Raw genomic sequence first — 57,671 nt, forward strand, 5'->3', positions numbered from 1 at the left:
GCAGTGCCGCGGTCAGGGCCGACAGGTGGCGTTCGGCCTGCTCGACCGGGGCCGGGCGCCAACGAGCGCGGGGCGGGCGGCCCACCAGGTCGGGCAGTACACACCCGGTTCCCACCAGGTGCTCGGCGAAGTCCAGGACCGCGCGCAGGTGCCGCAGTCCCGGTCCGTGCGCGGTGCCTTCCGGGGCCGGGGCGCGTAGGAACCCGGCCGCCTCGGTGGGGGAGAGGTGTACGGCCGGAACCGTCCACGGGTGTGCCCCGGCCGGTCCCGTGTCACGCGGAGCGAGCACCGAGTGCACCGGCCCGGTGGGGTCGCCCGGCAGCGTCACGGTGAGCTCCCCGGGACGGCCGCGCACACCCGCGCCCGACAGCGCCGCACGGAGTACGCCCGTCGTGAGCGCGAACGGGTGGGTCCCGGTGGGTGCATTCCGCGCCACGGTGGCCGGGCTCTCGGCCTCGCCCCAGACGGCGAGCGCGTCGCCGTCCCACACCCCGTGCAGCACCAACACCCTCGACACCCTCCCCGGACGGCTCGTTCCTCGCGCACCCCAGTCTGACTTCCTCCCAGACCCTGGAGGCGGGGGATTCCGACCGGCTCGAGAGCTGGTCGGTCCGGTACTTCCTCGCGGGTTCCCGGGGGTTCCTGTTTCACAGACCAGGTGCACCCGAGGCCTCCACAGGCGGGCACCGCATGCCCTGGGCCCTCACGGGGGCACGCGGCGGGTGGCCGCGGGGGCCTCCGGGAGCCGTGGGGCTCACAGGTGGCGCGGCACCGTGTTGCCGACAGCCTCGATCCCCGCCTTCAGGTTGGTGCGCCACAGCAGGACCGCCCCGATGACGAAGAAGACCAGTAGCGAGAAGATCGCTGTCCGGTACCCGCCGGTCAGGTTCACCACCAGCGCGACCGTGGCCGAGCCCAGCAGCGTCGAGCCCCGGTCCGCCAGCTGGTACAGGCTGAAGTACTCCGCCTCGCGCCCGCGCGGGATGAGCAGCGAGTACAGCGCCCGCGCCAACGACTGGGTTCCGCCCAGCACCGTGCCGATGCCCAGGCCCAGCAGCACGAACAGCAGCGGCTCGCCCGGTGGCAGGAAGTACGCGGCCGTGACCAGCGCACACCAGATCATCAGACTCACCAGCACCGTGTTCTTGGTGCCCGCGGCCCTGGAGATGCGCCCCATCAGCAGAGCGCCCGCGAACGCGACGAACTGGATCATGAGGATCGTTCCGCTGAGCACCGTCAGCGACAGCCCGAGGTCCTGCGTGGCGAAGTTGCCCGCGAAGTAGATCGCCGCCTGGATCCCGTCGTTGAAGAAGATGAACGCCACCAGGAACAACAGTGTGTTCGGGTAATGGCGCATGTCGCGCAGGGTGCGCGCGAACTGCTTGATGGAGGCGCCCACCTTCGGCCGCCCCGACTGCAGCGCCAGCTTTCCGTACCGGTTGCGCAGGGGACGGATGCCCAGAACCGAGAAACCGAGCCACCACACACCGACCGAGGCGAACGCGATCCGTACCGCCTCGTCATCACCGATCCCGATGTCCGGCGCGAAGGTCACCAGCGCCAGGTGGAACGTGAGCAGGACCGCCCCGCCCAGGTAGGCCAGTGACCAGCCCGTCACCGACACCCGGTTGCGTTCCTCCGAGGTGGCGATCTCGGGAAGGAACGCGTTGAAGACCACGATCGAGAGCCCGTAACAGACGTTGCCGACGACGAACAGCAACGACGTGATGCGGTAGTCGTCGGTCAGGTAGAGCGAACTGACCGCCACGGACCCGCCCGCGGCCAGCAAGAACAGCCAGCGCTTCTTGTGGCGGGTGTGGTCGGCCAGCGCGCCCACCAGCGGCAGCAGTACCACCAGGATCAGGACCACGCCCGTGGTCAGGGTCGGGTGCAGCGCATTCGGGTGCAGGCTGATCCAGTCGACCCCGAGGGGATGGATGCGCACCGTGGGGTCCAGGCAGGCCTCGCCGTCCGGCGCACCCGCCGCATCACAAGCCAGCCCCGACAGGTAGGGGCCGATCAGGACCGTGACCACCGAAGTGATGAAGACCTGGTTGGCCCAGTCGTAGACGTACCAGCCGCGCTGTTCGCGCCGCCGCTGTGCCGGGTCCGGCGACGGGGTGTTGCCGACCTCGCCGTCGGGGGGAGCGGAGGACATACGGGGGGTCAACCTCTCTGGAACGGGTCCTGGTCGGGGCCGGACGACGCGGGCCACTGACCGCGCCTGATGAGCAGTTCGCGCAGGGCTGCGGTGTTGTCCGAGACGATGCCGTCCACTCCTGCGTCGAGCAGACGTTCCATCACCTCGGGTTCGTTGACGGTCCACACGTGCACCTGCATGCCGGCCCGGTGGGCGGTGCGGATCACATCGCGGCTGAGCACCGGAAAAGAACCGTGGCGCAGCGGGATCTGTGCGCACGCCGGAACTCGCGGGGTCAGGCGCGACAGGAACGGACTCAGCGAACCCAGCCGGAGCCGCACCACGTCCAGGGGGCCGCAGGAGGTCGCCACCCGCGGGCCGACCAGGCGGCGGATGCGCTCCAGACGGGCCTGGTCGAAGGATCCCAGGCACACGCGGTCCCAGGCGCCGGTGCGGCGCAGGGCCTCGACCAGCGGCTCCACGGCCGCGTCGGCCTTGAGGTCGATGTTGAACCGCGCGTGCGGCCATGACCCGAGCAGGTCCTCCATGAGCGGGACCGGTTCGCGCCCCGCCACCAGGGCCCGGGACACATCGCGGTGGGGCAGGTCGCCGATCGCGCCGGTCCGGTCGGTGGTGCGGTCCAGGGTCGCGTCGTGGAAGGCCATGAGCACGCCGTCCGAGGTGGCGTGCACGTCGGTCTCCAGGTACGTGTAGCCGAGGTCGACCGCGTGCTGGAACGCCGTCGCGGTGTTCTCCAGCTCGGTGCTGCGCTCGCCCCGGTCGTCGGTGAGCCACCCGCCCCGGTGCGCCAGAGCCACGGGGACGGGGGCGGAGAGGTACGCGTGTGTCACGCCTCGCAGTATGCCGGTTCCCCGCCCCGTGTGCGGGCCCGGCCCGGCCCACCCCGGTGACGTCGTGATGAAAAAACCTGGCATGCCAGGTGACCAACCTGCCCGCCGGGATGCTCTGTGTACGGGTGGAGGCGTTACCCCCACCGGAAAGGGACCGGTCATGACCCACCTCTCCCGCCGTACCGAGAGCCACGCCCAGCCCAACGGGACCGAGCGGCCCAAGGCCCCCGAACCCGCCACGGCCCCCGCCCGTTCGACCTCCCAGCGATCCACCGCCCCGACCGGTCGTCCCGGGCACGCCGACCCGTGCCCCCCGGATGCCTCGGCCGACCCGCGCCCCGGCGGCCGTGCTGGGAGGGCGTGCCTGCGCGGCCACCGCACGCCGCCCGGCGTTTGCCGGCTCGCGCAGCAGATCGCCGAGGTCCTCGTGGGGCAGCGCACCCCCGAGTCGCTCAGCCCGGCGCTCACGGTGCCCGTGCGCGAACAACTGCGCACCCTGCGCAGCGGCCTGGCCTGCTGCACCGCCCCGCGCCTGAACCGGGTCTTCCACCAGAGTCCCGTGCCTCACCAGGTCGAGGCCAGCGCCGTGGTCGGATGCCGTTGCCGCCGCCGGGTCTTCGCCTTCCGCGCAGTCACCCACCGGGGCCGCTGGGTGTGCTCCCAGCTCGAGACCGACCTTCGTTCACCCCGGGCCCGACGATGACCGCGCGAATTCCGTGGCGCCCCGGTCCCGCGCGTCGATAGGCTGACGCGCCCCAGCACACCGAAGGAGGAGGCCGCCGGCACACCGCCGGCGACGGCCGACCACCATGAAACCTGCCGACCTCACCCGCCTGCACAGCATCGGCGCGCCCACACTGTCGCCCGACGGTACCCGCGCGGTCTTCGCCCTCACCCGCCCCGACCTCGACAAGGACACCTACTGCGGCGGCCTGTGGGCCGTGCCCACCGACGGTTCCCACCAGGCCCGGGTCCTCACCCGCGGCGAGAACGACTCCGCACCGGTCCACTCACCCGACGGACACTGGATCGCCTTCCTGCGCCCCGACACCGACGACCGCCCCCAGATCCACGTATTGCCCGTCGACGGCGGCGAACCCTGGAAGGTCACCGACCACCCCCTCGGCGCGTCCGACCCGGTCTGGAGCCCCGACTCCACCCGCCTGGCGCACACCGCCCGAGTGCCGGACGAAGACCGATACACCGCCGGCACCGAACCGGGCAAGGAGCCGCCCCGCCGTATCACCACCCTCAAGTACCGCCTGGACGGGCTCGGGTTCCGCACCGACCACCCCCAGCACGTGTTCGTCACCGCGCCCCTCGACCCCGACGGCGAGCCCGGCACCCCCGTCCGCCTCACCACCGACCGCGCCGACCACGAATCACCCGCGTGGAGCTCCGACGGGACCGAGGTCCTGTTCACCGCCGCCCTGCACGAGAGCGCCGACACCGACCTGGTCGAGGACGTGTGGGCGTGTGCCGCGGAGGAAGGCGCCCGCCCGCGCCGCCTCACCCGCGGCCGCATCACCGCCGGAGCCGCCTTCCCCGCGCCCGACGGCACTCAGGCCTTCCTGACCGGCTACCAACTCGGTGAGCAGCACCGCGACTTCGTCGGCCGCACCAACGGCCTGTGGCGCGTGCCCTTCGACGGCGGTTCCGGTCCGGTGCGCCTGACCGACGAGGAGGACGGTCCCCACGTCCTCCGGCATCTGCACGTACTCGACGACGCCGTGCTTCTGCTCGCCGACCGCCGCGGTGCCGTGCAGCTGCTCCGGGTGCCCCTCGACGGCGGTGCGCCCGAGACCCTCGTGGGCGGGCCCGTCCAGACCCAGTCCTTCGACCACCGTGCGGGTGTCACCGTCGCCGTGGTCGCCGACGGCCGCAGCAGCGGCGAACTCGTGCGTGTGGGACCCGAGGGCTCCGTCCCGCTGACCTCCTTCATGGAACTTGACTCCCACCCCGTCACCGAGCTCACCGCCCGCGCCCCCGACGGCCACGAGGTCCACGGGTGGATCGCGGCCCCGCGCGGGGAGGGGCCGCACCCGGTGGTCCTGATGATCCACGGCGGCCCCTTCGCCCCTTACGGACACCAGTACTTCGACGAGACCCAGGTCCTGGTCGAGGCCGGCTACGCGGTCGTGCTGTGCAACCCGCGCGGCTCCTCCGGGTACGGGATGGCACACGCACGGGCCATCATCGGCAACGTCGGGGAGGTCAGCGCAACCGACCTGCTGGCCTTCCTCGACACCGCGCTGGAGGACGAACGCCTGGACGCCGCCCGCGTCGGGGTCATGGGCGGCTCGCACGGCGGTTACATGACCACGTGGATGGCTGCCCACCACGGCGACCGGTTCCGCGGAGCCATTCCCGAACGGGGCGTGCACTCCATCGACAGCTTCGAGGGATCCTCCGACATCGGCTCGCTCTTTCCGCGCCCGCTCTACGGTCCGCCCGAGGAATGGGACCGTCAGAGCCCGCTCGCGCACGCCGACCGCATCGATATCCCGACGCTCATCATCCATTCGGAGCAGGACTGGCGCTGCCCCGTCGAGCAGGCCCAGCGGCTCTACCTGCGGCTGCGGCGCCGTCGTGAGGACACCGAGTTCCTGCTCTTCCCGGGGGAGGGGCACGAGCTCTCCCGATCGGGGCTGCCCAGCCACCGCATCGCCCGGTTCGAGGCGATCCTGGACTGGTGGGCCCGCCACCTGTGAGCCGCCACGTGTGAGGTCTCCGACCCCGGTCAGGGCGGTCGTGACGGTTCCGTGCGGCCGCCCCTTCCCGTTTCCGGAGTGAGTCGCCTCACCATCGACGCGGTGTTTGGTGCGGATTTGGTCGGAGACGGGCGCGCGTACAGCCCCCGGAACGCGGGAGGTTGCGCCCCCTGACGGCCCGCGTCCCACATCGCCCCAGTTCAATGCCGGTTCAGTGCAAGGTCACGAACGAGTCGCGTCCGGTCCGAGGGGTCGCTTAGGGTTCCCGTGAGCCGGTTCGCCACCTTTTGTTCCCACCAGGGGAGCAACGTCCGGTTCGCCGTTGCACTCTGCTCAGTGTTCGTCTTTTCCCAGGAGCAGAGGCCGGCGCAGCAGTCCGATCGTTCGCGGCCCTTCTTCCCGTGCGCCGCCGTCGGGACCCCCTCCCGCACATCCCTGTCACGCCTGTCGCCAGGCGTGCCTTCGGGATGCCCTGCGCCGGTAAACGGATGTGGGAGAAAGGCAGCGGTCCCTTGACTCGCAACCCCGAGACCGGTTCCCGCGCGAGCCGCCGTTTCGCCACCATCGGAGCCCTGGCCCTGGGTTCGGTCCTGCTCTCCTCCGGGGTCGCCCTGGCCGACCAGACCGAGGAAGAGGCCCGGGAGCGCTACGAGCAGCTCCAGGAGGAGCTCTCCACGCTCAACGAGGCCTACAACCGTGCGCAGGAGGACCACGAGGTCGCAGAGGCCGAGGTGGCCGACCTCGAGGAACGCGTGGAGGATGCCGAGGAGGCCCTGGAAGAGATGTCGGGCCAGGTCTCGGCCATCGCGCAGAGCGCCTACACCGGCTCCACGCACAGCCTGCCCGGCGTACTCTTCGACGGCTCGCCCGACAACGCGCTGCAGACCATCGCCGACCTCGACTTCCTGTCCGTGGGCCAGGAGGCGGTGCTCTCGGACTACATCGACGAGGTCGACCGTTCCGAGCGCCTGCTCGCCCAGGCGACCGAGGCCGAGGACCGCGCGGCCGAGTCCCTGCAGGAGGCCGAGACCTCCTTCGAGCAGGGCGAGGAGGCCCTCGAGGAGCAGGCCGAGGTGCTGGAGAGCCTGGGTGGCGTGGACCCGACGGCCTCGGACTCGCCCGCAGGCGGCGGGGGCGGTGGCGCCGAAGCGGCCGCCTCCGGTGAGGTGCAGGCGGTCCTGGACTTCGCCCGCGACCAGATCGGCAAGCCCTACGTGTGGGGCGGCACCGGGCCGGACGGCTTCGATTGCTCCGGCCTGACCCAGGCCGCCTGGTCGCAGGCGGGCGTGGACCTGCCGCGCACCACCTTCGACCAGGTCAACGCCGGGACCCAGGTCTCGCGCGACGAGGTCGAGCCCGGCGACCTGCTCTTCTTCTACGATGCCTCCGCACCCAGCCACGTGGGCATCTACTCCGGCAACGGGCAGATGATCCACGGCTCCAACCCCTCCAAGCCGTTGGAGGAGGTCGACCTGGCCGACTACTGGGACGGGGTCTTCACCACGGCCGTACGCGTGGGTTGACCGGGGGTGTCCACATCCGGCCAGGGGCGCGTATTCTTCCCTGTATGGGACGAGTACTGCTGAAGGTCGGCGCGGGTGTGGCCGCCGTCATCGCCCTCTTCTGGCTTTTGTCGGTGATCATCGGCCTGCTCGTGTGGGTCGTCATGATCGGCCTCGTCGTCGGGGTGGTCTACCTCGGCGTGCGCATGCTGCGCGAGGGCTCCGGCGCCGGCGGTTGAGCGCCGGACCGTACGGCCGAACGGGAACTCGGGGCGCGCTGCACACCGTGCAGCGCGCCCCTCGCCGTGCCGGGTGACGGACCTGGATCAGGCCTTGGCCCCACCGGAACCGTAGGCGTCGGCGAGCTTGCCGGATTCGAGGATGAGGTACTCGTCGCGGATCGGCTCACCGTCCAGCCACTTCTCCAGGATCTCCCGGGTGCCGGCCGCGTAACGTGCCTGCGCCGCGAGCGTGGCGCCGGACACGTGGGGTGTCATCCCCTGGTGGGGCATGGAACGCCACGGGTGGTCGGGCTCCGGCGGCTGAGGGTACCACACGTCCCCCGCGTACCCGCCGAGCTGCCCGCTCTCCAATGCGTGCACGACGGCGTCCCGGTCGCAGATCCGGGCACGGGCGGTGTTGACGATGTAAGCGCCGCGCTTCATGCGGCCGATCAGCTCCTCGTCGAACAACCCTTCGGTACCCGCGTGCAGCGGCGCGTGGATCGACACCACGTCGACGCTGGTGGCCAGTGACTCGGCGTCGGGCTGGTAGGTCAGGCCGAGCTCCTCCTCGACCTCGCGGGGAAGGCGCTCGGGGTCGGTGTAGTGCAGGTCGAGGTCGAAGGGCTGCAGCCGGCGCAGTACAGCCAGCCCGATACGGCCTGCCGCGATCACGCCGACCGACATCCCTTCCAGGTCGTAGGCGCGCTGGGTCGCGTCGGCGATGTTCCACCCCGCCTCGTCGGTGACCCACCGGTGCGAGGGGATGTAGTTGCGGACGAGGGAGAGGATCTGCATGACCGCGTGTTCGGCGACGCTGATGCTGTTGGAATAGGTGATCTCGGCGACGGTGACGCCCTTCTCCCCGGCGGCGTCGAGGTCCACGTGGTCCGAACCGATACCCGCCGTGATGGCGAGTTGGAGCCGCTCCGCCTTCTCGAGGCGTTCGGCGGACAGGTACGCGGGCCAGAAGGGCTGGGAGATCACGACGTCGGCGTCGGGGAGCTCGCGCTCGAACTCGGAGTCGGGCCCGTCCTTGTCCGAGGTGACCACGAGCGTGTGGCCGTTCTCCTCCAGGAACCGGCGCAGTCCCAGTTCGCCGGATACGCTGCCGAGCAACTCACCGGGGGTGAAGTCGATCGCGCTGGGGTCCGGGGCGCTCTGGCCGTCGGGGTACCGGTCGATGGTGGGAATGTCCTCGCGCGCGTAACGGCGCGGCTGACCGTCGACGGGGTCGTTGAACAGGACGCAGAGAATCTTCGCCATGGCTGCAACCTTTCCGGTGTGTGCGAGGCGCGTGGTCTCCGGTCCTCCGGTGTGTTCGGCCGACCACCAGAGGGCCTTCGGGGCCCGGCTACCCGAGGTGACCGCGCTCGACTCACTGCCAGAGCAATGGTCAACCGCCCTGTTCACCGCCACAGCTCCGCTGCCGTTCCGGCTCCGGTCGGGGCCGTACCGGGGCTGCGCTGCTGTGTCGCCGCTGACCGCCGCCCGGAACGCCCCCGAGGCGGGGCGGGGGAGGGTGACTCATCTCATCACCTGCCGACGGTGCCCTGGCCGCCGCACCCTTGGTCCCGCCGGGTGTCGAGCTGAGGGCCACGGTGTCGTTCCGGTCGGCGCCGGGCGACTCCGCGCCACACCTGGCCGTGCGTCACCGTCCGGTCCGGGCGAAGGCGGCTATAGTTACTCTGTGTCACTCAATAAGTACGTAGGGTCTCAAGTCGACGGGGTCTCCCGTCGCGGGCGGGTCGAACGGGTCACCACTCGCGTGCTCGGCAACGACTGGGGAACTTTGACTCCACCCGCCCTCGGGAGCTGGACACCACGCCTGCCGGTCAGCGTCGTGCTGCCCGCCCACGGAGGTCAGCACCGCCTCGATCTCGCCCTGGCCTCCCTGGCCGCCCAGACCTACCCCGACGACCTCATCGAGGCCGTCGTGGTCGACGACCACTCCGTCCCGGCGCTGCGCCTGCCCCACACCAGGCCCGCGAACACCCGCCTGGTGCGCATCCCCGACGGCGGCCACGGGGCCGGGTACGCCCGCGCCTACGGGGCCCACGCCAGCACCGGCGAGATCCTGTTGTGGATGGACGCCGACATGATCGCCGACCCGCGCTTGGTCGAGGCCCAGGCCCGCTGGCACCACGTCCACCCCGAGTGCGTCACCCTGGGCCGCGTCCGCTTCGCCGGCCACACCCCCGAGGACCCCGACACCCTGAGCGGCCTCCTGCGCTCCGGAACCCTGCACCGCACCCTCGACGACGGCCGCCACCACGCCTGGGTCGAACGCCGCCTGGCCGAGACCGACGACCTGCGCGAGACCGACCACCTGGGCTTCCACGCCTACGTCGGTGCTGCCGCGGGCCTGCGCCGCGGCCTGTACGAGATCGCAGGGGGAGTGGACCCCGAACTCGACCTGGGGCAGGACACCGAGTTCGCCTACCGCCTCTGGCAGGCCGGCGCCGTCATGCTCCCCGAACGCGCCGCCACCGCCTGGCACACCGGCCCCGGAGAGACCTTCCGCACCCGCCTGCCCTCCGAGCGCTTCCGCACCAAGGTCCTGGCCGAACTCATGCCTCACCCGCACACCTACCGCGAACGTGTGCCCGACGAGCGGCGCCGCGTCCCCCTCGTGCACGCCGTCGTCGACATCGCCGGTGCCCCCTACGACCTGGTGCGCGGATGCGTGGACCGGCTCCTGGACAGCGCCGAGACCGACCTGCTCATCACGCTCGTCGCCGACTGGGAGAGCCTCACCGCCGAGGACCGCGAACTCGACGAGCTCGGCCTCGGGCTCCGCCTCATCCAGGCCAACTACCTGCGCGAACCCCGGATCGCCTTCGCCTCGGCCACCCCGCGCACCGCCTTTCCCGCACCGTTCCTGCTGGAGGTCCCCGTCGCCTGGGGTATGGGCCAGGTCGCGCTCTCCCGCCTGCTCGCCGGTGCCGAACGCTCCCGCGCCGGGCTCACCGAACTCTTCCCCGCCACCACCGCCACCGCCGGCCCCGGCGTGCGCCTGTGGCGCACCCGCGCGCTGGCACGCGCTCTGCGCGTGCGCGAGGAGGGCGAGGACGTCGGCGAGGTCGTCTCCGCCCTGCACGGGCGTTACCGCATCCACGCGGGGGAGGAGACCCTCACCGACCTGTCGCTGTACCGCGCCGTCCCGCCGCTGCCGCGCCGCTCGCCCGAGACCCGGACCGAGAACAGCGGCCGCGACCAGGAGGCCCGCGATCCGTTCGACGGGTTCGGGCAAGCCGACGACGGAGGCCCCGGCGGGCTCGACCACGACCCGCCCGAGGAGGAGGGCGGCGCCGGCCCGGACGAGCACGGACCCCCGCGCCGCACCCCGTTCCTGCGCCGGCTCGGCACCTGGATCGGGGAGTGCTGGCAGCGCATCCGCGAGGCCCACGGGGGAGGACGCACCGACGGCCGCGACCCGGGCGGCCGGTGACGGAACCACGGACACACAGAAGGGGGCGTGCCCGCCGGGCACGCCCCCTTGCTCACGCAGTCCCCGTCCGGGGCCGCCGCAGCGATCAGCTCTGGCCGCTGATCGCCCCGATCGACTCCATCAGGTCCTCACGCAGCGCGTCGTTGATCGGGGAGGAGTCGGTCTCCTCGGAGGCCTCCTGCTGGCCCTCCGGGCTCACCACGTACTCCAGGAACGCCTTGACCTGCTCGGCCTCCTGCTGGTCGGGGTACTCCAGGCAGGCCGTCTCGTAGCTGACCAGCACGATCGGGTAGGCGCCCTCCTCGGTCGTGCCGTAGTCCAGCTCCAGACCCAGGTCGTACTCGTTGACGTTGTCCTCGCGGCGCGGGGAGTCGCCGACCACCTGGGCCGCGCCCTCGGGACTGATGTCGACGAACTCGTCGCCGACCCCGATCGAGGCAGTGTCGAGGCCGTGCAGGTGCGACATCTCCAGGTAGCCGATGGAACCGTCGGCGCGCGAGACCGTGTCGGCCACACCGCTGTTGCCCTGGGCGGACTCCGCCGGCTCACCCGGCCACTGGCCGTCGGGCTCGTGGGGCCACGCGTCCGGGGCCGCCTCCGAGAGGTAGTGGGTGAAGTTCTCCGTGGTCCCGGACTCGTCCGCGCGGCTGACCTGGGTGATCTCGAGGTTCGGCAGGTCCGCGTCCGGGTTGTCCGCGACGATCTCCGGGTCGTCCCAGTGGGTGATCTCCTGGTCGAAGATCTTCGCGATCGTGTCGGGACGCAGGTTGAGGTCGTCCACACCGTCGATGTTGAAGACCACGCCGACCGCCACGATGTAGGCGGGCAGGTTCACGGTGTCGGACCCGTCACACCGCTCCAGGGCTTCCTCGTTCTCCTCGGGTTCCATCGGCGTGTCGGTGCCGGAGAAGGTCACCGAACCGTCGATGAACTGGCTCCGGCCGCCGCCGGATCCGATGGAGTCGTAATAGATCTGCGCGTTCTCGCAAGCGGCCTGGTAGCCGGCGATCCAGGTCGCCATGGCGTTCTCCTGGGCGCTGGAACCCGAACCGGCCAGGTTCCCGGAGAAGCACTCCAGGTCGTCGGGGACCTCCGGGGCCGCGCCCTCGGGCACGGCGTTGTCGCTGCCGCAGGCGGTGGTCGCCAGCAGCAGCCCTGCCAGTGCGGCCGCGGCCGCACCCTGGTGGACGCCGCGCCTGTGCGCGCGCGAGCGCTTCTTGGACGGGAGCACGACTGCTTCTATCCCCTTCGTCGGTGAGGTGTCCTTGCAGGTGACGGAACACCGTCGAGAATTCAATCATCAGCGCCCCCACACCCCCAAGACGCCCCCGTGTGGCATGGAGCTCACAGGGGGCCCGGTGTGTGTGCATGACACGCCGAACGCGCGGGCACGGCCCTGGTCGTGATGAGCGCCCACAACCACCGCACGGCCTCCGCGCCGACGTCAACCTACCGTCTTCAACTGGGCCCCGGGCTCACTCTCGAGGACGCCGCCGGCCTGCTGGACCAACTCGACCGGCTCGGCGTGGGCGCTCTCTACCTGTCACCGGTCCTGACCGCCGCTCCCGGCTCCCAGCACGGCTACGACGTGGCCGACCCCACGCAGGTCGCACCGGTCCTGGGCGGCGACGAGGCCCGCGAGGAGCTCGCAGAACAGGCCCACGCCCGCGGCCTGCACGTGGTCACCGACATCGTGCCCAACCACATGTCCGTGGCCCGCCCCGACGCCAACCCCTGGTGGTGGGACCTGCTGCGCCTGGGCCCGGACTCGCCCTACGCACGATGCTTCGACGTCGACCTGTCGGTGCCGCTGCTCGTCCCCGTGCTGGGTGAGGACGCGGACGAGGCCCTCACCATCGCCGACGGGTGCCTGGCCTATCACGAGAAGCGCTATCCCTTGGCGCCCGGGACCTTCGAACCCGGCGAGGACGCCGAGACCGTGCACCGGCGCCAGCACTACCGCCTGGTCTCCTGGAGGCGCGGCGACAGCGAACTCACCTACCGGCGCTTCTTCGACGTCGACGACCTGGCGGCCGTACGTGTGGAGGACCCGGCGGTCTTCGAGGCCTCCCACGCCGAGATCCTGCGCTGGGCCGAACGCGGCCAGCTCGACGGGCTGCGCGTGGACCACGTCGACGGCCTCAGCGACCCCGGCTCGTACCTGCGCCGACTCACTGCACGATTCCCCGGCTGGCTCGTGGTCGAGAAAATTCTCGCCCCCGGTGAGGACCTGCCCCAGAGCTGGCCCGTGGCCGGAACCACCGGCTACGACGCGCTGCGCGAGCACACCGGGGTGCTCGTCGACCCCGCGGGCGAAGCCGACCTGACCGCCCTGGCCACCGGTGAAGGGGTGCCGGTCGACGTCGAGGACACCGACCACACCGCCCGCCTGCACGCCGCCACCACCATGTTGCGCACCGAGATGCGCCGTATCGCCGCCCTGGTGTCCCCGCACTCGGAGGAGGCGGTCGCCGAACTCCTCGCCGCCTTCGCCGTCTACCGGACCTATCTGCCCGAGGGGCTGGGCGAGTGGGTCCGCGCCGTCGACCTGGCCGGGGAACGCCGCCCCGACCTGGCCCCCGCTCTGGCCGCCCTCGACCAGCACGTACGCAGCGACCCCGAAGGGGAGGCCGCCCGCCGCATCCAACAGACCTCCGGCATGGTCGTGGCCATGGGCACGGAGAACACCGCCTTCTACCGCGCCACCCGCTTCATCGCGCTCAACGAGGTCGGGGGCGACCCGGCACGGTTCTCGGTGAGCCCCGAGGAGTTCCACACGGCCGCCGCCCGCCGGGAGGCCCGCCACCCCCACACGATGACCGCGCTGTCCACGCACGACACCAAACGTTCCGAGGACGTGCGCGCCCGCCTGGCCGTGCTGTCCGAGGCCTCCGCCGACTTCACCGACGCCGTGCGCCGCTGGTCGGCCGCCCACCCGCTGCCCGAACCCTCCCTCGACCTGCTGGGCTGGCAGACCCTCGTCGGCGCCTGGCCCATCGGGGAGGACCGCTTGACCGAGCACCTGCTCAAGGCCGCCCGCGAGGCCCGGATCGGCACCTCCTGGACCGAACCCGACCACGCCTTCGAACAGGCCGTGCGCGAGTGGGGGCCCGCCGTGCTCACCGGCCTGCGCCAGGACGTCGAGGCCTTCGTCGAGCGCGTGCGCGGCCCCGGGTGGAGCAACTCTCTCACCCAGAAGGCCCTCCAGCTCCTCGGCCCGGGGGTGCCCGACCTCTACCAGGGCACCGAACTCTGGGACCTGTCCCTGGTCGACCCGGACAACCGCCGCCCCGTCGACCACCGCACCCGCACCGAACTCCTGGACCGCCTCGAGGCCGGGTGGCTGCCCCCGGTCGACACCACCGGAGCGGCCAAACTCCACCTGGTGCGCACCTGCCTGCACACGCGCCGCGTCCTCGACCCCCGCGGCTACACACCCCTGTACGCCGAGGGGCCCACAGCCCGCCACGTCCTGGCCTTCGCACGCAGCTCACCAGGAGCGCACACCCCCGACCTGGCCGTGGTCGGCACCCGCCTGCCGCTGACCCTGGAACGTACCGGGGGCTGGGGCCGGACCGTCCTGCCCCTGCCCCCTGGCCCCTGGACCGACCGCCTCACCGGCGAGCCCGTACCGCCCACCCACGCCGACGGGGCCACGCAGCCCCGTCTGGGCGACCTGCTCGGGCGCTACCCCGTCGCTGTCCTGGTCAGGGGCTGACTCGGCCCAGGGCAGGGCAGCGGCTGCACGCCGGGCAGCCGATAGGCNCTGTGCTCGAGGCCCTGGCCTGCCCCGTGTGCCGCGCCGGTCTCACCCTCGGCGTCCGCGCACTGTCCTGCCCCGGAGGCCACACCTTCGACCTCGCCCGCGAGGGATACGCGTCCGTGCTGACCGGCGCCACCCCGCCCGGCAGCGGCGACACCAAGGAGATGGTCGCCGACCGCCTGCGGTTCCAGCAGCACGGCCACTACGATCCCATCGGCCACGCCCTGGCCCGCGCGCTCGATGTGCCCGGGCTGTCCGAACAACCCCTGGTCCTCGACGCGGGCGGCGGCACCGGCCACTACCTCGCCCTCGTGCTCGAGGCCCTGCCCCACGCCCACGGGCTCACCACCGACGTGTCCAAGTTCGCCGCCCGCAAGGCCGCCAAGGTCCACCCGCGCGCCGGTGCTGCCACCGCCGACACCTGGCGCGGCCTGCCGCTGCGCACCGGGACCGCCGACGCCCTGATCAACGTGTTCGCACCCCGCGAGAGCGGCGAGTTCCACCGCGTCCTGCGCCCCGACGGGCTGCTCGTCGTGGTCACCCCCGACACCGACCACCTGGGCGAACTCCGCGGCCCGCTCGGCCTGCTCGAGGTCGACCCGCGCAAGGACGAACGCCTCTCCCGTGGCCTGCACGGCCACTTCACCCCGCAGATGAGCGCCCCTCTGCGCTTCACACTGCAGCTCGACCACGCCGACGCCGCCACCGTCGTCGGCATGGGGCCCAGCGCCCGCCACATGAGAGCCGCCGAGCTCACCGACCGGGTCGCCGCCCTGCCCGACCCGGTCACCGTCACCGCCTCGGTACGGGTCAACACCTACAGGCCGCGCCCCGCCGAGCACTGAACCGCGGGCGTCGCGGCAGCCGCTCCGGGGTAGGTCACCGCCCGTGAACGACCAGCTGGAACCGAGCAAGCCTTCGTCCGACGGGCTCGGCGTGCACGGCGACTTCGCCGTCTGGGCGCCGCGGGCCCACACCGTGCGTGTGCGTACCGGGGGCGCCGACCACCCCATGGAACGCGGCACCGGAGGCTGGTGGCACACCCGAGTGCCCGGGGCCGGGCACGGCAGCGACTACGCCTACCTGCTCGACGACGGCCCCGAGCCGCTGCCCGATCCGCGCTCGCGCCACCAGCCCCACGGCGTGCACGGGCCCTCCCGGGTCCTGGACCACGGGACCCACGGCTGGTCCGACGGCCACTGGACCGGCCGGCCCCTGCCCGGCGGCGTCGTCTACGAACTCCACGTCGGCACCTTCACCGCCGAGGGCACCCTGACCTCCGCCATCGGCCACCTGAGCGAACTGGCCGAGCTCGGTGCGACCCACGTCCAACTCATGCCTCTCAATGCCTTTGACGGCACCCACGGGTGGGGCTACGACGGGGTCCTGTGGTCGGCGGTACACGAACCCTACGGCGGCCCCGACGCCCTCAAGGCCTTCGTCGATGCCGCCCACGCCCACGGGCTGGCCGTCCTGCTCGACGCGGTCCTCAATCACCTGGGGCCCTCCGGTGCCCACCTGCCCCGCTTCGGCCCCTACTTCTTCGGTGAGAACGACTGGGGCCCTTCGCTCAACCTCGACGGGCCCGACTCCGACCACGTGCGCCGCTACGCCCTCGACTGCGCGCTGGGTTGGCTGGACCACTACCACCTGGACGGGCTGCGCCTGGACGCCGTGCACGCCCTGCGCGAGAACCGCGCGACCCCGCTGCTCCAGGAACTGTCCGCCGAGGTCGAGGTGCTGGCCACCCACCTCAACCGGCCCCTGACCCTCATCGCCGAGTCCGACCGCAACGACCCGGCCACCGTGCTGCCGCGCGAGGCCGGCGGGCTCGGCATGGACGCCCAGTGGTCCGACGACCTCCACCACGCCCTGCACACGGCACTGACCGGCGAGAACCACGGGTACTACGCGGACTTCGCCGACCCCGGCGCCCTACCCACGACCCTGACCCGGGTGTTCTGGCACGCAGGCACCTACTCCAGCTTCCGCGGCCGCACCCACGGCGCCCCCGTCGACACCGCCCGCGTCCCAGGACACCGGTTCCTCGCCTACCTGAGTACCCACGACCAGATCGGCAACCGGGCCCGGGGCGACCGCATGGCCGAGCACGTTTCAGCCGGGCGGCTCGAGGTCGGTGCCGCGCTCGTGCTGTGCTCGCCCTACACCCCGATGATCTTCATGGGTGAGGAGTGGGCCGCGCGCACCCCGTGGCCGTTCTTCGCCTCCTTCTCCGACCCCGACCTGGCCGAAGGGGTACGACAGGGGCGCCGGCGCGAGTTCGCCGCCCTGGGATGGCGGGCAGAGGACGTACCCGACCCCCTGGACCCCGCCACGCGCGACAGCGCCGTCCTGGACCGGAGCGAACGCGACAGCGGCGAACACGCGCTCGTGCTGGAGACCTACCGCTCGCTGATCGCGCTGCGCCGGGCCGAACCGGAGCTGTCCGACCCGCGCCTGGACCGTTTCCGGGTCAGGGCCGCACACGCCGGGCGCACCCTCGTGCTCGAACGCGGGCGGCTGCGGGTGCTGTGCAATCTGGGGGAGGGCCCGGCCGAGATCGAACTGGACGCGGCCCCCGTCGAGCTACTGGCCGCCAACGGCCAACCGCGGATCTCCGGAACCCGCTTCGGTGTCCCGGGGGAGTCCTTCGCCGTCGTGCGGGTGTGAGGGGCCGGGTGGAGGCGGAGGCTCAGAGCTCGCCGCCGAAGGCCGCCTCGTCGTCGCCGTTCATCACCACGATGCGCACCCGGTCGGCGTCCTCGGGGATCTCGCACCACATACGGGAACTGTGGGTTCCCTCCGGGACCTCGAACAGGGGCTCCTCGGTCTGCGCGATCGGGATCTCCGGCCCCGCCTCGCACACGACCTCCATCTCCGCCAACGAGAACGTGCGTCCGAGGTCGGGTACGTGCACGGTCACAGTGAAGTCCACGCGCGAGGCCCACGGGCGCTCCACACCGTCGACCGTGTAGACCACCTCGGCGTCGTCCTCATCGTCCTCGTCGTCGCTCTCCTCCTCGTCCCCGCTGCCGTCGCCGCCGTCCTCGTCCCCGCCGCCCGGGCCGACCGAGTGGGTGAAACCGAGCGGCTCACCGAAGTCGGCGGTGCTCTGGGGGGAGGGCTCCTCGTCCGGGGGCTCGGGCGGACCGGGCTCCTCCGGGTCCTCCGGATCGTCCGGAGGGGGCTCGGTCGGGGACGGCTCCTCCTCGGTCGCGGAGGCGGTGGGCTCCTCCACGATCGGGGCCGGCCCGTTCCCCTCGCAGGCGCCGAGGGCCAACGCCAGGGGAACAGCCAGCAGGAGCGGCAGGGGTTTGCGCATACCCACACGCTAAGGCGGCGCTGTGCGGGTGTCCACGAGGCCCGCACCGCCGGGAACGCCGCACCCGTGCCGGTTGGACGCACGCCCTGCCGCGGTCCCCCGACCACCCCGGTGCGGGGTGCGTCCGTGCCGGTGAGAGCATACGGGGAGATGCCCGAGAGCCGCCCGTGCCGCCTGCTGCGCGCCGGGGTCTTCACCCTGGTGTGCGCCAACCTGTCCGCGCACGGACACGCTCTGAGCTCGGGGCACGACGTTCCGTTCCCCGGACTGGCCCTGGGCATGCTCGTGGTTCTGGTCACGTCGTGGGCCGCGGCCGGGCAACGCCACGGCCTGGGTTCCCTCATCGCGTGGACGGCGTGGGGCCAGCTCGCGCTGCACGTCATCCTCAGCTGGAGCCAGAGCCTGGGCGGGGCACACACCCACACCGCCGACGCGCTCACCCACACCGACCTGCCGGCCGGCACCATGTTCGCCCTGCACGGGGCCGCCGCTGTGGTCAGCGCCTGGTGGCTGCACCGCGGCGAGCAGGCCCTGGCCGCGTTCCTGCGCCTGATGGCACGGCATGTGCCCCCTCTGCCGGCGCTGCTGCTCCTGGCCGCCCCGGTACCCGAACGCTCCCGCACCGGTGCCGTACGGGCTCCCCGCACGGTCGACCGTCCGCGCCGCCCCCACGTGGGGTGGTCCCGTCTCGTGCGCGGACCGCCGGACGTGGCCACCGCCGCCTGAGCAGCCCGCACCCGCACCGCACGGGTGACCTCTGCGCTGCCCGGCGGCCACCGAGCCACCGCGTCCACCGCCCGGCACGACCGGGCCCGCACGAGGAGAACCATGCCCACGCGCACCGCCGCGCCCCTGGCCGCGCTCGCCCTGATCGGCCTGACCGCCTGCTCCACCGCCGCCGAGGCCGATCACTACCTCGACCTGTCCGACCAGCCCATGCCCGCCTCGGCCGTGGAACTGGAGACCGTCGACGGCCACGACTGGACCTTCACCGACCTCGCCGACGACCGCCTCACTCTGCTCTACTTCGGCTACACGAGCTGCCCCGACGTGTGCCCCATGACCATGGCCGAGATCAACCTCGCCCTGGAGGAGGCCGAGGCCGAGACCGGCGACCTCTACGACGTGGTCATGGTCACCACCGACCCCGCCCGGGACACCGACGAGCAGCTCGGCACCTGGCTGGAGCGCTTCGACCCCGACTTCCAGGGCGTACGCGGCGACGCCGGCGCCACCGTAGAGGCAGGCGCCGNGGACTACCTCGTCTCCCACGGTGAACGCGTCGCCGTGCTCACCCCCGACGGAGAGGCCGCCGGGTTCATCGACGACGGCACCGGCTCCGAGGACATCGCCGAGCTCCTGCCCGACCTCGCCGAGGACCTCCTGTGAGCCCCGCACCCACCCGGCGGGGCCTGCTCACCGGGCTCGGAGCCGGCGGCCTGGCCGGGCTCGCCGCGGGAGGCCTGGCCGGACACACGGTCGCCGACCGTGCCCGAACCGGCGAGGAGGAGGCCGCGCTCGCGCCTTCCCGCGCCCGCGCGAGCACCGCGGACGGGCGTCCCCCGGCCCTGGCCGAACCCACACCCGCCCACGTGCACGTGCTCGCCCTCGACCTGGACGGTGAGGACACCGGGCAGGTGCGACGCGCGGCCCGCGAGACCCTGCTGGCCTGGGACGAGCACGTGCCCGCCCTGCACGAGGACGGCACCGCGGCCCTGCCGGAGGGCTCGCCCGCCCAGGGCCTGCACCCCGCCTCTCTCGGCGTCACCGTCGGTATCGGCGCCCGCCTGCTGGAGCGCACCGGGCTCCAGCAGCACAGGCCCGGGGAACTGGAGGAGCTGCCCTCCTTCGCCGCCGACGACCTCGACCCCGACCAGTGCGGTGGCGAACTCATGCTCCACGTGGGTGCCGAGGACCCGGTCGTGGCCGGGGCCGCCGTGCGGCACCTACTGAGTGCGGCCGGCGACCACGTGCGGGTGCGCTGGGCCCTGCCCGGCTTCCGGCGCACGGCGGCGGCCGCCGCCGACCCCGCCGCCACACCGCGCAATCCCATGGGCCACATCGACGGTACGGTCAACCCCGATCCCGGCGAGGCCCTGTTCGACCAGCAGGTCCGGGCGGTCCACACCGAGCCGGACCTGGCCTGGATGGACGAGGGAACCTACGTCGTCGTCCGCCGCATCCGCATGCTGCTCGACACCTGGTTCTCCCGAACCACCGGCGAGCGCGAGGCCGTCATCGGGCGCCGCCTCTACGACGGGGCGCCCCTGGGAGGCGACCACGAGCACGATCTGCCCGACCTGGCGGCCCGCCACGACGACGGCACACCCGTCGTGCCCGCCGATGCCCACATACGGCTCNNNNGGCGCCCGTACCGTACGCCGCGGGTTCGCCTACGACCTGGGACGGGACGCCGGAGGGCACCACCGCGCCGGGATGCTCTTCACCGCCTGGCAGGCCGACCCGCGCAGCGGGTTCACCGCACTCCAACAGGCGCTCGACGAGGGCGGCGACGCGCTCAACGACTACATCCGCCACGAGGGCAGCGCCCTGTTCGCCGTCCCCGCCGCCGACCCCGGCCGGCCCCACCCGCTCCTCGACCACCTGTGACCCCGGAGGGAACAGCCATGACCGATCACACCACCGCCCGCAACCTCCTGACCGCAGCCGGGGTCCTGGCCCTGGCCGCAGCCTGCTCGACCACCACACCACAGCAGGAGGGCGCCGACGCCCAGGAACCCGAGCGCGGCCATGCCCACGCCGACGACCTGACCGTGTCCGGGGCCTGGATGCCAGAACCGGCCAACCCCGAGGTCGGCGCGCTCTACCTCGAGATCGACAACACCGAGAGGGAGGAGGACGCCCTCACCGGGATCGCCACCAGCGCCTCGGAGACCGCCGAACTCCACACCACCAAGGAGAGCGACGAGGGCTCCCCGCGGATGGAGGAGGTCGAGGAGATCCCGGTCCCGGCCGGCGAACACGTCGAGCTCACCTCCGGCGGGTACCACGTGATGGTCATGGACATCACCGACACATTCACCGAGGGCGACGAGTTCACCGCTGATCTCACCTTCGATTCCGGCGCCGAGCTCGAGCTCACCGTGCCGGTCGAGGCGATGGCCGACCACGGCGACGGGCGCGGCGGCGAAGACGACGAGGACCACGGCGACCACTGAGGCCCGACCCGCCCCGGGACGCGCTCCCGGGGCGGGAAACCGTTCGCGCGGGCTCGGCCCGGCCGGGCATACTGCGCGCATGCCCGACTTCGCGACCTTCGACACCCGCAACTACCGCACCGTCGACGTGGCCACCGGTTACGACGGCTGGGCCGCCACCTACGACGGCACTGTCCTGGACGCCATGGACCTGGCGCTGCTCGACCGTCTGGACCCGGGCGTGCCCGACGGGACCCGCGCCGCGGACCTGGGCTGCGGAACCGGACGCACCGGCGCTTGGCTGCGCTCCCGCGGCGCCGTACACATCGACGGGGTCGACCTCAGCGAAGGCATGCTCGAGCAGGCCCGCGGACGCGGCGCCCACGACACCCTCGCCCGCGCCGACGTGCGCAGCAGCGGCCTGGGCAGCGGAGCCTACGATCTCGTGGCCGCCTCCCTCATCGACGAGCACATGCCCGACACCGCACCCCTGTACGCCGAGGCCGCCCGCCTGGCCCGCCCCGGCGGGCGGTTCCTGCTCGCCGCATACCACCCCCACTTCGCGATGCTCTCGGGCATGCCCACCCACTACACCGACGCGTCCGGGGAGGACGTGGCCATCTCGACCCACGTCCACCTCGTCAGCGACCACGTGCGGGCGGCCCTGTCAGCCGGATGGCAGCTCGCCGACATGGTCGAGGGCATCGTCGACGACACGTGGGTGGCGGCCAAACCCAAGTGGGAACGCTTCCGCGGCCACCCCGTCTCGCTCGCCCTGGCGTGGCACAAGCCCGCCTGACCCCGCGTCGGCTGCCGTCGGGGCCGCACCGGGGAGCCCGACCGGGTCAGAACCGCTGCCAGGTCCCGTCCAGTCCCTGCTGCCCGCGCCCGGGGGAGTCCCAGTCGCACACTCCCTCGGCGAAGACCTCCTCGGCCCGCTCCGCCTGCTCCTCGGTGAAGTCCGCCGGGTGGCGCGCCGCGTCGAAGGGCTCCAGCGTGCACGCCACCACGTCCGAGGCCAGCGGCCCGCCCGCCTCGATGCGCGGCGAGGTGTGCACAGGGAAGGCGTCCGCGCACCGGTCGCCCTGGCCGGCAGGCAACGGCAGCTGCTCGCCCACCACCCGCTCGGCGTCCTCGCCGGTGCCGATCCAGCACGAGTCCTGCAGGAAGTCCGGCCGCGAGGCACGCATCGCATCGACGGTCTCCCAACCCGGATTCCGGGCCTCTTGCTCCTGCATCCCGCTCACCCAGTCGTCCAGCTCCTCGAGCGAGCGCATCGCCAGCGGCGACGTGGACACGAACCCCTCCGGGGAACGGTCCTGGTGCTCGGCCAGCATCACGTGGTTGTCGGCGGTGCCGTTGGCCTGCTCCAGACGCTCGCGTACCGAGAACGAGTGGTACCGCATGTGCAGGTCGCCGCCCGGCGCGTCGTCCTGGTAGAAGCGGTGGTCCACGACCGGGATGTCGGCCAGGCCCCCGCCGCCGTTGAGCAGGCGTCCCGACCGGTAGGCCGCCTCCGTTCCCTCCGGGTCGGCCGCGGAGCGCTCGTCGGAGACCGCACCGTCGGCGTCCAGCCCGCCGATGTGCTCGTTCAGGTGCAGGAACTGGTCCACGTCGATCACACCCTCCATGAGCGCGTGCAACCCGTACTGCACCCCCACGTTGTCCAACGGGCGCCGCGGCAGGCCGCTCTCCGGGTCGGTGCCGTAGACGTTCTCCACGGCCGCGAACACTTCACAGCGCGCCCCGCCCGGGTTGTGTTCGGGATGGTAGAGCTCTTCCTCCGGCAGATCCTCCCGGCACTGCCCGCGCGGTTCCACCCGGTCGGCTTCCCGCGCCAGGCGCTCGATGCCGTCGTGCTGCAGGAACCCCGACACCGCCTGCTGCTCGACCCGGTCCAGCTCGCCCGCGTGGCTGCGTGTGTACTCGCGCAGCAGCAGCGCGTCGGTCACCGCCGGCACCACCGAGAAACCCACGTCCGGGAACGCCTGCGAGACCACGATGCCGTCCAACAGGCCCGGATAGTTGTCCGCGGTCTGGTGTGCCTGGTACGCCCCGCCCGAGGCGCCCCATCCGAGCGTGGAGTGCGGCACCCCCATCGACTCCACGAACCGCTCGTGCACCGCCGAGACCGTCTCGGCAGCCAACAGGTCGTTGCAGTTGTTCGCGAACACGTTCAACGATGCCGAGGCCACCGCGTACCCGCGCTCCAGCATCGGGCCGTCCAACACCCCCGCCGAGTTCTGCCCCTGCACGTACCAGCCGCCGGAGCACCCTCCGCCGAACTTGTACACCAGGCGGCCGTTCCAGCTCGGCGGCGGGGTCCAAGGGTCGGGGTCCTCTTCCTCGGGGGTGTGCAGTACCGCCGTCTCGTACACCGAACGGTTGGCCGTGCCCGTCTCCACCCGCACCACGAACGGCACCCGCGCCCCGGTCGCCGTCGTGGCCGTGTCCGCGTCCGAGGGGACCGACTCCGGGTCCGGGAGCGGGGACCACTGCCCGTCGGTGTCGCGGTAGACGTGGCGCACGTCGGTGCGGGCGGAGCAGTCCTCGTCCAGCGCCGGGCCCAGCGTCTCCCCATTACCACCGGAGAGCATGAACTCGTCGGTGTCGCACAGGAACGGCTCCTGGTGCGGCCCCGACACCACCGGCCCCTGCGCCGGATGGTTGACCACCGTCAGCGACGCCGAACGCCCCCCGCCCAGCGCCGCCACCGGGATCCGCTCGTCCAGTCGCGCCTCCAGCTCCGACCCACCCTCGGGCAGACCGGTGAGCAGACCCTCCAACGCCGGAGACCCGCCCGAGTCCACCGTCCGCAACCGGTCGGTGACATCGGTGCCGTCGGCGCTCAGGCGCACGTTCTCGGGGTCGGCCGGGGCCGGTGGCTCCACCCGCACCAGCGCAGTGCCGCCCATCACCGCGTCCGGACGCGACGACAGGACCGACACCGACATCTCCTCGGAGGCCGCCTCCGTGCCCGGTCGGAAGGGGGCCGCCGACGGGGGCAGTGCCCCCGCGGTCGCCGGAGGCCCGGAGGACAACGCCGTTCCCGACACTGCCAGGACCGCGGCCAGCACGGCCGCGCCCGTTCCCAGCGGGCTGCACCTGCCCCACGGGCTCACACGCACGGCACGGACGTCCCCGCACGCGCGGCGGTCGAAGGTGAATCGGGCGACGAAACGCGGAGATCGCTGGCGCACGGGGCGATCGTGCCCCCGGGGTCGGAACCGGTGACGCGCACACACCGTGGATGAGCCGGGCTTTGCACTCCCATGGCGCCATCGATACCCCGAACCCGGCGAGGGCCAACACAACACCGGATGAAGGCTGTGCACACACAAAACGGACGCCCGGTCCGTCCCGCAGCGGACCGGGCGTCGACGGAGCGCCGACGGACGGTGCCCGTCGGCCGTCCTCGGTCAGGACCTGGCGATCCTCCTCCCGGTCACCCTGCCCGGGGTGATCTTCAGGACCTGGTCACGGTCGCCCTCCGCCCACGGTTTGGGAAGGCGGCCCTGCGGAATCCGGGCCAGTTCCCCCGAGTCGCGCACCCAGCGGCACCGGCCCGAGGCCAGTACGCTCCAACCCTCGCGGCGCTCCTCGTCGAAGTGGTCGACCTGGAATGCCGCGTATCCCCGCGCGAAACGCATGATCGTCCCGGCCAGCGTCGACCGGAACACGATGGTGTCGTGCATGAGCGCGTAGTTGACCGGAAGGATCGTCGGAGCGGCGTCACCCTCGATGGTGAAGGCCACCCGGCCGATGTCGTGGGAGGCCAGCAGGTTGTAGCAGGTCTGCCGCTCCAGGACCGTGAACCGGGCGTCGTCCGTACCGGCGATGTCGGCGCCCTCCAGGAGGGTCTCGTCCTCGGTCAGCCGGTCCGTCCCGGCGAACTCCTCGTCCGCCTGGCGCTGCCCCGGAGGCACCGCCGCCCCCGGCGCCGCGCCCGTACCTGCGCCGGCACCGCTCGTCTCAGCCATCACACGCCCCCCAGTGGTGTGCCTTCGCTTCCTACCTCCGCCATACTCCCGGTTCGAGAACCCGAAGGCATGGTCCGCCGGTCCCCCTCAGCACGGCGAAGGTCCCCACCCCCCGATTACCCGGCGGGACACACGCCCCAAACAGAAGGGGACGTTTGGCACGACAAGCCGCGATCAAGGCTGTCTAATCTGGTGAACGGGCGTTCGCCCCCTCGGCGGCGGCCGCCGCCGAGGGTGGCCCCGGGGGCGTCGAGGGTGCGCCAGGGCCAACAGCACCCACACGAACCCACAGCCCTCGGTCCGGGGCGGTCCGCGCTGCCGGGCATCACATCCAGTGCTGAGGAGGTGCGCACCCGATGGATGCAGCCGACAACATCCGGGTGTTCCTGGTCGACGACCACGAGATCGTCAGACGCGGCGTCGGTTCACTCCTGGACGACGAGGACGGCATCGAGGTCGTCGGCGAGGCCGGCACCGCCGCACAGGCCCTGGCCCGCGTGCTCGCGCTCGAGCCCGACGTGGTCGTGCTCGACGTCCGACTGCCCGACGGCGACGGCGTCACGGCCTGCCGAGACATCCGATCGATGCTGCCCGCCACCCGTATGCTCATGCTCACGTCCTACTCCGACGACGAGGCCCTCTACGGGGCCGTGATGGCGGGCGCTTCCGGCTACATCCTCAAGCAGATCCACGGAACCGACCTGGTCGGCGCGGTTCGCACCATCGCCACCGGACGCTCCCTCCTCGACCCCGAGTCCACCGCCCGCATGCTCGAGCGCCTGCGCGAAGAGGCCGGGCGCAAGGACCCGCTGAGTGAACTCACCGAACAGGAACGGCGTGTTCTCGAGCTGATCGGGGAAGGCCTGACCAACCGCGAGATCGGCGCGCGCATGTACCTCGCCGAGAAGACCGTGAAGAACTACGTCTCCCGTGTGCTGGCCAAGCTGGGCATGGCCCGCCGCACCCAGGCCGCCGCCTATGCCGTTCGCCTGTCCATGGAGCAGTCCGCCTGAAGGCACCACCCCCGGCCGCCGACGGGGCCGGCGGCCGGGGAAGGGCCCTGTGGGACGGAGGGTCAGCACCGGGCCGGGACCGACCACTCCACCGACGCTCCCCGACCCGGTTCCGAGACCACCGACAACGAACCCGAGAGCTCCTCCGCCCGCGCCGACGCGTTGCACAGCCCGCTGCGCGCCGCACCCTCGGGGATCCCGCACCCGTCGTCGCGCACCCGCAGTGTCACCGATCCGTCGGCCACCGCCACCTCGACGTCCACCGCCGTGGCGCCCGCGTGCCGGCTCACGTTCGACAACAGCTCCCGCAACACCGCCAACAGGTGCTCACCGGTGCGCTCGTCCACCGCGTTGTCGAGCGGGCCCTGGGTGAGCAGCCGGGGTGAGAACCCCAACGCCTCGGACGCACCGTTGACCAGGTCCAGCACCTTCGAACGCAGCCACGAACCGTCGCCCTCCTCCGAGGAACTCTGCAACGCGAAGATCGTCGACCTGATCTGGCGGATCGTGTCGTCCATGTCGTCGACCGCGTTGCGCACCCGGGAGGCCGACGTGGAGTCCTCGATCCGGCGCACGGTGCCCATCAGCGTGATCGCGGTCGCGTACAGGCGCTGGATCACCGTGTCGTGCAGGTCCCGGGCGATACGGTCGCGGTCCTCCAGGACACTGAGGCGTTCGGAGTCCAGACGCGCCTCCGCCAACTCGAGGGCCACTGCGGCCTGGTTGGCGAAGGAGGACAGCATGCTCGACCAACTGCTGCGGAAGTCCGGCCGCGAGTTCTCCCGCGCCAGCACCAGTACGCCGCGCGCACCGTCGGGCGGGCCGAACGGCAGCACCAGCACCGGCCCCATGCCCAGGCGGGTCAGGAACTCCGTGCCGCCGTCGCCGCCCTCGCCCAGGGACACATCGGTCTGCAACGGCTGCCCGCCCAGGTAGACCCGGCCGAGGAGCGTGCGGGCCGCACACGAGAGCGTCTCGCCGCGTGCACCGGTGGACAGTTCATCGAGGCTGGCGTCAGGGCTTGCGGAGCCGCGGTCGGTGGGGCCGGTGGTGCGGGCGGGATCAGCGGGGTTTGCTGGTCCTGCGGGCCCCTCCCACACACGCACGGTGAGCGTCTCCGGGGTCTCACCGGGCATTGCGATCACCGCGAGGTCGGCCCGGGCCATGCTCTGCGCGCGCTGGGCGACCAGCCGCAGGACCTCCTCAGGCGGCGCACCCGACAGCAGCGTCGTCGTGATGTGGCCCGACGCGTTCAGCCACGTCTCCCGGCTGCGCGACTCCGCGAACAGCTGGGCGTTCTCGATCGCCGTGCCCGCCGCCGTCGCCAGCGCCCGCAGGAGGAGTTCGTCGTCGCCGGTGAACTCGGAGCCGTCCCGCTTGTCGGTCATGTAGAGGTTGCCGAAGACCTGGTCGCGGATGCGGATCGGAACGCCCAGGAACGTGTGCATCGGCGGGTGGCCCTCCGGGAAACCGCGCGATTCCGGGTGCTCTGCGACGTCCTTCAGGCGCAAGGACTCGGGCTCCTTGATGAGCAGGCCCAGGATCCCCTCGCCGCGGGGCCAGTGGTCGATGCAGGAGATCTCGTGCTCGGACAGGCCGACGGGGATGAAGCGGCTCATATCCCCGTCCGGGCCGATCACCCCGAGCGCGCCGTAACGGGCGTCGACCAGGCTCGTGGCGGTCTCCGCGATCCGGACCAGGAGCGGGTCGAGATCCAGGCCCTCGCCGATGGAGACCACGGCCTCCAGGAGTGTGCGGATGCGTTCCTGCGTCGCCGAGATCATGCTCATCCGGGAGCGGACCTCGTCGAGGAGGTCGTCCAGACGCACTTCGGGAAGGGACAGCCGATCCTGTTCGGTGTGCAGGGCCCGGCTGCCGTCGGTTTCACTCATGGGGGCCTTTCCCGGCAGCGGTCTATGGGTGCGATTCCGATTCTAGGGGGCTTTTCTCGGAAGGCGGTATGGAGTGCCAGGTATGGGCGGGGTGGGAATTTTAGGGGGATGGGGTTTCGGGTGCAAGAGGCGAATGGCCTGCAGGGATGGGGTCTTCGGTCTCTTTCGGTCACTCGCTCAGGATTTTCGAGTCGGGGCCGAGGACGTGGGTGCCGTGGGCTCGCGGCGATTGGGTCAAAAGGTGAACCGTGATGTTCTCGATTCCTGTCAGGTTCGACAGGTCGACATGGCTATGCATGATGAACGGAGTTTCTTGAGTCCTTGAATTGAATCCGGATGGCTCATGCGTCCGGGGTTGTGCAGGGCCAGTGTGGAATCTGTGAGTCGTTCGGGAGCCTGGCGTAGAGCCACAGAACGGAGCTGACGGCCGAGGCCAGTGAGTTCTGGCTGGGACATCCGCGGGTGGCATCGGTGTCGTTCTCGCACGGCTCGGGTGGGGGCACCGGGGGCTTTCCGGGTCAGGGGATGCGCGCCGCGAAGACCACTGGTCCCGACCCGGGCAGGGGCACCGGATTGCATCTACGTCGTAAAGGTGTCCCGATCTGTCACTTCACACCCAGTCCCCCTATCAGCACTCCGGCGGGAAATCCTCGGCCGACACCAATTGCCCCTCATCACCGTCGCTGGCGTAGACGCCGTCCTCGGCGGCCAGAGCGCCGGTGGTGAAGGCGAGGTCGGCCACGTCGTGGGTGGGTTCGTCGCCGGCCTCGACGGTCTCGGTGGACACGCCCAGGGTGTACTCGGTCTCGGGGGAGGCGGGAACGACCCGGTAGGCGGCGCGCCCGTCGCCGTCCGTGATCTGCCAGGCCTCGCCGGGCGCCGACAGGTCCACTTCGACCTCGCCGCCCGCGAGCTCCTCGGTGGCGGTCAGGCGCCAGCTGTGGTCGTCGGCGACCAGGTCGATCTGGGCCGGAGGCTCTTCCCCGCACCAGGTGATGAGGGCTGTGGGGAACTTCTGCCCGGCGGTGAAGTGGCCGCTGGCGTGCAGGCCGACGTGGCCCTGGCCGGACAAGCATCCGGCCAGCAGCAGTGTGGCGGATGCTGCGGCGGCGAGGCGGAGGGCGGCACGGCGTGGGTGGTGTTCCGACATGGCACAGGATTGTGCCGTGAAGTGGCACCGGGTTTCTCGCCCGATCGGGTGTCCGGAGGTCACTCCGAGGCGAAAACCCAGGTCAACTGTGCTTCACGGGCCCTGCGCGGCGCATTCCGTCCCGGCGTGTTGCGAGTGGGGTGCCCCGCTGAGGGGCGGGGGAGTCGGTGAGGACCATGGTGCCGCCATGGCGAGTCACGACGCACAGGCCCCCGAGGTGTGGGGCGAACCCCGGAGCAAGACCGTGACCTGGCACGACCCCCAGCTGGTGGTCGCCGCCCGGGAGGGGGTCAGCGGGTTGGAGCGCCTGCGTGCCTGGGCCGGGGGCGCGTTCCCGTCGGCGCCGATCTCCCAGCTCATGGGGTTCACGATGACCGGTGCCGAGGAGGGCGAGGTACGTTTCGAGGGAACCCCCGACGAGTCGGTGTGCAACCTCATGGGTGCTGTTCACTGCGGGCTCATGTGCACCCTGCTGGACTCGGCCACGGGGTGCGCTGTCCAAGTCCACCCTTCCGGTCGGCGTGGGCTACACGTCGGTGGAGATCAAGGTCGGCTACCTGCGCCCGGTCTTCGCGGGAACGCCGCTGTACACGCGCGGGTGGGTGGTCAAACCCGGGCGGAGGACGGCCTTCGCCGAGGCCGAGATCCGGGACGATGGCGGCAAGGCCGTGGCGACCGCCTCCTCGAGCTGCCTGGTCTTCGAGCTCTGAGCCGCATCGGGTCTGCTCAGAAGGCGAACCGGGTGGCGCCCGCGGCGGTCTCGGAGGCGGGGAAGGTGTAAACGGCGGTCGGGTACACGGCGAAGACCCGGTAGGGCGGAGAGCCGGCGGTGGGTGCGCCCTCGGGGCCGGTGAACTGCCCGGAACCCGGGACGGGGGCCCACCCGTAGCGTTCGGCGTAGGCGGCCGAGACCCGGGTCAGGGCGTCGTGGTCGACGAGGCGTTCGGCGGTGCCCTCGACGACGGCATCGGCGTTGTGGGACGTGAACCCCAGGCTGACGCGGGGATCGGCGTTCAGCAGCCGGTGTTTGGCGCTCTCGGGTGAGCAGGCGAAGCACAGGGCGCCGTGGGACCACACCGCCAGGATCGGGCGGGTATGGGGTCGGCCGTCGGTGCCGGAGACCGTGAGCCAGTAGGTGGGGGTGGTGGCGGTGAACTCGGTCAGCGCCTCCACCCAGTTCCATGCTGGCTGGTCGGTGAGCGGGTGTGGGGTGGGAACGGCCGTCATGATCACCTCGCAGTCGTGTGGCCCGACCCCTGGGGCCGGGCCACGAACCTAACCGCGGGTGCCGACAGTCTCCGGGCGCGCCACGCTCCCGGTACCGGGGGCGCTCCCATCGTCGGCACCGGCGTCCTCGGTGTGCGGAACGCTGTCGGTGAGCACGACGCTCTCTGCAGCGGCCAACTCCTCCGGATCGGGCACGTGCTCCTCCCCGGCCGGCTGTGTGGGGCCGGCCGGGTGCATGGTGTGCCGGGCCGAGAACACGAAGGCGGCGAACGCGCCGATCGCAGTCAGGAGCATGACGGTGTTCATGCTGGCCAGGGTGACCGGCCCGGTCATGCCGGCGGTGGCGGCCAGGCTCGAGCCGAGGCCGAACTGCAGTGTGCCCAGCAGGGCCGACCCGCTCCCGGCCACGCGCGGGGCCTGCCCGCTCAGGGCCAGGGCGGTGGCGTTGGGTGCGACCAGGCCGGTGAAGACCATCATCACGAACAGCGCGGTGGTCACCGACACCAGTGTGGCGGTTCCGGTGGCCGCCAGCGTGATCAGGGCGAGCACCGAGAGCAGGGAGCCGCTCAGGCCGAGCAGGAGGCGGCGGTGCACCTCCATGCGGGGAACGAGGGCGGCGTTGGCCTGGTTCCCCAGGATCATGCCGAGCGTGGTGATGGCGAAGACCAGGCTGAACTGTTGTGCGTCGGCGCCCAGCTGGGACTGGGACACGAAGGAGAAGGTCGAGATGTAGGTGAAGCTCATCGCGAAGTTGAACGCCAACACCAGCGTGGGGCCGATGAAGCGTACGTCCTTGAGCAGCCAGGCGAACAGGACGGCCTGGTTGCGGGCGGAGACCTTCTCGCGCTGGTCGGCGGGCAGGCTCTCGGGCAGGGTGGTCCACACCAGGGCGAAGGAGGCGGCCCCGGCCAGGCCCAGGGCGACGAACAGCAGGGGCCAGGGGCCGATGAGGAGCAGTTGTCCGCCCAGGACGGGCCCGAGCATGGGTGCCAGGCCCGAGAGCAGGACCAGTCGGGAGAAGAAGGTGGCGGCGGCGTCGCCGTCGAAGACGTCGCGGACCACGGCGCGGGAGATGACCAGGCCGGCGGCGGCCGAGAGGCCCTGCAGGAACCGCAGGACGGTGAAGGTCTCCACGCTGGTGGCCATGGCGATGCCGAAGGTGGACAGGGTGAACACGGCCAGGCCGGCCAGGAGGGGCCCGCGGCGTCCCCAGCGGTCGCTGAGCGGGCCGATGACGAGTTGGCCGAGGGCCATGCCGATCATGACGGTGGTCAAGGTGAACTTGACGCGGGCCTCGGAGGTGGCGAGGTCGTCGGAGATCTGGGGCAGGGCCGGCAGGTAGAGGTCGGTGGCGAGCGGGCCCAGCGCGGAGAGCACGCCCAGGACGAGGACGAGCAGTACCGCGCCGCGCCGCGGGGCGGTGGTGGTCCGGGCACGGCGGCGCGGACGAACGGAGGTCAGGTTCACCAGGATCTCCCGTGCGTCTGGCAAGCGGTCTGGGGTGGGGCGCCGTGAGCCGCCTTCGGGCGGGGCGCTCGGGGGTCGCCGCTGTGGGCGACTTCCGCGTCCAACGCACCCTCATGGGGTGGCAATCCCGGGTTCAGCTCCTGGTCACGGTGATTCGAGTTACGTGGGGCCGAGTCCGGGTCCCCGGTCAGGGACGGGTGCGGTGGGTCCGCTCGTCGGAGCGGGCTGTGGCGCCGTGGGCCGTTGCCGACCGGGCGCCCGGGCCGCCTCGTGGGGCGACTCCTGGCTCCAACACAGGACCACGGGATGGCAATCCCCGGTTCGCGGTCAGGTCACGGTGATCCGAGTTACGTCGGTGGAGGGCCTGCGTGTGGGGGTGTGTCGGGATGTGAACCGAGTCATGGGGTGTGCACACGGGAGGGGCCGGCGGCAGGGGTGTTCCTGCCGCCGGCCCCTCCGGGTGGCTCTCAGCGCATGACGGCGTAGCCGTACTGCTGGGGCCAGGAGGGCTGTTGGTCTAGTTCGGCGCGGGCGCGCTGGGCGAAGTAGGGCTCGCGCAGGAGTTGGCGGCCGAGCATGGTGGCGTCGGCCTGGCCGGTGGAGACGATGCGTTCGGCCTGTTCGGGTTCGACGATGACGCCGACGGCGGAGGTGGCGATGCCGGATTCCTGGCGGGCTCGGGCAGCGTGGGGGACCTGGTAGTCGGGGCCGGCCGGGATCTGTGCGTCGGGGACCATACCGCCGGTGGAGACGTCGAGGAGATCGATGCCGGCTGAGTGGAGTTCCTTGGCGAGGCGGACGGTGTCGTCGGCGGTCCAACCAGTGCGGGCGTCGTCGGGGTTCTCGGTGAGCCAGTCGGTGGCTGAGGTGCGGAAGAAGACGGGCAGGTCGTCGGGCCAGACGGCGCGCACGGCGTCGGCGACCTCGAGGGCGAAGCGCATGCGGTTTTCGAGGGTGCCGCCGTAGTGGTCGGTGCGGTGGTTGGCGACGGGGGAGAGGAAGGAGTTGATCAGATAGCCGTGGGCGCCGTGGATCTCGACGACCTGGAACCCGGCGTCGCGGGCGCGTTCGGCGGCGGTGGCGAAGTCGGTGACCAGTTGGGTGATCTCGTCGGTGGTGAGCTCGTGGGGGTGGTGGAGGCCGTCGAAGGGGTCGTCGCTCGGTGCGACGGGGGTCCAGCCGCCCTGGTCGTGGGGCAGGGCGTGGCCGCCGTTCCAGGGGCGGTCGGTGGCGGCCTTGCGTCCGGCGTGGGCGAGTTGGATGGCGGGGACGGAGCCGTGATCGCGGATGGCGCGGGTGATGCGGGTGAAGGCCTGCTGTTGGCGGTCGTTCCACAGGCCCAGGTCCCAGGGGCTGATGCGGCCGTCGGGGCGGACGGCGGTGGCTTCGGTCATGACGAGTCCGGTGCCGCCGGCGGCGCGGGAGGCGAGGTGGGTGAGGTGGAAGTCGGTGGGTGTGCCGGTGTCGGGTCCCTGGGCGTCGGCGGAGTACATGCACATGGGTGCCATCCACACGCGGTTGGGGATGGTGAGGGAGCGCAGGGTCAGTGGGGTGAACAGGGTGCTCACGGAGTGGCCTCCGGTCGGGTGTGGATGGGTGGGCGGGGTCGACCGCACGCATCGTACGATAGCTCTCGTAGTACGAAGATTGTCAAACCATGCTGGTCTTCTTACTTTGAGGGCAGTACACGGCGACGAAGGATCCAGATCATGCCCCATACCGGCCGCACTTCCCCCGGGCGGCAGCTCGAGCACCCCGAGGCCGCGCAGATCCGTCTGGAGTCGGTGCTGAGCGCGTTGGCCGACCCGGTCCGGTTGCGGATCGTCTCCGATCTGGCGCGCGGCCACGAGGACATGGCCTGCATCTCCTTCGAGCTCCCGGTGAGCAAGTCGACCTCGACGCACCATTTCCGGGTGCTGCGTGAGGCAGGGGTGATCCGCCAGTACTACGAGGGCACATCGCGGATGAGTCGATTGCGCTCCGAGGAGCTGGAGGAGTGTTTCCCGGGGCTGATGGAGGCGGTGCTGCGCGCCCAGGGCGTTCAGGTCTGAGCGGGCCGGCTCAGACGGCGTCCTCGCGGGGGCGGTTCTCCTCGATCCAGTCGTCGATGGTGGCGAACCAGTCGTAGAGCCAGCGGCGCCGCGCCTGATCGGTGGGCGGTACGTCTTCGGCGCGCACGTGCCAGCCGTGCATGACGATCTGCTTGTCCATGGGCAGTTCGCGCCAGATGTCGGCGACGGTGAGCATGCGGTCCAGCCCGGTGTGGCCGACGAAGACCACGTCCGCGTGGGGTGCGGCGTCCAGCGCGGCGAAGAGGCCGCCGGTGCGCGGGGCCATGACGTTGCGCATGGCGCTGGCGCGGTCGGCCAGCGCGGAGGCACCGTCCTCGCGGAGCCGGTCGATGCGGCGCAGGCGGCGGTCCGGGGTGAAGTTGCCGCCCTCGGGGAAGATGACGAAGGCGTCGTCGCCGTCCAGGCCGCGGGCGAGTTGGCCGACCTGGTCGGCGAGGCGGTCGGCGGGGGCGGGGCCGGTGGGCGGTGCGGGGGCGATGAACCGGTTGGGCAGCCGGTTGAGCATCACGTCGATCGCCGGGTCCCACTGCAGAGTGTCCTTGAGCACGATGCGGGTCTCGCGGTGGGCCCGGTTGATCAGGGTGTGCACGAGGATGAAGGAGTCGCCGGGGCCGGCGTGGCGGCAGGCGACGATGAGGGGCCGCTCGGGTGGGTTGGGGTCGCGGAGGAACCCGGCGCTGGAGCCGTCGCCGACGGTGCGGATGCGCAGGCGCAGCACCCAGCGGGCCTGGTTGAAGAGCACGCGCAGGAAGGCGCCGGCCAGGGCGTAGTGGGCGCGTTGGAACCCGGGTGAGCGGATGCGCCAGCCGAACCCGGAGGCGATCCAGAGTCCGAGCAGGGCCAGGAGTGCGGCGGCATCCCAGAGGATGTAGAAGATCATCATCCACAGCACCCGGGGCAGGCGCAGGCGTCCGGGCACCATGGACATCGCCGCCAGGGTGATGAGCAGCCACAGCGGCAGGATGCTGAGCAGGACGAAGCCGAGCAGGACCACGGCCGGGGCCAGTACGAGGCGCCGTACGGGCAGTGGCGGCAGGGGCATCAGGGGCCCTCCAGGTAGGCGCGGGTGGCGCGGTGGGCGCGGTCGATGCGGGCGGGCGCTGTGTCCATGCGCTTGTAGGAGCTCAGGTTCTGGTCGCCCTCCAGGGCGCCGCCGGTGGGCAGGACGTGCAGGTCGACGTCGTCGGGAAGGTCGGCCAGGTCGCGGGCCCAGCGGTGGCGGCGGGCGATCTCGAAGGCCACGCGGGCGGTCTCGACGGGGGTCGTGGGTGCGGTGAGGGGTTCGTCGACGCGTCCCACGTGCAGGACGTAGACGGTTCGGGCGCCGGCGTCCAGGGCGGCTTGCAGGGGGATGGAGTTGACGATGCCGCCGTCGAGGTAGTGCTCCTGGCCCACGCGGGTCGGTGGCAGGAGCCCGGGCACCGAGGCCGAGGCCAGGACGGCGGGGATCAGCGGGCCGGTGGTGAACCAGTGTTCTGCGGCGCTCTCGATGCTGGCGGCGACCACGCGCAGGGGTGTGGGCAGGTCCTCGAAGCGGGTGTCGGCGCCCAGGGTGTCCCGGAGGAGTTGGCGCAGGGGCTCGGGGGAGTTGATGTGGGTGCGGGTGGTGATGAGGCGGCGCAGTTGGTGGCCCACGGATCGCCGTAGACGGCGCGGGCGCGGGGTGAGTTCCAGGCGCGGTGGAGCAGTCCGGCGGCGTCGGGGCCGGGGTGGGCGGCGACGATGGCGCCGTTGATGGCCCCGATGGAGGATCCCACGACGAGGTCGGGGCGTACACCGTGTTCCAGCAGGGCCTCGAGCATGCCGACCTGGACGGCGCCGCGGATGCCTCCGCCGCCCAGGACGAAGGCGACCGGGTGTGGGTGGTGGCTGCTCATCGCTTCAGTCTAGGAAGGCGCGCGTGCGGTGCAGGTCGGGGGCCGCGCCGGCGTGCGGTGCGGCCCCCGTTGCGCCGGAATGCGGGTCAGACCTGGTCGGCGTCCACCTTGGTGGGCCCTGGGGTGTTCTCCTCGCCTGCCTGGGTGGCGGGTTCGGTTCGGGGCGCGGGGACCACTCCCTGTTCCACGGCCATTTCGCGTACCAGGCGTGGTGCGCCCCACAGGGTGGGCAGCAGGATCAGGCCCACGGGGACGGCGCTGACGACGATGAAGGACTGCAGCGCTTCCACGCCTCCGTCGCCGATGAGCAGCAGCACGGCGGCGGCCACGCCCATGCCCAGGCACCAGAAGGCCCGTACGAGCGGGGTGGGTTCTTCACCCGAGTGCATGCTCGAGGTGGAGATGGAGTAGGACATGGCGTCCATGGTCGAGGCGAAGAAGATGAGTGTCACGACCACCATGACCACGGCCATCACCCCGCTCAGGGGCAGGGCCTGGACGATGGCCAGGGCGCTGGCGGGCAGGCCGTCCTCGGCGTAGGCGTCGGAGACCGTGCCGGGGTTCTGGATCTCCAGCCAGAGGCCGCTTCCGCCCAGGGCCGTGAACCACACGGAGGTGACCACGGTAGGCAGGACGGTGGCGCCGACGTAGATCTGGCGGACGGTGCGCCCGCGGGAGATACGGGCGATGAAGATGGCCATGAGCGGCCCGTAGCCGATGAACCAGCCGGCGAAGAAGACGGTCCAGTATCCGAGCCATTCGGCGTCGCCCCGGAAGAGCATCATCGGCAGGATCTCGCGGGCGTGCACGGCACCGGACTGCAGGAACAGGTCGGTGACGAACGGCACTGAGGCCAGGCCGACGATGCTCAGGACCATGGCGATGGCGCCGTAGACGTTGAAGCGGCTGAGGAGCTGGATGCCCCGTGTCAGTCCGGTCAGGACCGAGACGGTGGCGATGAGGGCCAGCCCGATGACGACCACGGCCTGGGTGGCGTAGCCGTCGGGCAGGCCGAAGGCCTCGCCCGCGATGTAGGAGACCTGCAGTCCCAGGAATCCGATGGGGCCGACGGTGCCTGCGACCACGGCCAGGATGCAGGCGATGTCGGCGACGGTGCCCAGCCAGTGGGTACGTACGCGTTCGCCGAGCATCGGCCACAGGAGGGTGCGTGGGCGCAGGGGCAGGCCCTTCTCGACCCCGCGCATCATGACCAGGGTGGCCAGGGAGCCGCCGATGGCCCAGGCGCCGAAGCCCCAGTGGGTGAAGGACTGGGCCATGGCCACGGCGGCGCCGTCCATGCCCCCGGCCTGGTCGGCGTACTGGGGCGGCGGGTCGACGTAGTGGGCGATGGGCTCGGAGGCGGCCCAGAAGATGCCGCCGGCGGCCAGCAGGGTGGTCAGGATCATCGCGACCCAGCGGAACCAGCTGAAGGCGGGGGCGACGTTGCCGCCCATACGGACGCGTCCGTAGCGCGAGAACGCGAGCACGGTCATGATCGCGAGGGTGGCCACGAGCAGGATCTGCCAGTAGGCGCCGAACCAGGTGGCCGACCAGCCGAAGGCGGTGTCGATGGCGGAGCTGACCTGTCCGGGGGCGGTCAGGGCCGCGGCCACGAATGCCACGAGTGCGGACGCGGTCACGGCGATCACCCAGGGATCGGGCCGGCCCCCGCTGGTGGACACACGTGTTCGCAGGCTGGAGAACATGGAAAAGGAGACTCTTCTCGGTCGGGAAAAGGAGCACGGCTGTGTGCGGTGCAGTGCTCGGATGAAGGACGGCGCCCGCCGCACGTGGTGTGCGGGGCGTGATGGAAGGCGGGGCCCGGATCCTGCGCGTCGGGCGCGGCTGGCTCTCTCAGTTCGGGGCTCGGCCTGCGTGGGCGGAGCCCGTGGGGCTCGGCTGCCGGGCAGGCCCTCGGGCGGGCCGTGGCTCATCGTGTGCCCGTCGGGGCACGGAGAACGAGTCTAGGCGCGATCGCGGATGTGGGGGCTGGTCGGGGGAGTGGGACGTGCCACCCCTGGATGTATCACAGGTGTGATACGTTCCGGTGGTGCCTGTTTCCGTGGATCCTGTTCAGCGCCGCCACACGATCGTGGCGGCGGTCTTCCGGCTCGTCGTGGCCGGCGGGGTGGGTGCGGTGTCGCTGCGTGAGGTGGCGCGTGAGGCCGGGATCAACATCGGGTCGGTGCGCCACTACTTCTCCAGTCACCGTGAGTTGATGGCCGCGGCCGCCCATGAGGTGGGCGAGCGCATGGCCGCCCGGTTGGAACGCCACGGCCCTGGCGAGGAGGAGCCCGTCGAGCGGGTGGCGCTCATCGCCGAGGAGCTGTTGCCCCTGGACGCCGAGCGCACCACCGAGCTGATTGTGCTGACCGAGTTCGTCTCCGCGGCCCGTACCGAGGAGCTCTACCGCCCCATGGCCCGCACCATGGCCGCGGACCTTCGCACGGTGTTGCGCGACGCGTTGTCCGGGGCCGGGGCGCAGTGCCCGCACGAGGCGGCCGAGGACCTGGCCGCGCTGGTGGCGGGGCTGGGCCACGACGCGGTCCTGCCGCACGGATCCCCGGGACCGGACGGGATCCGGGCCTCGGTACGCCGTTTCCTGCGCGGAGTGCTGTCCGGCGGGTCACAGGACTGACACCGCCCCCGGCCGGGGTTCGCTCAACCGGCGCGGGGACGACCCTCCCGATCGCCCGCGGTGCGCTGCGGGCACCTCAACCCTGCCCGAAACGAGGTTCCCGTGCCTGTGTGGCTGCTCGCGCTGCTGTTCGCGGCTTTTGTCCTGTACACCGACGACTACGTCATCGCCGGAGTCCTGCCGGAGATCGCGGAGGACCTGGGGGTGAGCCAGTCCCAGGCGGGCCAGCTGGTCACCGTCTTCTCCGTCACCGTGGCCCTGGCCGCGCCCGTGGCCGGGGTGGGTCTGGCCGGCATGGACCGGAGGCGTGTGTTCGGGGTGAGTCTGGCGGTGTTCGTGGCGGCCAACACCTTGGCCGCGCTCACCCCCTCCTACGGGGTGCTCGTGGTGTTGCGTGTGGCGGCGGCCCTGGCCGCGGCGGCCACCACGCCCTCGTTGTTCGCGGTGGCCGCCGCCCGGGCGCCCGCAGGGCGTACCGGCCGCTACATCGCCGTGGTGGCGCTGGGTGTGACCGGGTCCATCGCCGCTGGTGTGCCGATCGGCACGTGGGTGGGCGGTGCGCTCGGGTGGCGGGCCACCTTCGCGCTCATGGCGGTACTGGGTGCGGCGGCTGCGGCGTCGATCCTGGCCACCTTGGACCGCGCCGAACAGGACGGGCATCCACCGTCGCTCTCCGAGCAATTGCGGGTGCTGGCGGCCCCGGCAGTGTCGCTGGGGCTGGCGGCCAACGCTCTGTTCATGACCGGGTCGATGATGCTGATGACCTATCTGGCACCGTTCACGGTGGCCTTGTCGGGGGCCGACACCACCGTGCGCGGCGCCCTGTTCGCGCTCTCGGGGCTGGCGGGCATGGTCGGGATCTGGGCCGGGGGACTGGCGGGGGGCCGTTGGGGCCCCGACCGCGCACTGGCCACGGGCGTGGGGGCCTTCCTGGCCGCCATGGCCGCCCTCGCCGTGCTCTGGGGGCTGCGCCCGGTCCCGGTGTGGACCATGGGAGCCGTCAGTGCGCTCTTGGGCGCGGCGGCCTTCTTCACCTCCCCGGCGATCCAGGCGCGGTTGCACATCCTGGCCGGTCCGGTGGCCCCGCAGGCGCTGGCGCTCAACACCTCGGGCACCTACCTGGGTGTGGCCGGCGGCGGTGTCGTGGGCGGGGTGTTGTTGGCCGCATTCGGCCCCGGTGCTCTGCCGTTCGCCTCGGCCGGGTTCGGGGTATGTGCCCTGCTCAGCCTGGCTCTGGCGGTGCGTGTGGACCGGCGCGGCCGGGTGGCGGTGGCCTGAGGCCGGTCTCACGCTCTGCTCGGCGAAAAATCGATGGTCCGGTGCTGGAATGTCTGATTAACATGGCGGGTTGCATTGCACGGTCTGCAAAAATTCATCCCCCGGGCAGGCCGCCACCACCACCGACCATCACGACACTCCGAGGACACCTGTGACCGGGCAGCCCACCCCACCCGCCTCCGAGGCGGCCGAACCGCAGCGCAATCCGCGCGCGGACCGATTCGTCATTCCACTGTTGTTGGTCTCGGCCTTCATCGTCATCCTCAACGAGACGATCATGGGTGTGGCCCTGCCCGCCCTGAACCGCGACCTGGGGATCTCGGTGGACACCGGCCAGTGGTTGACCTCGGCGTTCATGCTGGTCATGGCCGTGGTCATCCCGGTGACCGGTTACCTCTTGCAGCGTTTCCACATCAGGCGGGTCTTCATCACCGCGATGAGCCTGTTCTCCCTGGGCACGCTCGTCTGCTTCCTGGCCCCGGGCTTCTCCGTGCTGCTGATGGGGCGCATCGTGCAGGCCTCGGGCACGGCGATCATGATGCCGTTGCTGATGACCACGGTGCTGAACATGGTCCCGGCCGACCGGCGCGGGCGCACCATGGGCAACATCTCCATCGTCATGTCGGTGGCCCCGGCGGTGGGTCCGACCATCTCGGGCCTGATCCTGAACGTGCTCGACTGGCGGTGGCTGTTCGGGCTGGTGCTGCCCATCGCCCTGGGCGGGCTGCTGCTGGGTGCGCTGTTCATCCGCAACGTCACCGAACCGCGTGCGGCCAGCATCGACGTGCCCTCGGTACTGGTCTCGGCCCTGGCCTTCGGCGGGTTGGTCTACGGTTTCTCCAGCCTGGGCAAGGCCGCCGAGGCCGACCCGGTGGTCCCGCCGTGGGCGGCCGTCGCGATCGGTGCGGTGGCGCTGGGGGGGTTCGTGCTGCGCCANGTGGTGTTCGTGCTGCGCCAGCGGCGGCTGCAGCGCGGCGACCGTGCCCTGCTGGACCTGCGGGTGTTCCTCTCGCGCCAGTTCTCCATCTCCATCTGCCTGGTGGGGGTCAGCTTCCTGGCGCTGTTCGGCACGTTGATCCTGCTGCCGGTCTACATGCAGTACGTGCTGGGTCTGGACACCCTGGCGACCGGGCTGGTCATGCTGCCCGGCGGTCTGGTCATGGGTCTGCTCGCCCCGTTCGTGGGGCGCCTGTACGACCGGGTGGGTCCGCGTCCGTTGGTGATTCCGGGTGCGGCGCTGGTCTCGGTGGTGCTGTGGACGATGGTGATGGTCTTCGGCACCGGCACCGCGCCGGCGGTCGTGGTGGCCACGCACGTGTTCATGAGCATCGGCCTGGGGCTGATGCTCACGCCGCTGCTGACCGGTGCACTGGGTTCGCTCGACAAGAAGCTGTACTCGCACGGCAGCGCCGTTGTCGGCACCGTCCAGCAGGTGGCGGGGGCCGCGGGTACGGCCACCTTCACCACGGTGATGTCGGCGACCGCGGCGGGGTTGGCCGCCGACGGCACGGGTGAGGTCGCCGCGCAGGCGGCCGGGATCAACACCGCCTTCACCCTCGGCGCGGTCATCTCGGTGCTGGCCTTCGCTGCGACCTTCCTCGTGCGGCGGGGGGCCGCCGCACCGGAGGAGGTCCCGGCGCACTGAGGTCCCCGCTGGCCCCGGGGGGATCGTCCTCCGGGGCCGCTGGTGTACGTTGGCCCGGGCCCGGAGGCCGGTGAACAGGCCGGTCCGGGCCCGAATCACACACCAGACCACCGGGGGGTGCGCACCGATGAGTGCACTGATCGATCTGCACGGTACGGCTATGGCCGAGTTCGACCGCCGCGTCAAGTCCGTCTCGCTGACCGACTGGGCGCTGGAGACCCCGTGCGCGGACTGGGACGTGCACGACCTGGTCAACCACCTGACCACGGAGCAGCTGTGGGTGCCGCACCTGGTGGCCGGGGCGCGCATGGAGGAGATCGGGGACCGTTTCGACGGCGACAACCTGGGTGAGGAGCCGGTGGCGACCTGGGAGTTGGCCGCGCGTGAGGCGCGTACGGCCTGGTTGGCGCCCTCCTCGCTGGAGGCGACGGTGCACCTGTCCTTCGGTGACGCCCCGGCCGAGTTGTACCTGTGGCAGATGACCTTCGACCTGACCGTGCACGCCTGGGACCTGGCGCGGGCGCTGGGTGCGGACGAGGCGTTGGACGCGGACCTGGTCGAGAACGTGTACACGTGGGCGCAGGGGCAGGGTTTCGGTGAGTCCAACGTATATGCGGGCATCTTCGACGAGCCTGTGGCGGTGGCCGAGGACGCCCCGGTGCAGGAGCGGCTCATCGCGCTGACGGGCCGCCGGCCCTGAACCTTGCCGGGTGAGGCCTGCGGCGGCGGAGCCCTCGCCGTGTCGGTTTCGGTGCGTGCATCCAGTGCAACAGACTGTGTGGCGTCGTCGAGGTCGAGAACGAGGGGGCGGCGCCGGTGGAGGCCACCATCACTCTGGACGTGGACGGGGTCCGGCGGGAGTTGACCGTGGACACCCGTACCACCCTGTTGGACGCGTTGCGCGACCGGTTGGGGGAGTACTCGCCGAAGAAGGGGTGCGACCACGGCCAGTGCGGGGCCTGCACGGTCCTGGTCGGTGGGCGGCGGATCCTGTCGTGCCTGGTGTTGGCAGTGGCCTGCGACGGGGACGAGGTGACCACCGCGGCCGGGTTGGCCGGCGGTGAGGGCGGCCCCCATCGGCTGGCTCGGGCTTTTGTGGAGCACGATGCGTTCCAGTGCGGGTACTGCACGCCGGGGCAGGTCTGTTCGGGGGTGGGGGTGCTCGCCGAGCTGGAGGCGGGCGTGCCCAGCCACGCCACCGCCCACCCCGAGGGCCCGGTGGAGGCCTCCGATGCCGAGATCCGCGAGCGCATGAGCGGCAATCTGTGCCGGTGCGGCGCCTACCCGGCGATCGTGGCGGCGGTGCGGGAGGTGGCCCGGTGAAGCCCTTCCGCTACACCAGGGCCCGGGATACCGCTTCTGCCGTGGCCTCCGTCTCGGAGGATCCGGGTGCGCGTTTTCTGGCCGGGGGCACCAACCTGGTCGACCACCTCAAACTCGGTGTTGCCGAACCCGACCACCTCGTGGACGTGCGAGGAGCCCTGGACGCCGGTGTGAGCGAGTTGGCCGACGGGCGTGTGCGCGTGGGCGCGGGGGTGGCCAACAGCGATCTGGCCGCCCACCCCTTGGTGCGTGCGCGCTACCCGGTGCTCTCGGCCGCTCTGTCGTCGGGGGCGTCGGGGCAGTTGCGCAACGCTGCCACGACCGGCGGGAACCTGTTGCAGCGCACGCGCTGCCCCTATTTCCAGAACACCACGACCCCCTGTAACAAGCGTGAGCCCGGCAGCGGGTGCGGGGCCCTGCACGGGCACGGGCGCGACAATGCGGTCCTGGGCATCTCCGAGCACTGTGTGGCAACCCACCCCTCGGACATGGCGGTGGCGCTGGCGGCGTTGGGTGCCCAGGTGCAGGTGTTGACCGAACGTGGTGAGCGCGGGGTGCCGGTCAGCGGGCTTTACCGGTTGCCCGGGGACCGTCCCCAGTACGACACCGTGCTGGAGCAGGGAGATCTGATCACCGCCGTGGACCTGCCGGCGCTGCCGTGGGTGCGGCGTTCGGCCTACCGCAAGGTGCGGGAGCGGGCCTCGTACGCGTTCGCTCTGGTGTCGGTCGCTGCAGCCCTGCAGGTGGAGGAGGGGCGCGTGGCCGGGGTGCGCCTGGCGCTGGGCGGTGTGGCGCCGATGCCGTGGCGGGCCCACCACGCCGAGGAGGCGCTGGTGGGCAGGCAGGCCACCGAGGAGGTTTTCCGGGAGGCGGCGCGGGCCGAGTTCGAGCAGGCCCGCCCGGGCTCCGACAACGCCTTCAAGGTGCCTTTGGCGGTGAACACGGTCGGTGCGGTGTTGCGGTCGTTGGTCGAGGAGGAGGGCGCGTGAGCAGCGTGGAGCAGGGGGCGCTGGGCCGCCCGGACGAACGTGTGGAGGGCTGGGACAAGGTGGCCGGGCGTGCCCGGTACGCCTACGAGCAGCCGGTGCAGGCACTGTATGTGCACCCGGTGCTCTCGACGGTGGCCCGGGGCCGGGTGGTGGCTCTGGACATCGGGCGAGCGCAGGGGTCGGCGGGGGTGGAGGCGGTGCTCACGCACGAGAACGCCGAGCGCCTGGCCGACACCTCGGACGCGGAGTTCGCGGTGCTGCAGGGGCCCGACATCGGGTTCTGCGGGCAGATCGTGGCGGCGGTGGTGGCCCGGAGCCCGGAGCAGGCGCGCCGGGGCGCCGAGCTGGTGCAGGTGGATGAGCACGCCGAGGAGCACGAGGTGGTGCTGGGGTCGGGGCATCCGCGCCTGTACTGCCCCGATGAGCTCAACGCCTACCCGGACGCCGACACCCGGCAGGGGGACCCGGCGGCGGCGTTGGAGCAGGCGCCGGTGGTGCTGGACCGCACTTATCGCACCCCCATGGAGCACAACAACCCGATGGAGCCGCACGCGTGCACGGCGCTGTGGCAGGAGGGGGTCGGGGGTGGGTCGTTGACGGTCCACGACTCCACGCAGGGTGTGCACCCGGTGCGCGAGAGCCTGGCGCAGGTCCTGGGGCTGGGTCGGGACCAGGTGCGTGTGGTCTCCGAGCACGTGGGGGGCGGGTTCGGTTCCAAGGGTTCTCCGCACGCCCACAACGTGTTGGCGGCCTTGGCGGCGCGTGCGGTGCCGGGGCGATGGGTCAAGCTGGCTCTGACCCGGCAGCAGATGTTCTCCCTGGTGGGGCACCGCACGCCCACCATCCAGCGGTTGCGGTTGGGGGCCTCCCGTGACGGGGTGCTCTCGGCGGTGGTGCACGACGTGGAGGAGCACACCTCCACCGTGAAGGAGTTCGCGGAGCAGAGCGCGGTGTGCACGCGCATGATGTACGCGGCGCCGCACCGGGGCACCACCCACCGGCTGGCCGCCCTGGACGTGCCGATCCCGTTCTGGATGCGTGCGCCGGGCGAGGCGCCGGGCATGTTCGCGTTGGAGTCGGCGCTGGACGAGTTGGCGTGTGAGCTGGCGATGGATCCGATTGTGCTGCGTGAACGCAACGAGCCCGACCTGGACCCGGAGACGGGTGCGCCCTGGTCGGACCGCAGGTTGGTGCAGTGCCTGCAGGAGGGCGCGCGGCGTTTCGGGTGGGCCGGGCGTGACGGGCGTGCACGTAGCCGGCGTGAGGGCGAGTGGTGGGTGGGCACCGGGGTGGCTTCGGCGGTCTATCCGCACTTCGTCAACCCGGGCTCGGAGGTCGAGATCGTGTTCGAACAGGGCGTGTACACGGTCTCGGTGGGTGCGGCCGACATCGGTACGGGTGCGCGCACGGTGTTGGGGCAGATCGCGGCCGATGCGTTGGCGGTGCCGGTCGAGCGGGTGCGGGTGTGTATCGGTGACACCGCCTTGCCGCCGGCGACGGTGGCCGGGGGTTCGGCGGGCACGTCCTCGTGGGGGTCGGCAGTGGTGGCCGCGGCCCGGGCGCTGCGGGAGGAGCACGGCGGTGAACCGGGAGACGGTGCGCGTGTGCGGGCGGGCACGCCCGAGGATGCGGTGGCTCCGGGGTATGCGGTGTATTCCTTCGGGGCGCATTTCGTGGAGGCGCGTGTGCATGCCGACACCGGTGAGGTTCGCGTCCCCCGCATGTACGGGTTGTTCTCGGTGGGGCGGGTGCTCAACCCGCGGTTGGTGCGTTCGCAGCTGGTGGGCGGGATGGTGATGGGGTTGTCGATGGCCCTGCACGAGCACACGGTGATGGACGCACGGTCGGGGCACGTGGTCAACCACGATCTGGCCCAGTACCACGTGGCTGCGCACGCTGATGTGCAGCGGGTGGAGGCCGAGTGGTTGGAGGGCGCGGACGTGCGGGCCACGCCTATGGGTTCGCGCGGTGTGGGGGAGATCGGGATCGTGGGTTCGGCTGGGGNAATCTTCCGTTGACGCCGGACCGGTTTCTGGTCGATCCGCGCGTTTAGCGGGTCAGCCCTTCTCGGGTGAGTCGTTGTAGCCGGGGGCGCGTTCCTGGCCGGACAGCGCGGCGATGGCGTCCATGACCTCGTCGGTGATGACGCGGCGGGCCTTGCCGGGGGCGAGGTGGTCGTAGCCGGTGGAGAAGTCCAGGGGCTCGCCGAAGCTGACGCCGAAGTGGTGGGGGCGGGGCACGTTGGTGCCGATGGGCTGCACGTCCGGGGTGCCCGACAGGGCCACGGGCACGACCTGGGCCTTGGACTCCATGGCCAGGTGGGCGATGCCGGTACGGCCACGGTAGAGGCGGCCGTCGCGCGAGCGGGTGCCCTCGGGGTAGACCACGCAGGCCTCGCCCTCGGCCAGGCGTTCGAGCATCATGTCGAGGGTGAGCATGGCGTCGCGTGCGCTGTCGCGGCGCACGGGCATGGCCCCCAGGGTGCCGAAGGTGGTGCGGGTGGCCCAGCCCTTGAGTCCGCGGCCCTCGAAGTAGTCGCTCTTGGCCAGGAACCGGACCGGGCGCTGGGGCAGGGACAGGGGGATGACGACGCTGTCGACGAACGACAGGTGGTTGCTGGCCAGCAGGACCGGGCCGTGGTCGGGGACGTTCTCCCGGCCCTGGACGGTCGGTCGGCAGGCCGCCCGGGCGATGGTCGCCGCGGTCCGGCGCAGCGCACCGTAGAGCACATGTCCCCCTTGTGAGCAGGTCGTGGTGAATCAGTCCAATGTAAGGGGTGACCGGCGGGTAACCATGAGCTGGCGCACAGACAGTGCCACAGCTCACCTTCCGGGCGCGGGCCGGTCGGTGTGTGTGCTCACACGTGGTCCCGGGGGATCTGGGTGGAGTGGATCTTGGAGAACACCCTCTCTCCGGCTTCGTGGGCGTCCAGCGTGGCGTGCAGGTGGAAGTGGCTGGGGCTCGAGGTGAGTACGGTGCGGGTGGTGGTGCTCACCTCCCAGTCGCCGCGCCGGAAACCCATGGTCCACACGGTCTCGCCGCGCACCGAGTCGTAGTCGTTGGCCACCCAGCTGTAGTCCTCGACGGCGCGGCGGGTCAGCTCCAGGCCGATGTCGTCGAGGCGGATCGTGCCCAGGTCCTTGACCACGTTCAGCGAGGACCGGTAATGCACCAGGTCGTGGGACAGGTCCCAGCGCTGTTCTCCGGGTGCGAGCGTGGTGGTGTCGATGGGGGCGGTGCCCTCGGGTTCTCCGAAGGGCGCGGGTTCGGGGCCCGAGTCCTGTGGCCGTGAGCGCTCGGGAAGCAGGACGCGGGTGTGCGGCCCCGGGTGTACGCGCAGCATGACGGGTTCGGGTGAGGGCCAGGCCAGGGGCCAGTAGGAGGTGGAGACCGCGACCCTGATGCGGTGTCCGGGCGGGAAGGCCTGCGCGATGCCGTTCAGGGCCACCGAGACGCAGTACCTGCGGCCGGGCTGGAGTTTGCGGGGGTGTTCGTGGTCGGCGTCCTCGGCGGCGTGGGTGAGGTTGAGCAACCCGTAGGTGACGCGGGTGGCCTCGCCGTCGGGGGCCACGTCGGACAGGCGCACCGCAACCATGGCGTCGGGGCGGTCCACCGACAGTTCCAGGTCGACCACGGGTGAGCCCAGGATCTCGAGGCGTTCGGTGAGCGGGCCGCTGTCGAAGACCATCGACCCGCCGTCCTCCTCGCGCTGGTCGTAGGGCAGGTCCGGCGGGGCGTTGTAGGAGCACCACTTCCCGGCGTACTGGCCGGTGGACAGTGGTGAGGACAGGGTCAGGGGCGCCTGGTCGGGGTCGGCGGTGTGTCCGGGGGCGAGAATGCGTCCCGGGGCCAGGTCGTGGACGGCGGGTTCGATGCTGGGGGAGGGCCAGGTGTTCTCGCCCACCCAGCGGCCCGGGCGTTCGTCGTAGTCGGTGGAGGGTTCGACGCTGTCCTGCATCCAGGCGCGCAGCATCGGGGCGTCCATGACGCCGTTGTCGGTGCCCTTGAGCCAGCGGTCCCACCAGCGCACCAGTTCCTGCAGGAACCCGATGGCAGGGCCGGGCTGGCCCAGGTGCGGGTACTTGTGGGACCAGGGCCCGAGCAGGCCCAGGCGGGGCACGTCCAGGCCGGCCAACAGGCGAAAGACCGAGTTGGAGTAGCCGTCGGCCCACCCGGACACCGCCATGACCGGCACCTCGATGGCGCCCAGGTCCTCGGCCACCGACCCGTGTTTCCAGTAGTCGTCGCGGCGCTGGTGGCGCATCCAGGTCTCCAGCCACAGGCCGCTGTGTTCGAGACGTTCGTGCCAGAGCTGACGCCAGCGCTCACCGACCAGCTCAGGGTCGGGCGGGCAGGAATTGTAGGCGAACATGGTCGAGGCCCAGGAGAGGTTGTCGGCCAGCAGGCAGCCGCCCATGTAGTGCACGTCGTCGGAGTAGCGGTCGTCGGTGGAGGAGGCGGTGACGATCGCGCCCAGGCTCGCGGGGCGGCGTGCTGCCACCTGCAGGGCGTTGAAGCCGCCCCAGGAGATGCCCATCATGGCGGTGGTTCCGTCGCACCAGGGTTGTTCGGCCAGCCAGGCCAGGACCTCTTCGGCGTCCTGGAGTTCCTGTTCCAGGTACTCGTCCTGCAGCACGCCCTCGGAGTCGCCGCTGCCGCGCAGGTCCACCCGCACGCACGCGTACCCGTGCCCGGCCGTGTAGGGATGGTGGATGGAGTCGCGGTGGGCGGTCAGGTCGCGGCGCCGGTAGGGGATGAACTCCAGGATCGCCGGGACTGGGTGTGCGTGGCTGTCCAGGGGGCGCCAGATGCGGGCGGCCAGGCGGGTGCCGTCGGTGAGCGGGATCCGTACGTACTCGTCCTCGCGGATCGGGCACGGGAGCGTGTCCACGGTGCGCATCGTCAGTCCCCCGGTGCGGTGTTGGGGTCGGTGTCCTGGATGTCGAAGTCGAGTGCGCGGGCGCAGGCGCGGTAGGTCTCCTCGGCCTCCTGCGGGGTGTCGGCGCCCACGAAGACGTCGGCGAGTTCGTAGCTGTAGGCGTCCTGTCCGCCCAGGTCGGAGAGGTATTGGCCGGGTTGGGCGGTGATCTCGATGTGTACGCCCGGGTGGTCGTGTTCGATGCGTCGGACCTGGTCGGGGGTGGGGGCCGCGCGCACCAGGCCGTCGTGGAAGCGGCGCAGGAACCATTTGGCTGCGAACGGGTAGTGGCCGCCGCGGCCGTGGCGGGGTTCCTCGCCCAGGGCGATGCGCAGGGGCGCCTCGTGGTTTGCCAGCCCGTCCACGCTCTCGAACAGGGGCGCGTGGGACTGGGAATGGCGGGGGTTGATCTCCAGCAGGGTGAGGGTGTCCCGGTCGGGGTCGTGGAAGTACTCGACGTTGAAGGCGGTGTTGTCCAGGCCCATGTGGGTGATGACGCGCCGGGTCAGGTCGGTCAGGCGTTCGCTCACCCGGGTGCTCTGCCGGGAGGGATATTCGTAGCACAGAAAGCTGGAGGTGCCGGGATAGCAGTCGGAGTCGACGATGCCGTAGATGTGCGGGTGGGAGCCGTGCACGTACCCCTCGACGGTGAGTTGGCGTCCGTTGGCCTCCTCCTCGGCCAGGCCGGCGGTACCTCCGGCGCGGGCGATGGCCTCGGGCAGGTCGATGCGGTCCATGACCCATTGGAAGGGTGCGCCGACGCGGCCGGCGCCCTCGCGCAGCTGCTGCAGCGCGTGCTGGTACTCCTGGTCGCCGGTCACGCGGAAGGCCAGTTCGGAGGAGAAGGCCTTGACCGGTTTGAGCCAGAACGGATAACGCAGGTCCTGGGGCGGGTCGGGCCGGTCGAGGTCGACCTCGGCGAAGCGGGGGACGGCCTCGGGGACCACGGTGCGCTGTTCGAGCCTGCTCCAGTACTTGTGTTCGCAGCGCACGATCGCGTCCAGGGGTGCGTGGGGCAGGCCGCGGGGTTCGCACAGGAGCGGTACCAGAGAGCTGACGGGAAAGTCCCAGTAGCCGATGATGGCGTCGACGGTGCCGTCGAAGGCCTGCAGTTGCTGCTCCGCGCGCTCCAGAAGGGCGGGCATGTCCAGCTCGCCGGTGGTCAGTTCCTGCAGTTCGAGCAGTGGGTGGATGCGGTGGTCGCCGGGCAGGGCGCTCAGTTCCTGACGGTTGTGGTCGTCGAGCCCGAGGACGAAGACGTTCGTGGTCATGGGACCTCCCCCTGTAGAGGTCCATGTACGTATCGGCGCAGGTTGAAACCCCGCAGCGGGGTCAGTCGGCGGGGCGCCAGTCGGCGTTGGCGCCGCAGATGACCAGGCAGGGGTTGTGGCCGGGCACGCGACCGGCCAGCCAGGCGGCGAAGGGCACGGCTGCGGCGGGTTCGGTGGCGATGCGCAGCTCGCTCCACAGGCGGTCTCGGGCCTGGATGATCTCGTCGTCGCTGACCAGGGCCGGGGTGATGGGGTGGGTGCGCAGGACCTCGAAGGGGACCTGCCCCAGTGTGGCCGCGCCCAGGGCGGAGGAGGCGACCGAGTCCACGGGGGTGGTCACGGGGTGGCCGGCCTCGAGGGCGGCGTGCAGGCTGCGGCAGCCGCGGGGTTCGGCGCCCACGACGCGGCGCCCGCCCGCGCCCAGGCGTACGCCCGCGGCCAGGCCGCCCCCGCCCACGGCCACGGCCACGGTGTCGCACTCGGGGGCGTCGGCGGCCACTTCCAGGCCGATGGTTCCCTGGCCGGCCACGACCAGGGCGTCGTCGAAGGCATGCAGGTAGCGCACGTGGTCTCGTTCGGCGTGGGTGCGGGCGGCCTCGGCGGCCACGGCGTAGTGCTCGCCCACGCGCACGATCTCGGCGCCGGTGGCGGCCAGGGGGCCGGCCTTGGCCTCGGGGACGGTCTCGGGTACGTAGACGGTGGCGTGTTTGCCCAGCAGGCGTGCGGCGGTGGCGACCCCGAGTCCGTGGTTGCCGCCGGAGGCGGTGATGACCTGGTCGGTGTCGGGCTCGGCGATGAGGGCGTTGAGGGCTCCGCGCAGCTTGAAGGCCCCGGTCAGCTGCAGGTGCTCGAGCTTGAGGGTGAGCGGGCGTCCGTCGATCTCGGTGTGCATCACCGGGGTGCGGCGGGCGTAGGGAGCGATGTGTTCGGCGGCGGCACGCACGTCGGTGGCGGTGGGCGCGAGCGTGGTGGGTGCGGTCTCGGGGCTCATGCCTCCACTGTGCCGCTACTGGGGATTAACATAAAGTTGTTGCTGCTAAAGATCATTAAGCAGAACTTTGCGTCAGGTCATGTCTGCATGGAGGTGCTGTGCTCGACGCCAACCGGGTGCGTGTGCTGGTGGAGATCGCCCATGCGGGGTCCATCGCCGCAGCCGCCGAACGCCTGTCCTACACACCTCCGGCGTTGTCACAGCAGCTCACCAAGTTGGAGCGCGAGGTGGGGGTGGCGCTGATCGAGCGCGGCCGGACGGGGGCGAGTCTGACCGAGGCCGGGCGTGTACTGCTGGAGCGCGGTGAGCGGGTGCTCGGGGAACTGCGTGACGCCGAGCGTGCGGTGCGTGCGGTGGGAGGGCAGGAGCCGAGCCAGTTGTCGCTGGGCGCGTTCGCCAGTGCGGGCAAGGTTCTGTTGCCCCAGACGTTGGCGCTCTTCGGTCACCAACACCCGCACGTGCGGTTGTCGCTGTTCGACGTCGAACCCCCGGGCGGGCACGGCCAGGTCACCTCGGGGGAGCTGGATCTGCTCATCACCCACCGGTATCCGGGGGTGCCGTTGCCGCGCACCTCGGGGTTGCACCGTGAACGCATCCTGGTTGACCCGTTGCTCGCTGTGGCGCCCCAGGGGCATCCGCTGGCGGACGGGCCGCTGTCGTTGGCGGACCTGGCCGGGGAGGAGTGGATCTGCGGTGCCCCGGGCATCCACAACCGGATCAGTCTGGACACCGCTGCTGCCGAGGCGGGGGTGCGCCTGTCGGTGGCCTACGAGACGCGTGACTACGAGGTGGCGTTGGCGTTGATCGAGGCGGGTGTGGGGGTTGCACTGGTGCCGCAGTCGATCCTGGGCGCGGCGCGCAACGGGGGGTGGGTCAGCCGTCGGCTCAGTGACGTGGCCCCGGCCCGGGAGATCTACGCGGTGCACCGTAGGCGTCCGCCCGAGCCGGTGCCGGCCATGGTCGCGACGCTGCGCGGGGTCGCCGCGCAGGCACCGGGGTTCTAGACGGGCGGGGCGCCGGGCGGTGGCGGGGCGTTCCAGTTGTAGCGCAGGGACAGCACACGCACCGAGAAGCACAGCACCGCGCCGGCGAGGGCGAACCAGACCGAGTCCAGGCCGACGGTGTCGGCGAGCACGACCACGCCCGCGCCGAGCAGGGCGGGGATGGCGTACAGGCGGGAATTGGCGCTGAGCACGACCGGGATCCGGTTCAGGAGCACGTCGCGGATGGTGCCCCCGCCCACGCCGGTGATCACGCCCAGCAGGACGGCCTGCAGGGGGCCGAAGCCGTGCTCGAGGGCCCTGGTGGCGCCGATGACGGCGAACAGGCTCAGTCCGGCGGCGTCGAAGAGCTGGATGGGGGTGGCCAGGTGGCGCAGCTGTCGGCTCAGGAAGTAGGCCAGGGCGCCGCCGCCCAGGGCGGTGACCAGGTAGCGCCAGTCCTGGAAGGTGGCGGGGGTCTGGCCGAGCAGCACGTCGCGGATGATGCCGCCGCCCAGGGCGGTGGCCACGCCCAGCACAATGACCCCGACGATGTCCACGCGTGCGGTACGGATCGCGGTGAGGGCTCCGTCGAGAGCGAAGGCGAACACGCCGAGCAGGTCGAGGGTGAGGATGACGCTCTGGGTGGACATGGGGCGGGGCCGGGCGGCGCTCTCCCTCCCGTGTGCTGAGGGCCGGGTGATTGCCGCCAAGTACACCACGGCGCCGGTGCTGTGGCGCGTGTCAGGGCGTGTCGGGTGCTGCGGGCACGGCACGGGAAGGACAGCATCGATGCGGTGGACGGACACACGGGGGGCAGGCGATGGAACATCTGGATGCGGTCGTGGTGGGCATGGGGCCCGGCGGTGAGGCGGTGGCCTCGCGGTTGCTGGCCGAGGGCAAACAGGTGGCGGTGGCCGAGGCCGACCTGATCGGGGGTGAGTGCGGATACTACGCGTGCATCCCCACCAAGGTGCTGCTGCGCGGACCCGAGGCGCAGCGGGAGGCGGCCGGGGTGGCCGGGCTCTCACGTCCGGAGCTGGACTGGGAGGCGCTGCGTTCCTACCGCGACGGGATGATCCGTCATCTGGACGACTCCGCGCAGGTGGACGGCTACCGCGACCAGGGCGCCCGTGTGTTCAAGGGACGCGCCCGGATGGTGGGGCGCGACCCTTGGCGGGTGATGGTCAACGGCACCGAGCTGCGGGCCGACCACGTGGTGCTGGCGACCGGTTCGCAGCCGGTGGTGCCGCCGATCGAGGGACTGGCGGGGGTGGGNCAACCGGGAGGCCACGACGCTGACGTCCATCCCCGAGCGGGCGGTGGTGGTGGGCGGCAGCGCCGTGGGTGTGGAGCTGGGCCAGTTCTTGGCCGAGCTGGGAAGTCGGGTCACGGTCGTCCAGCGCGGGCCGCGGCTGCTGGACCGTGAGGACGGTCGTCTGTGCGCGCTGGTCTCGGAGCAGTTCGAGCGCGACGGGATCGACGTGCGTACCGGTACACAGGTCTCGGCGGTGGGCCGTGACGCGCACGGGGTGGTGGCGCACCTGGACGACGGGACCCGGGTGGAGGCCGACGTAATGGTGTTGGCGGCCGGTCGCCGACCCCGGGTGGAGGGGCTGGGTCTGGACGAGGTGGGTGTGGACACCGGCGGGGGCGCGGTGGCGGTGGACGAGCGGTGCCGCCTGGCGCCGGGTCTGTGGGCCGTGGGTGACCTGACCGGGCGGGCGATGTTCACGCATGTGGCGTCCTACCAGGCCCGCGTGGTCACCGACAATCTGCTCGGTACCGACCACCGGGCCGACTACACGGGGGTTCCGCGGGTGGTCTTCTGCCATCCGGAGGTGGCTGCGGTGGGTCTGACGCAGGAGCAGGCGCGCGGGGCCGGGATGGACGTGGTGGTCTCGGAGGTCGACCTGAGTGAGGAGCTGGCCCGCCCGTGGACTTTCGAGGCCGAGCCGCGAGGACGGTTGGGGTTGGTGGCCGACCGTGCGTCGGGGGTGCTGGTGGGGGCGTGGGCGTTCGCGCCGCTGTCCTCTGAGTGGATCCACACCGCGGCGTTGGCGGTGCGTGCGCAGATCCCGGTGAGTACGTTGCGCCGGTCGATCTTCCAGTTCCCGACGTTCGCGCAGGGGTATCTGGCGGCGCTGGACCGGTTGGAGACGTGAGCGTCCGGCCCGCAGAACGCTGTGCCCGCCGGTCCCGTCGCAGGGGCCGGCGGGCGCTGTGCTGTCACGGGGGCGGTTCAGCCGGCGGGGGTGGCCAGGGCGGCTTCCTCCTCGGCCTCGATGCCGCGGTGCCATTCGCCCTTGGTGGACTGCCATGTGTCCTCGTTACGGCCCAGGCGCCAGTAGCCGGAGACCGACAGCAGTTCCTTGGGCAGGGTGTGTTCGATGCGTAGCAGGCGGCGCAGGTCGCGTACGGCGTTGGCCTCTCCGTGTACGAAGGCGTGGATGCGGCCGGCGGGGAATTCCAGGGCGCGCACGGCCGGCACGAGTGCGGAGCCGACCACGCCGCGGCCGCGGTGGAGCCAGTGCAGGTGGATGCCCTCGCCGTCGGGCAGGTCGAGTTCGTCGTCGGGGCCGGCGACCTCGATGTAGACGTGGGCGCTCGCGCCGGAGGGCAGGTCCTCCAGGGCGGCGGCGATGGCGGGCAGGGCGCTCTCGTCGCCGGCGAGCAGGTGCCAGTCGGCCTCACGGGAGGGGCTGTAGGCGCCGCCGGGGCCCGTGAAGTGCAGGGTGTCGCCCTCGCGGGCGGCCTCGGCCCAGGGGCCGGCCAGGCCGGTGTCGCCGTGGGTGACGAAGTCGAGGGTGAGCAGGCGTTCGCGGTGGTCCCAGTGGCGGACGGTGTAGGTGCGGGTGGTGGGCCACTCCGAGCGAGGGGCGTTGTTGAGGGTGTGTTCGAGGTCGGCGGTGGTCAGGCCCTCGGTGGTGGGGAAGAGGAGCTTGACGTAGGTGTCGGTGTGGCCGTTGGTCTCGAACCTGTCCAGGCCGGGGCCACCCAGGACGATCCGGACCATGTGCGGGCTCAGCCGTCGGGTCGATGCGACCGTTCCGGTGTGCACGGTCCTCTTGCGCGGCTTCTGCTCGGCCACGGGTGCTCCTTTCCGCCTGACGTGATAGTTAGGTTAGCCTAACCAAGTACACCGTAGAGGGCGACCGGGGATGCCGCAAACCGCCCGTGGCAGGACACGGCGGGTTCACCCCCGGCCCCTGTCCTGCAGAGTGAAGGCCGCGTGCAGCCCCCGGTCGGCGGCGTGCGCCCCGGCGCGCACGGCGGCGGTCCAGGCGGCCGCCCCGGCCGTGCACCCGGCGGTCGCCACGGTGGCCCCGGGGCCGAGATCGTGCACGAGTGCGGCGCGCACCGGGCCCGGGTGGGCCAGGACCCCGCCCGCCAACACCACCGGGCTGCTGTCACCCGGTTCGTGCACCTGGCGCACGGACGCGGCCAGGTGGGCACCGGCCCGGGCGGCGATGTCGTGGGCCAGCGGGTCGCCCTGCAGGCAGGCCCGGCTGACCAGGGGTGCGAGCTCGGCCAGGCCGATGGGCGGGGCGGCCGTCAACGCCCGTGCCAGGGCGCGGGCACGCTCGCGCGGGGGCTGGTCGTCGCTGCCGGGTAGGGCGTGGGCCAGCACCGCCCGCGTCAGGGGGCCGATCTCCCGGCCCTCGGAGAGCTGTCGTGCGCTGGCGCGTGCGGCGCGGTGTCCGATCCAGAACCCGGAACCGGAGTCGCCCACCAGCCACCCCAGGCCGTCGGCGACGTCGGTGCGGGTGCGGTCCCGGATGCGGGTGGCGATCGCGCCGGTCCCGGCGATGAGGACCGCGCCGTCGGGTTCGGGGGTGCCCGAGGCGAAGGCGATCTCGTCGTCGCCGGTGAAGACCGCGCCGAGCCCGGTTCCGACCCGCTCCAGGGCGGTGTGCATACGGGCACGCACCGAGGGCTCGGCCAGGGCGGAGACCCCGGCCAGTCCCACGACCGCGGCCGACAGGCGCTCGCGGGCGTCGGAGCCGGCCCGGTCCAGGGCGGCGGCGACCGCTTCGGCGAGCCGGCGGGCGGCGGTGTCCACGCCGTGGGAGTTGGGGTTGGCGCCGCCGGAGAAGGCTTCGCCCAGGCGTGTTCCGTCCGGGGCGGCCACCAGCGCGCGGGTCCCGGTTCCGCCGGCGTCCACGCCGAGCACGAGCGGGCCGCAGGAATGGGTCGATGTCGTCACGTGGCGGTGCCTTCCCCCACAGACCGGCCCTATGCGCCCGCGGTGCTGCACCGCGCGGAAAAACACTGGCCGCTCGTGCACAGGCCCTGATATTCCTCGACCATGGTCGACTCTGCGGGCCACGGGCCCGACCCCGCCTGGACGGTCCGTGCCTACACCGAGGCCGACCACCCCGCCTACACCCGGGTGCTCAGCGAGGCGCTGCTGCTGGACCGGGCCGGGTTCCGGCGCCATGTCGAGCTGCACCCGGTCCCCGACCACGGGCGGGTCCTGGTGGCCACCGACGGACACCGCGTCGTGGGCACCGCCCAGGCCCTGGAACTGGAGCTGACCCTGCCACAGGGTCCGCGCCCGGTGGCGGGCATCACTGCGGTGGGGGTGTGGCTGGCGCGCTGGACCCGGCCGCCCGGATCGACCTGTACGAGCACCTGTTCTCCTGCGACCTGACCGCCCGGGTGGAGTTCGCCCGTCTGCCCCTGGACGAGCCCTTGCCGCTGGTGCTGGTCGATGGCCGGCTCCTGCACCGGGGGCCCTACGACTCGCTGTGGTTGCGACTCGTCGATCTGCCGGGGGCGCTCGCCGAACGCATCTGGGCCGCCCCCGTCGATGCGGTCCTGGCGGTGACCGACCGCTATGCGCCCTGGAACGAGGGGACCTGGCGCCTGCGGGCCGGCCCCGAGGGCGCCACCGTCGAGCCCACCGGTGCTGCCCCCGACGTGAGCCTGGATGCCGCACATCTGGGCGCCTCCTACATGGGGCAGGTCGGCCTGAGCAACCATCGCGCGGCCGGGACATTGACCGAGCACGAACCCGGTACCGTCGAGCGTCTGGACACCGCTCTGTACCGGCCCACTGCCCCCTTCTGCGGCACCGTGTTCTGAGCCGCTCCCTTTCGGTGGACACCTTCCGTCGCAGGTGCCGGGGTCCGCCGCACAGGTCCGACGAGCACGTCCCCCCGCACATCCGCGCACGAGAGAGGAGACCGGTGCCTGCGTCCCTGCCCGCAGGCACCGACACCGCCATGAGCACAGTCGCCCCCTGGACGGTACGCGGCATCGACCGCGATGAACTGCCGCAGGTCGCCGAGGTCGCCCTGACCTCCCTGCTGGCCCCGTCCCTGCCCGACGAGATCGAGCAGCGCGTCCGCCGCTTCCCCGAACGCAACGGTTACGGCCGCATCCTGGCCGCCACCGACGCGGGCGGGCGCATCGTGGGCACCACCCGCACACACGCCTTCGACATGGCCCTGCCCGGAGGTGTGCGCCGCGTGGGAGGGGTGACGGGGGTCGGTGTGTGGCCCACGTACCGGCGCCGGGGTGTGCTCAGTGCGCTGATGCGCCGCCAGATCGCCGAGCTGCACGAGGCGGGTGAGCACTACGCCGCGCTGTGGGCTTCCGAGAGCGGTATCTACGGGCGTTACGGGTACGGGTTGGCCGCCACCGAGGTCATCGCCGGTATCGACGTGCACCACGCGGGCCTGCGTGCCGACGCGCCTCGCGACGGCGACCTGCGTGTGGAGCTGTGCCGTGCCGGTGCGGCACGGGACGAGGCCGCCGAGGTCTTCGCCCGAGTGGCCCGCACCCAGGTGGGGCGCTTCGTCCGGGACGAGCTGTGGTGGGACATCCTGACCAAGG

At 71.7% G+C, this 57,671-nt stretch carries 48 protein-coding genes and 4 pseudogenes (1 of these 52 running past the window's edge); 28 read left to right on the forward strand and 24 right to left on the reverse strand.

Annotation, left to right across the window (positions count from 1 at the left end; translation table 11 throughout):
• The 3 genes and pseudogenes from D474_RS29730 to D474_RS0122815 form a co-directional block, all read right to left on the reverse strand.
• A pseudogene (locus D474_RS29730) lies at window positions 1-517 on the reverse strand (ATP-dependent helicase); the annotation flags it as partial.
• 237 nt (window positions 518-754) lie between these two features.
• Window positions 755-2,158: an MFS transporter gene (locus D474_RS0122810; protein ID WP_017615798.1), complete on the reverse strand. Its 1,404-nt coding sequence runs from the start codon at window positions 2,156-2,158 to the stop codon at window positions 755-757.
• Between the two features lie 8 nt (window positions 2,159-2,166).
• Entirely contained in the window at window positions 2,167-2,991 is an 825-nt protein-coding gene (locus tag D474_RS0122815; RefSeq protein WP_017615799.1) for a glycerophosphodiester phosphodiesterase, read from the reverse strand.
• Between the two features lie 160 nt (window positions 2,992-3,151).
• Between D474_RS0122815 and D474_RS33645 the strand changes: the two genes are divergently transcribed.
• From D474_RS33645 to D474_RS32855, 4 genes are all read left to right on the forward strand, one after another.
• Complete coding sequence (locus D474_RS33645) at window positions 3,152-3,694, forward strand: Rv3235 family protein (protein WP_017615800.1); 543 nt, start codon at window positions 3,152-3,154, stop codon at window positions 3,692-3,694.
• A 106-nt stretch (window positions 3,695-3,800) separates the two neighbouring features.
• A complete protein-coding gene (locus tag D474_RS0122825) occupies window positions 3,801-5,702 on the forward strand; it encodes a S9 family peptidase (protein WP_017615801.1) in 1,902 nt (633 codons plus the stop codon).
• Window positions 5,703-6,190: 488 nt separating this feature from the next.
• Window positions 6,191-7,225: a C40 family peptidase gene (locus tag D474_RS0122830; RefSeq protein ID WP_017615802.1), complete on the forward strand. Its 1,035-nt coding sequence runs from the start codon at window positions 6,191-6,193 to the stop codon at window positions 7,223-7,225.
• Between the two features lie 44 nt (window positions 7,226-7,269).
• Entirely contained in the window at window positions 7,270-7,443 is a 174-nt protein-coding gene (locus D474_RS32855) for a hypothetical protein (RefSeq protein ID WP_026118721.1), read from the forward strand.
• A gap of 87 nt (window positions 7,444-7,530) precedes the next feature.
• Here D474_RS32855 and D474_RS0122840 read toward each other — a convergent pair whose 3' ends face one another.
• Window positions 7,531-8,691, reverse strand: a complete 1,161-nt coding sequence (locus tag D474_RS0122840) for an NAD-dependent formate dehydrogenase (protein WP_017615804.1) — start codon at window positions 8,689-8,691, stop codon at window positions 7,531-7,533.
• Between the two features lie 424 nt (window positions 8,692-9,115).
• Between D474_RS0122840 and D474_RS29740 the strand changes: the two genes are divergently transcribed.
• Window positions 9,116-10,876: a glycosyltransferase family 2 protein gene (locus D474_RS29740; protein WP_239647156.1), complete on the forward strand. Its 1,761-nt coding sequence runs from the start codon at window positions 9,116-9,118 to the stop codon at window positions 10,874-10,876.
• 85 nt (window positions 10,877-10,961) lie between these two features.
• On the opposite strand, the gene pstS is transcribed toward D474_RS29740, so the two are convergent.
• Window positions 10,962-12,107 carry a phosphate ABC transporter substrate-binding protein PstS gene (gene pstS, locus D474_RS0122850; protein ID WP_017615805.1) on the reverse strand — a complete coding sequence of 382 codons (1,146 nt, stop codon included), beginning with the start codon at window positions 12,105-12,107 and terminating at the stop codon, window positions 10,962-10,964.
• 174 nt (window positions 12,108-12,281) lie between these two features.
• Here pstS and treY point away from each other — a divergent pair, with 174 nt between their 5' ends.
• The 3 genes from treY to treZ all read left to right on the forward strand — a co-directional run bounded on the left by treY (window position 12,282) and on the right by treZ (window position 17,309).
• Window positions 12,282-14,594: a malto-oligosyltrehalose synthase gene (treY, locus tag D474_RS0122855; RefSeq protein ID WP_017615806.1), complete on the forward strand. Its 2,313-nt coding sequence runs from the start codon at window positions 12,282-12,284 to the stop codon at window positions 14,592-14,594.
• Between the two features lie 50 nt (window positions 14,595-14,644).
• Window positions 14,645-15,484, forward strand: coding sequence for a putative RNA methyltransferase (locus D474_RS0122860; RefSeq protein WP_017615807.1), 840 nt, complete (start codon window positions 14,645-14,647; stop codon window positions 15,482-15,484).
• Window positions 15,485-15,527: 43 nt separating this feature from the next.
• Window positions 15,528-17,309 (forward strand): malto-oligosyltrehalose trehalohydrolase, encoded by a 1,782-nt coding sequence (treZ, locus tag D474_RS0122865; protein WP_017615808.1) that lies wholly within the window; start codon window positions 15,528-15,530, stop codon window positions 17,307-17,309.
• Window positions 17,310-17,331: 22 nt separating this feature from the next.
• Here treZ and D474_RS0122870 read toward each other — a convergent pair whose 3' ends face one another.
• Window positions 17,332-17,961, reverse strand: coding sequence for a hypothetical protein (locus tag D474_RS0122870; protein WP_017615809.1), 630 nt, complete (start codon window positions 17,959-17,961; stop codon window positions 17,332-17,334).
• 126 nt (window positions 17,962-18,087) lie between these two features.
• Here D474_RS0122870 and D474_RS0122875 point away from each other — a divergent pair, with 126 nt between their 5' ends.
• The 5 genes and pseudogenes from D474_RS0122875 to D474_RS0122895 all read left to right on the forward strand — a co-directional run bounded on the left by D474_RS0122875 (window position 18,088) and on the right by D474_RS0122895 (window position 21,918).
• Window positions 18,088-18,687: a hypothetical protein gene (locus tag D474_RS0122875; protein ID WP_338045299.1), complete on the forward strand. Its 600-nt coding sequence runs from the start codon at window positions 18,088-18,090 to the stop codon at window positions 18,685-18,687.
• A gap of 102 nt (window positions 18,688-18,789) precedes the next feature.
• Entirely contained in the window at window positions 18,790-19,350 is a 561-nt protein-coding gene (locus D474_RS0122880) for an SCO family protein (RefSeq protein WP_017615811.1), read from the forward strand.
• Window positions 19,347-20,571, forward strand: a pseudogene (locus tag D474_RS29745) (Dyp-type peroxidase). The gene D474_RS0122880 and the pseudogene D474_RS29745 overlap by 4 nt, the downstream one beginning before the upstream one ends.
• Before the next feature lie 17 nt (window positions 20,572-20,588).
• On the forward strand, window positions 20,589-21,140 hold the full coding sequence (locus D474_RS0122890) for a copper chaperone PCu(A)C (RefSeq protein WP_026118724.1): 552 nt from the start codon (window positions 20,589-20,591) through the stop codon (window positions 21,138-21,140).
• Window positions 21,141-21,219: 79 nt separating this feature from the next.
• Window positions 21,220-21,918, forward strand: coding sequence for a class I SAM-dependent DNA methyltransferase (locus D474_RS0122895; protein ID WP_017615812.1), 699 nt, complete (start codon window positions 21,220-21,222; stop codon window positions 21,916-21,918).
• Window positions 21,919-21,964: 46 nt separating this feature from the next.
• Here D474_RS0122895 and D474_RS0122900 read toward each other — a convergent pair whose 3' ends face one another.
• Both D474_RS0122900 and D474_RS0122905 read right to left on the reverse strand, forming a co-directional pair.
• On the reverse strand, window positions 21,965-24,319 hold the full coding sequence (locus tag D474_RS0122900; protein ID WP_017615813.1) for a DUF6351 family protein: 2,355 nt from the start codon (window positions 24,317-24,319) through the stop codon (window positions 21,965-21,967).
• A 219-nt stretch (window positions 24,320-24,538) separates the two neighbouring features.
• Window positions 24,539-25,099: a pyridoxamine 5'-phosphate oxidase family protein gene (locus D474_RS0122905; protein ID WP_017615814.1), complete on the reverse strand. Its 561-nt coding sequence runs from the start codon at window positions 25,097-25,099 to the stop codon at window positions 24,539-24,541.
• Between the two features lie 356 nt (window positions 25,100-25,455).
• Between D474_RS0122905 and D474_RS0122910 the strand changes: the two genes are divergently transcribed.
• Window positions 25,456-26,112 carry a response regulator gene (locus tag D474_RS0122910; protein ID WP_017615815.1) on the forward strand — a complete coding sequence of 219 codons (657 nt, stop codon included), beginning with the start codon at window positions 25,456-25,458 and terminating at the stop codon, window positions 26,110-26,112.
• A 62-nt stretch (window positions 26,113-26,174) separates the two neighbouring features.
• Here the strand turns inward: D474_RS0122910 and D474_RS0122915 are convergent, their stop codons facing one another.
• Window positions 26,175-28,004: a GAF domain-containing sensor histidine kinase gene (locus tag D474_RS0122915; protein WP_017615816.1), complete on the reverse strand. Its 1,830-nt coding sequence runs from the start codon at window positions 28,002-28,004 to the stop codon at window positions 26,175-26,177.
• Window positions 28,005-28,632: 628 nt separating this feature from the next.
• Window positions 28,633-29,154, reverse strand: a complete 522-nt coding sequence (locus D474_RS0122920; protein ID WP_017615817.1) for a hypothetical protein — start codon at window positions 29,152-29,154, stop codon at window positions 28,633-28,635.
• A 521-nt stretch (window positions 29,155-29,675) separates the two neighbouring features.
• Between D474_RS0122920 and D474_RS33650 the strand changes: the two genes are divergently transcribed.
• Window positions 29,676-29,864 carry a PaaI family thioesterase gene (locus D474_RS33650; RefSeq protein WP_017615819.1) on the forward strand — a complete coding sequence of 63 codons (189 nt, stop codon included), beginning with the start codon at window positions 29,676-29,678 and terminating at the stop codon, window positions 29,862-29,864.
• A 16-nt stretch (window positions 29,865-29,880) separates the two neighbouring features.
• On the opposite strand, the gene D474_RS0122930 is transcribed toward D474_RS33650, so the two are convergent.
• From D474_RS0122930 to D474_RS0122940, 3 genes are all read right to left on the reverse strand, one after another.
• Window positions 29,881-30,381 carry a pyridoxamine 5'-phosphate oxidase family protein gene (locus tag D474_RS0122930; RefSeq protein ID WP_152477006.1) on the reverse strand — a complete coding sequence of 167 codons (501 nt, stop codon included), beginning with the start codon at window positions 30,379-30,381 and terminating at the stop codon, window positions 29,881-29,883.
• A gap of 48 nt (window positions 30,382-30,429) precedes the next feature.
• Entirely contained in the window at window positions 30,430-31,848 is a 1,419-nt protein-coding gene (locus D474_RS0122935) for a multidrug effflux MFS transporter (RefSeq protein WP_017615821.1), read from the reverse strand.
• Between the two features lie 467 nt (window positions 31,849-32,315).
• Window positions 32,316-33,416 (reverse strand): NADH:flavin oxidoreductase/NADH oxidase, encoded by a 1,101-nt coding sequence (locus D474_RS0122940; protein ID WP_017615822.1) that lies wholly within the window; start codon window positions 33,414-33,416, stop codon window positions 32,316-32,318.
• A gap of 141 nt (window positions 33,417-33,557) precedes the next feature.
• Here D474_RS0122940 and D474_RS0122945 point away from each other — a divergent pair, with 141 nt between their 5' ends.
• Window positions 33,558-33,899 (forward strand): ArsR/SmtB family transcription factor, encoded by a 342-nt coding sequence (locus D474_RS0122945; RefSeq protein ID WP_017615823.1) that lies wholly within the window; start codon window positions 33,558-33,560, stop codon window positions 33,897-33,899.
• A gap of 10 nt (window positions 33,900-33,909) precedes the next feature.
• Here the strand turns inward: D474_RS0122945 and D474_RS0122950 are convergent, their stop codons facing one another.
• The 4 genes and pseudogenes from D474_RS0122950 to D474_RS0122960 form a co-directional block, all read right to left on the reverse strand.
• Window positions 33,910-34,962 carry a 1-acyl-sn-glycerol-3-phosphate acyltransferase gene (locus D474_RS0122950; RefSeq protein WP_017615824.1) on the reverse strand — a complete coding sequence of 351 codons (1,053 nt, stop codon included), beginning with the start codon at window positions 34,960-34,962 and terminating at the stop codon, window positions 33,910-33,912.
• Window positions 34,962-35,555, reverse strand: a complete 594-nt coding sequence (locus D474_RS29755) for a patatin-like phospholipase family protein (protein WP_017615825.1) — start codon at window positions 35,553-35,555, stop codon at window positions 34,962-34,964. Before D474_RS29755 ends, D474_RS0122950 begins: the two co-directional genes overlap by 1 nt.
• 119 nt (window positions 35,556-35,674) lie before the next feature.
• Window positions 35,675-35,797 (reverse strand): annotated as a pseudogene (locus tag D474_RS34130) (patatin-like phospholipase family protein); the annotation flags it as partial.
• An 86-nt stretch (window positions 35,798-35,883) separates the two neighbouring features.
• Window positions 35,884-37,503 (reverse strand): BCCT family transporter, encoded by a 1,620-nt coding sequence (locus tag D474_RS0122960; protein ID WP_017615826.1) that lies wholly within the window; start codon window positions 37,501-37,503, stop codon window positions 35,884-35,886.
• Window positions 37,504-37,859: 356 nt separating this feature from the next.
• Between D474_RS0122960 and D474_RS0122965 the strand changes: the two genes are divergently transcribed.
• The 7 genes from D474_RS0122965 to D474_RS0122995 all read left to right on the forward strand — a co-directional run bounded on the left by D474_RS0122965 (window position 37,860) and on the right by D474_RS0122995 (window position 45,688).
• Entirely contained in the window at window positions 37,860-38,435 is a 576-nt protein-coding gene (locus D474_RS0122965; RefSeq protein WP_161628701.1) for a TetR/AcrR family transcriptional regulator, read from the forward strand.
• 102 nt (window positions 38,436-38,537) lie between these two features.
• Window positions 38,538-39,713, forward strand: coding sequence for an MFS transporter (locus D474_RS29760; RefSeq protein ID WP_051051093.1), 1,176 nt, complete (start codon window positions 38,538-38,540; stop codon window positions 39,711-39,713).
• Window positions 39,714-39,864: 151 nt separating this feature from the next.
• Window positions 39,865-41,358 carry an MDR family MFS transporter gene (locus D474_RS0122975; RefSeq protein ID WP_017615829.1) on the forward strand — a complete coding sequence of 498 codons (1,494 nt, stop codon included), beginning with the start codon at window positions 39,865-39,867 and terminating at the stop codon, window positions 41,356-41,358.
• A gap of 127 nt (window positions 41,359-41,485) precedes the next feature.
• The gene (locus D474_RS0122980; protein ID WP_026118727.1) at window positions 41,486-42,058 is read left to right on the forward strand and encodes a TIGR03086 family metal-binding protein; all 573 of its coding nucleotides are present in this window, start codon (window positions 41,486-41,488) and stop codon (window positions 42,056-42,058) included.
• Between the two features lie 116 nt (window positions 42,059-42,174).
• Entirely contained in the window at window positions 42,175-42,681 is a 507-nt protein-coding gene (locus D474_RS0122985) for a 2Fe-2S iron-sulfur cluster-binding protein (protein WP_017615831.1), read from the forward strand.
• Complete coding sequence (locus tag D474_RS0122990) at window positions 42,678-43,670, forward strand: FAD binding domain-containing protein (RefSeq protein WP_026118728.1); 993 nt, start codon at window positions 42,678-42,680, stop codon at window positions 43,668-43,670. The genes D474_RS0122985 and D474_RS0122990 overlap by 4 nt, the downstream gene beginning before the upstream one ends.
• Before the next feature lie 119 nt (window positions 43,671-43,789).
• On the forward strand, window positions 43,790-45,688 hold the full coding sequence (locus D474_RS0122995; RefSeq protein ID WP_449289370.1) for a xanthine dehydrogenase family protein molybdopterin-binding subunit: 1,899 nt from the start codon (window positions 43,790-43,792) through the stop codon (window positions 45,686-45,688).
• Window positions 45,689-45,727: 39 nt separating this feature from the next.
• On the opposite strand, the gene D474_RS0123000 is transcribed toward D474_RS0122995, so the two are convergent.
• The 4 genes from D474_RS0123000 to D474_RS0123015 form a co-directional block, all read right to left on the reverse strand.
• The gene (locus D474_RS0123000) at window positions 45,728-46,399 is read right to left on the reverse strand and encodes a lysophospholipid acyltransferase family protein (protein WP_017615834.1); all 672 of its coding nucleotides are present in this window, start codon (window positions 46,397-46,399) and stop codon (window positions 45,728-45,730) included.
• Between the two features lie 128 nt (window positions 46,400-46,527).
• Entirely contained in the window at window positions 46,528-48,570 is a 2,043-nt protein-coding gene (locus tag D474_RS0123005) for a CocE/NonD family hydrolase (RefSeq protein ID WP_017615835.1), read from the reverse strand.
• A gap of 2 nt (window positions 48,571-48,572) precedes the next feature.
• Window positions 48,573-49,859 (reverse strand): ATP-grasp domain-containing protein, encoded by a 1,287-nt coding sequence (locus D474_RS0123010; RefSeq protein ID WP_017615836.1) that lies wholly within the window; start codon window positions 49,857-49,859, stop codon window positions 48,573-48,575.
• 61 nt (window positions 49,860-49,920) lie between these two features.
• On the reverse strand, window positions 49,921-50,850 hold the full coding sequence (locus D474_RS0123015; RefSeq protein ID WP_017615837.1) for a threonine/serine dehydratase: 930 nt from the start codon (window positions 50,848-50,850) through the stop codon (window positions 49,921-49,923).
• A 98-nt stretch (window positions 50,851-50,948) separates the two neighbouring features.
• On the opposite strand from D474_RS0123015, the gene D474_RS0123020 reads away from it, so the two are divergent.
• On the forward strand, window positions 50,949-51,854 hold the full coding sequence (locus tag D474_RS0123020; RefSeq protein ID WP_017615838.1) for a LysR family transcriptional regulator: 906 nt from the start codon (window positions 50,949-50,951) through the stop codon (window positions 51,852-51,854).
• Here D474_RS0123020 and D474_RS0123025 read toward each other — a convergent pair.
• Complete coding sequence (locus D474_RS0123025; RefSeq protein ID WP_017615839.1) at window positions 51,851-52,483, reverse strand: trimeric intracellular cation channel family protein; 633 nt, start codon at window positions 52,481-52,483, stop codon at window positions 51,851-51,853. The genes D474_RS0123020 and D474_RS0123025 overlap by 4 nt on opposite strands.
• A 170-nt stretch (window positions 52,484-52,653) precedes the next feature.
• Here D474_RS0123025 and D474_RS29765 point away from each other — a divergent pair.
• Window positions 52,654-53,995, forward strand: a pseudogene (locus tag D474_RS29765) (dihydrolipoyl dehydrogenase family protein).
• A gap of 77 nt (window positions 53,996-54,072) precedes the next feature.
• Here D474_RS29765 and D474_RS0123035 read toward each other — a convergent pair.
• Together D474_RS0123035 and D474_RS0123040 are read right to left on the reverse strand one after the other, a co-directional pair.
• Window positions 54,073-54,921: a siderophore-interacting protein gene (locus D474_RS0123035; RefSeq protein ID WP_017615840.1), complete on the reverse strand. Its 849-nt coding sequence runs from the start codon at window positions 54,919-54,921 to the stop codon at window positions 54,073-54,075.
• Window positions 54,922-55,026: 105 nt separating this feature from the next.
• Entirely contained in the window at window positions 55,027-56,037 is a 1,011-nt protein-coding gene (locus D474_RS0123040) for an N-acetylglucosamine kinase (protein WP_193374045.1), read from the reverse strand.
• Between the two features lie 102 nt (window positions 56,038-56,139).
• Here D474_RS0123040 and D474_RS33655 point away from each other — a divergent pair, with 102 nt between their 5' ends.
• From D474_RS33655 to D474_RS0123055, 3 genes are all read left to right on the forward strand, one after another.
• Entirely contained in the window at window positions 56,140-56,484 is a 345-nt protein-coding gene (locus tag D474_RS33655) for a GNAT family N-acetyltransferase (protein ID WP_017615842.1), read from the forward strand.
• A complete protein-coding gene (locus tag D474_RS33660) occupies window positions 56,418-56,918 on the forward strand; it encodes a sterol carrier protein domain-containing protein (RefSeq protein ID WP_017615843.1) in 501 nt (166 codons plus the stop codon). The genes D474_RS33655 and D474_RS33660 overlap by 67 nt, the downstream gene beginning before the upstream one ends.
• 140 nt (window positions 56,919-57,058) lie before the next feature.
• On the forward strand, window positions 57,059-57,671 hold the 5' end (the start) of the coding sequence (locus tag D474_RS0123055; protein ID WP_040704276.1) for a GNAT family N-acetyltransferase. Its footprint extends 641 nt past the window's final position; the window shows 613 of its 1,254 coding nt (coding positions 1-613); its start codon is at window positions 57,059-57,061; the stop codon falls past the right edge of the window.

It is taken from the genome of Nocardiopsis salina YIM 90010 (assembly GCF_000341025.1).
In the GTDB taxonomy this organism is placed as follows: Bacteria; Actinomycetota; Actinomycetes; order Streptosporangiales; family Streptosporangiaceae; genus Nocardiopsis; species Nocardiopsis salina.

Bases quoted from the DNA above. Each gene is read 5' to 3' on its own strand.
- D474_RS0122895 (WP_017615812.1), top strand. From the start codon at position 21,220: ATGCCCGACTTCGCGACCTTCGACACCCGCAACTACCGCACCGTCGAC.
- D474_RS0123005 (WP_017615835.1), bottom strand. From the start codon at position 48,570: ATGCGCACCGTGGACACGCTCCCGTGCCCGATCCGCGAGGACGAGTAC.
- D474_RS0122960 (WP_017615826.1), bottom strand. From the start codon at position 37,503: ATGTTCTCCAGCCTGCGAACACGTGTGTCCACCAGCGGGGGCCGGCCC.
- D474_RS33655 (WP_017615842.1), top strand. From the start codon at position 56,140: ATGGTCGACTCTGCGGGCCACGGGCCCGACCCCGCCTGGACGGTCCGT.
- D474_RS0122905 (WP_017615814.1), bottom strand. From the start codon at position 25,099: ATGGCTGAGACGAGCGGTGCCGGCGCAGGTACGGGCGCGGCGCCGGGG.
- D474_RS0122910 (WP_017615815.1), top strand. From the start codon at position 25,456: ATGGATGCAGCCGACAACATCCGGGTGTTCCTGGTCGACGACCACGAG.
- D474_RS0122825 (WP_017615801.1), top strand. From the start codon at position 3,801: ATGAAACCTGCCGACCTCACCCGCCTGCACAGCATCGGCGCGCCCACA.
- D474_RS0122840 (WP_017615804.1), bottom strand. From the start codon at position 8,691: ATGGCGAAGATTCTCTGCGTCCTGTTCAACGACCCCGTCGACGGTCAG.
- D474_RS0122920 (WP_017615817.1), bottom strand. From the start codon at position 29,154: ATGTCGGAACACCACCCACGCCGTGCCGCCCTCCGCCTCGCCGCCGCA.
- D474_RS0122890 (WP_026118724.1), top strand. From the start codon at position 20,589: ATGACCGATCACACCACCGCCCGCAACCTCCTGACCGCAGCCGGGGTC.
- D474_RS0122980 (WP_026118727.1), top strand. From the start codon at position 41,486: ATGAGTGCACTGATCGATCTGCACGGTACGGCTATGGCCGAGTTCGAC.
- D474_RS0122930 (WP_152477006.1), bottom strand. From the start codon at position 30,381: ATGACGGCCGTTCCCACCCCACACCCGCTCACCGACCAGCCAGCATGG.
- treY (WP_017615806.1), top strand. From the start codon at position 12,282: ATGAGCGCCCACAACCACCGCACGGCCTCCGCGCCGACGTCAACCTAC.
- D474_RS32855 (WP_026118721.1), top strand. From the start codon at position 7,270: ATGGGACGAGTACTGCTGAAGGTCGGCGCGGGTGTGGCCGCCGTCATC.
- D474_RS0122810 (WP_017615798.1), bottom strand. From the start codon at position 2,158: ATGTCCTCCGCTCCCCCCGACGGCGAGGTCGGCAACACCCCGTCGCCG.
- D474_RS33645 (WP_017615800.1), top strand. From the start codon at position 3,152: ATGACCCACCTCTCCCGCCGTACCGAGAGCCACGCCCAGCCCAACGGG.
- D474_RS0122915 (WP_017615816.1), bottom strand. From the start codon at position 28,004: ATGAGTGAAACCGACGGCAGCCGGGCCCTGCACACCGAACAGGATCGG.
- D474_RS0123015 (WP_017615837.1), bottom strand. From the start codon at position 50,850: ATGAGCCCCGAGACCGCACCCACCACGCTCGCGCCCACCGCCACCGAC.
- D474_RS0123010 (WP_017615836.1), bottom strand. From the start codon at position 49,859: ATGACCACGAACGTCTTCGTCCTCGGGCTCGACGACCACAACCGTCAG.
- D474_RS0122950 (WP_017615824.1), bottom strand. From the start codon at position 34,962: ATGCCCCTGCCGCCACTGCCCGTACGGCGCCTCGTACTGGCCCCGGCC.
- D474_RS0122945 (WP_017615823.1), top strand. From the start codon at position 33,558: ATGCCCCATACCGGCCGCACTTCCCCCGGGCGGCAGCTCGAGCACCCC.
- D474_RS0122830 (WP_017615802.1), top strand. From the start codon at position 6,191: ATGTGGGAGAAAGGCAGCGGTCCCTTGACTCGCAACCCCGAGACCGGT.
- D474_RS0122870 (WP_017615809.1), bottom strand. From the start codon at position 17,961: ATGCGCAAACCCCTGCCGCTCCTGCTGGCTGTTCCCCTGGCGTTGGCC.
- D474_RS0123025 (WP_017615839.1), bottom strand. From the start codon at position 52,483: ATGTCCACCCAGAGCGTCATCCTCACCCTCGACCTGCTCGGCGTGTTC.